Here is a 57,671-nt window from a genome sequence, read left to right on the forward strand (position 1 = left end):
CTGGCTGTGGTACGCATCTATAATCTTTTGCCGTAAATCAATGGAGTACGCTTTCATTTTTAACTCATCAAATATTCACCCTTTTATACCTCATTCACTTGAGAAAGGCTATATAAAAACCTAACTCAAAATACTTCCCCCGGCCAAGTCGCCTGGAAATGTATGCAATAAACTTTGATAGTAACTCTTAGTAAATAATCCTCCCGCTACTGCCTCTAAATCGCCGTAGGATAGTTATCTGACTCTAGATCCTCTTGTACGGAATCTAGGTCGTTTTGGGTAAACTCCCAGCCGAAATCTTGAGCCAAGTTGACCAAGCTTGCCTGACTATCGAGAGCCATTAGCTTCTTTTCCCTAGCCTTATTTGAATCGGCAGTTTTTAATAAGTCATAACCAGGTTCTTTTGACATTTTCTTTTTTACCTTATTTGTTAGTTGCGTTCTTACACTTTAAGATCGGGTAAATTAGGGCGTCAATAGTGCATACACAACGTTTATCAAGTCTTGATAATTTGAATTTATTTACTGACATTTACTGCGTATTTTCACGCTAACTAACGTTTAGTAATATGTTTTTTTTTCATATCTGCGTATTTTTACGCTGTACCGCATTTCGTTCTTTAACTAAGATCTGCAACTTGCTCCCTTGACTCGGTAGAAATTAAGAGCTTCAGCATTTAGCGCCAGCCTTTTCCATAGGAGGAGTTCCGAACTTGAGGCGATGTTAATGGACAAAGCACGCCCGAATTCAAGTTCTAGGCGTGCTTTGCCCTTATGCCAGAATTATGCAAACAGTTCTTTGCCCGTCAGGGTTCGCGATAGTAAAACCCAATTACACTTATCCTTAAGCGAACTGTATTGCCTGACAAGCTGTAATGTCAAATTAGTGATTTTTCCCGAAGTCTGTCGCTTGTATACTCTAACTACTAATTTAGTTGTAGCTGACAAGAAAGCAGACAATAAATAAAAACAGACTTTCGGTATTTCCACTAAATTGAAGAAACCACAATCCTCAACCCGCTTGCTGATTCCCTGGTATCCGGTAACAATCTATAGCGGACAGCACTGCGACAAAACCGAGGACGGTTCAACCAACAACCACCGCGCAGCATCCGATAATTATCATCTCCACCCTCTTCCCAAACTCTAGCATCTGAGGGCGCGTTAACATAATTTTCATGCCAGGGATCTGCACACCATTCCCAAACATTACCGTGCATATCGTACAATCCAAAATGATTGGGGACTTGTAGACTCCCCACATTTATTGTTTCTTGACGATGCTTTCCTTTTGGCTGAGAATTGTAAGCGTAATTTCCGTTTAAATTAGCTAGTTCTGATGTAATTGTGTCGCCAAAATGGAATTGTGTAGTTGTTCCTGCTTTACAAGCATATTCCCATTCTGCTTCGCTGGGTAATCTATATGGGCGCCCGGTAAAGTTGGCAAGCCTAGCACAAAATTCTATTGAATCGTACCAAGATATATTTTCGACTGGTCTATCTTCACCTTTGAAGTAAGATGGTTCGGGATTCAATTCACTAATGATTTGGGGTAAGGCTGCTACAGCTTTCCACTGTGCTTGCGTTACCTGTGTCTTTCCTATCCAGAAGGGTGCAACTGTTACCTGGCGCTGTGGCTTTTCGCGGCTATCTGATTGTTCCGCGCTATCTGTTGAACCCATGAGGAAGGTGCCATCTGGTATGTATACCATTTCGATGACTGCCTTACCTACATTTTCGCTATGAATTTTTCTAGTTTCTGATGCAATTACGTTGCCGATTTGCGCTTTAAATTCACTCATTTGCGCTTATTAAACCTGTAGATGCACTGATTTCCCTTATAAAAGGGATATCATGCTAAGGAGTGTTTGTCTAGTAGTAATTGCGTCTATTTTTGCTTTATAGCGATCGCGGTTCGCTATGATTCTACGTTTGCTAATGAGCTTTACCTGCACCGAGATAGAGTTCTCCTACCTTGGGATCGTTTAATAATTCTAAACCGGGGCCCGTGAAGCGATCGCGTCCTGATTCCAACACATAACCGCGATGTGCCATCTCCAAAGCCTTCCGCGCATTTTGTTCTACAAGCACAATTGCTTTACCAGTTTGATTAATAGCTTTAATCTGCTCAAATACGCTATTAACCAATATTGGCGACAGTGCTGCTGATGGTTCATCTAATATCAACAAACTGGGTTCAAGCATCAAAGCTTTTCCCATTGCTAGCATTTGCCTTTCTCCCCCAGAAAGCGTTCCAGCACGCTGACGACGGCGTTCTGCAAGCTTGGGGAACATAGTAAATATTTTGTCTTTGAGCGGTTTTAAAGGAGCATTACTAATAAAAGCGCCCATCTCTAAATTTTCTTCTACGCTCAAAGAAGGAAAGACATTGGCGAGTTGCGGCACGTAACACATCCCGCGCTGGACAATTTTATCTGACTTTAAGCCAGCAATATTCTGGCCTTTAAAAATAATTTTGCCCTTGTGGGGGTTTAGTAATCCAAATATAGTCTTAGCTAAGGTTGATTTCCCCGCACCGTTGGGGCCAATCACAGCCACCAATTCACCGGGATAAATCTTAAAATTAACGCCTTGCAGGATATCTAAATCTTTAACATATCCTGCATAAACATCTTCTACTTCTAATATCGGTTGGTCGGTCATTGGTAATGAGTAATGGGTAATGGGTAATGGGTAATGATGAATTATGAAAGCGACAAGGATGAATTGGGTAAAGCGAACATTTCGTAATTCATCATTCCATAATTCATCATTTTATTCCCACTTTCCCATCCCCAAATATTATGGGGTTTTCTGCAAATCCGGTCGTTCTTCCGGGACAATTGCCCCTTCTACAGGGCATACCTGTAGACAGATACCGCAATCGATGCAGGTGGAAAAATCAATCCAGTACCAGTCAGTTCCCAGAACATTTTTGCCGGGGCCTTCGTGGATACAAGCAACAGGACAGGCATCGACGCAATCGGCGACGCCTTCGCAGGTATTGGTAACAATTGTGTGCGGCACAGTGTTCTCTCTCTTAGGATTGGCAGACTGCTACTAGGCTACCAGCGATCGCTACTACGGTTCATTGTTCATTGTTCATCATAATTAGCCACTGAACAACGAACAAAAAACTGCGCTACTTTCCTAGCGTCTCAATTTCAGTAGCACCATCAGCCTTAACCCAGGCAATGCGGCTGATGCGACGGCGGCGAGCATAGTTTTGCACTTCTTGCGCTTCGCGCCCTCCTAGATCGATCTCAACCCGCACTAGATCGGCGGAGTCTCTTAGGGTTTGGGCATAGGCGATCGCCGCACTATAAGCTTGAGCTGTCTGGGGTACGACTAACCAATCGCTTGCAGGTGTTTGGCGGGGCATTTCAGCGCTCGACAGCAAAATTTGGTACAAGTCTTCGATGTTGAGTGCAAAACCAATTCCAGGATATTTTTGTCCTTGCGGATGATAAAGTTGCAGCAGTTCGTCATAGCGACCGCCCTGCCCCAAAATCTGCGCTCCTGCCCCAGTATCGCTCACCGCTTTAAACACGATCCCCGTGTAGTAATCCAAGGTTTGGATTAAGCTCAGGTCAAGAGTTAGGGGGAATCCACCCTTGTCGGCCATACTGTCGTCGAGCAGTTCGATGAGCGATTTGAGATTGTTGACAATCTCTCGTCCTGATGGATCTAGCTCCAAGGTAGAAACCCTTTGCAGCACATCGGCTGGGCGTCCGCGCAGGTCAAAAAGAAATAGCGCACGTTCCAGTAATTCGGTCGATAAAGGCAGGGTTTCGAGAGTAACGCGGTCGAGATGGGAAATGCATTCGCGCACTTTGTCTTGCAGATTGGGTGGAAATGGGGAGAGGAGCGATCGCGTCAGATCTGCCTCCCCTAAAACCAAGTGCCAGGTCGCCAAACCGAGGTTGTTCATGCAGTCTGCCAGCAACAGCAACACCTCTGCATCGGCCAACAAGCCACCACCGCCTAAGAGTTCCACCCCTGCTTGGTAAAACTCCTGCTGACGCCCGCGATCGCCCTCAGCATCTCTGCGGAATACATTAGCGTTGTAGTACAGCCGTTGCGGATAGCTAGCTCCTTCCATGCGCGTCGCAGATGCACGCGCGATCGATGCCGTCAGTTCTGGGCGCAATCCCAGCGTTTCTTCAGTTGCATCCTGCACCTGAATCACAGTTGACCGCGCGATCGCACCGCCTGCCATCAAAGTATCCAACCGCTCCAGAGTCGAGGTGATAATCCGGTGATACCCCCATCTGTGGAAAACCTGCTGCAAGCGGTGTTCGATCCAGCGTTTTTGGGCAACATCGAGGGGTAGCAAATCCCTCGCGCCTGTAGGTGGTTGATGAACCATTACTTTTTCTTGCCACCAAACATACCGCCAAATAACCCGCCTCCGCCTTGTTTATCATCAGGCTTGCCAGATGGTGGCTTGCCTGGGGGCGTTTTTCCGGGGGGTGTTTTTCCAGCCGATGTCGTTGCCTTGCCACCAGCACCGCCAGCCGCTTTCCCCATAGCTTTGTCTAGTATCTCTTTGGCTTTTAAAGCGTCTGGTTCTTGGGGATTCACTTGCAACGCTTTGTTAATGTGAATTTTAGCCATTGTTGCCTGATTTTGCCTCAAATAAGCCATCCCCAGCAAGCCGTGAGCGCGGCTGTTGTTCGGCTCTTGTTGCACGGCATCCCGCAATTCCAGAACTGCTTTGGCAACATTGTTCTTCTCCAAATACTCGGCGGCGCGACGGCAATTGGGTTCGACTCTTGAGGTTGCAGGTGCTGGCGCTGGTGTTGCGGCTGGTTGCGATGTCCCGCTTGACGGTGTTTTGATACCGCCAGTTGCTGTTGTGGCAGCAGGTTGAGTGGTTTTCCCAACCCCTTGACCTTCTTTTTTCATCAGGTAGACCATGTTGATCTCGCTGATTTGAGCGATCGCGTCCGCTATTTTGTCAATAGTTTCGTACTGGGTTTTAGCCTGGTTAGCGATCGCGTTTTTGTAGGCTATGTCTATATTTGCGCCTGCACTCGATAACTGCTTGGCACTTTCGGTGCTTAGTTGGATTTTTGCCGCTTCAGAGGCGAGACGTTTACCCATTCCCCTGAGCGTAACTAGATATTCTGTCCTTGTGCGCTCCTTAGAGAGTTGTGCATATGCTGGACTTACAAACTTCGAGAAAAGCTGGCTAGCCAGTTCTTTTTCCGCTTTACTTTCCGCTTTGCAACTATCGGGATGCAGGCGACGAGCAATCAGCTTATATCGTTGACGAATATCATCTGGGTTCGCGTCAACTGGAACGCCCAAAATTGCGTGGTTGTCGGTGAAATCAAACTTAAAGAGTCCGCGTTGTATTTGAATAGACATAGGCCGCGAGCTTATCTCCCTGCCAGAAGAATTCCTTATAGTGTACTGCGCTTAACTGTTGCGTGGGTTATTTTAGCTCATACAGAATTTTTGACAACATCACTACTCCAAGCTGCCATTGAAGGAACTTGCAGTAGTTCGGTGCTGAGGCTGTCGTGAATGTGTCCGTTTGTAGCCAGAATTCGACCAGACGCGATCGCCAACGGGCTGGTATCATAGGCGGTCACTCGCCCACCTGCTTCCTCAACTATAACCACACCTGCTGCCACATCCCAGGGTGAAAGCCCCCGTTCCCAATATCCATCCAAACGCCCCATTGCAACATGACACAAATCGAGCGATGCTGAACCGCTGCGTCGGACTCCTTGTGTTAGGTGGGTGAGATGACAAAATTCAGCATAGTTATTATCAGATGTTTCGCGGCGATCGTAGGCAAAGCCTGACACTAGCAGGCTCTTGCTCAACTGGGTTGTTTTGGATACGCCGATCGGGCGGCGGTTGCGAGTTGCTCCTAATCCTCTAGCTGCGCGAAACAGTTCGTTGTGAAAGGGGTCGAAAACTACCCCCACTGTACTTACTCCCCCTATTATCAACCCGACACTCGCTGAGAAAAAGGGATATTGATGAGCGTAATTTGTTGTGCCATCCAGGGGATCGATTGCCCAGAGGTATTCGCTGCTTTTATCTCCCAATTGTCCCGATTCTTCTGCCAGAATTTGATGATCTGGGACGTGGCGGCGCAGTACAGCCAGAATTTCGGCTTCTGCTGCTTTATCTGCTGCGGTTACTAAGTCTCCGGGGCGACCTTTTTCTTCTATTTCTTCTAATTTTCCTAAGTAGTTTTGCAAGACGACACCTGCTGCCATTGCCGCTTCGGTTGCAATGTCGAGGAGAATTTGCAGTTGTTCGGGTGTATGGTTCATGGAGGATGAGGTTTAAGTTTTAAGTTTGTAGAGACGCCGATTTATTGCGTTTTGAGTTTAATTGAAGGGCATAGGTAATAGGGCTAAAAAACTAGCAATGCCCAATGCCCCATTACCAATTAGCGATACTGACGCCGAAATTCAGATGGGCTGAGGCGCATGGGTTGTTTGGGGTTCCAGATGCCTCGCCCCATAAGGCGGGCTTCTTCTTGGGCACGAGACAGGCGTTGGTCGTATTTGTTGTTAGGCGAGCGCGGCACAAACAGGGCATACCCTTCGCGGATTAGTGTCTCGTTAAGCAACACGCGATCGCGCCACAGATAAGCTAACCTGCGCTCATATCGGTCTTTTGTTTCCTCATCTGACTCAAGAATTACGGGTTGCCCGCCAATCAACTGCTCTAGTCGTTCTTGCGCCTTATGTCCCCAAGGTCGCTGTTTCATATCAGGAGCCTCGACGCCAATCAGTCGCAGTCGCTCAAGCAATGGTGGTTGTTTAGCGTTGTCTATCACTTCCACACTTTGACCGTTGACAACCCGCTCGATTTTCACACTCATTCCTACTGGCGGTGGTGTGGATTGACAACCGACGAGCAAAAGGCTGCATGCAAAAGCCAGGATAATATTCGAGCGGTGGCGTAAAGTACGCCATATTGTTTTATATTTCCAAGACTTTAACTCCTGAAATCCTCCATAGATATTGGTTTGACACTTTAAAATCGAAAATCCGAAAGCGTTGCAAAGCCTTAGCGATCGCCTGCCTGAAGGCATAGCGCTATCCAAAATTGTATTAATCTTCATCCAAGGGTAAGCCGAAGCGGACTTTGCCCTTAGCAAAGTATTGACCGAACTGGAGTTCGTAGACTTCATCCTCATCTTGCGTTTCCACTTCCAGATCGGAGCGGGGATAACTCACACACAAAAGAGCATAGCCCTTGTCGCGCAATTGGGGAGAAAGCCCCATAGCCTCCGGTTGATGGACAACACCCGCCAACACGCGCACGGCACAAGTAGTACAAGCTCCATTCCGGCAGGCAAAAGGCATCTCGACGCCTTGGTTTTCCACGCTAGTAAGAATATAGCGGTCTTCTGGCACTTGAACAGAGTGTTCGACACCAGTTTGGCGATTATTTATCCGAATCGTGTAGTAATTGCTCATCAAATTAGTGTAATATTAAATATTGGCGGGTTGATTCATCATTAACCCGTAGCGCAAAACGCATAACTCACCTGGAGAGGTGGCCGAGTGGTTGAAGGCGCAGCACTGGAAATGCTGTTTGGGGGCAACTTCAACGAGGGTTCGAATCCCTCCCTCTCCGTTTAATTATTAGCCATAAATCAAGACTTAGGAGCCAGAATTATTTTTCTGACTCCTGAGTGCTTTATTATGGCTTTTGGCTTTATTTAGCGGGTTTAGCTGATTTAGCCGCACCAACCATCTTTTCAAAACTCAGGGCACCAACTGCCACAGTTACTATGACTATCCCAGCCCACTGTACGAACTGCAAAGAACTTTGAGGGCTTGGAGTAATCCAAAAGGCCAAAATCGCTGTTAGAGCAGGCCCGCTGGAAGCGACGATAGATGCACGGGCAGGCCCCATGTAGCGAACGCCCAAGTTATTTAGTAGATAGCCCGCGAGTGTCAACACACCCAATATAACGGCACCCAGGAGGAAACCAGGCCACTTGTCTTGCACCACCTGAACGCCAAAACCTTCGGGTAATGGCAGCATCAAACTAAAGCTGGTCAATACAAAAATGGTGGAGAATTGAACCAAGCTGACGGGTACGGGGTGAAGCTTTTGGAAACCCAACTGCATAAAAATCAGGTATAAAGCAAAGGCTACACCCGACACTGCTGCCATAGAGACACCAACAACAGGATTAGTCGCCGCGGTAGGTGCTGCTGCCAGGATCTTAGGCAAAGAAACTAAAACAACACCCGTTATCACAGCCGCCATCACACCCCAGCGGAGTGCGGAGGGACGATCTTTGAACAGCAGCCATGCCAAGGGAACTGTAATGATAGGGTACATAAACAGAATCGTCACAGCTACCCCAGGGCCAATTTGGGCGATCGCTATGTATATAAGTACCTGAGACAAAAAGAGGAAAAAGCCGCTCCCCACTACATTTAAAATTGCACGGGTGTCTTTTGACTTAAAAAACCTCCTTATGTCTTTCCACACAGGTGGATAGAGAAACATCGCCAGAAGCGCCAATAACGGTAGGACAACTATCATCCGCAGCCATAAAATTAACAGCGAGTTGCCCAGAACCAGTTTGATGAATCCTCCCAACGGGACAACACCAAAGATTTTGTTGGGGTAGCCAATGATCCCGACAATAACGTTATGTATTGACAAAGCCACTGTCGAAAGCAGGACTAGAATAAAACCCAACTGTGCTGGGGGGGCTTGCTTTTTTTCGGGTCGAGTTAGCGACGCGGAGGGCTTGTTTTGTGTTGGCTGCGTTACTGTTGTGGGCGCAGGCGTAGTCCCTCCGGCTTGGATTTGTTGACCCAGACGTTTGACCAAAGCCTCTAAAATCGCCTCCCCTTGCTGTTCCAGGCTGTGCATCCGGCTCAACTGCTGGGCAAGCGAACTTTGATAGCTGCTAAGGTCTTGTTGCAGCGTCTTGAAGGTCATCCTCATTGTCGAATCTAGCGAGGAGAGTAACTTTTGGGTATTTTCGTTGTACTCGTTCGCCTGCGAGGTAGATAAGCGATCGCCACCACCAGAGTTATTCAGATGCAGGTGCGATGTATCTGGCATCTGATTCATTTGCTGCATTAGTTGCTCTTGCAGCTGCGACGCCAAAACTTGAGCCATTTGCGCTGCTAGCTGTTGCTGTTGAGCAAGCTGCTGCTGACGCTGTTGCTGTAACCCGTCGATCTCCTGCTGCAACCGCATTTTGTCAGCCTGAAGCCGATCTAGGTCTTGATTCAACTGGGCGATGAAATTTTGCCCCAGCTTTTCAATATCCTGAATCATTGCCCTTTGGATAGGCTCTGTTGACTGAGGAGTGCCGTTGCTAGGGTTGTCCGGTAGATTGTCCAGTTGACCCATTTGCGTTTAACCTCTATATAAGGATTAACTAGAAAAGCGATTAGCGCTTAGTCATACAAAGAGTTAGCTGGGTACTAACTGCTGTTGTATTGGTATTTCCAGTATTTTGTCAAATTCAGCCCCCCATTGCATCGGCAGGAGTCTTAAAATAAATATCCTTTTTGGGCGGATAATGCAAATCCGGGGGAACACTTTAGGTAATTATCAGCTCTTCTTTAGCGACACACCCCGCGCTGACAGCGGATGAAAGGGCGCGTTCGCCAAAAGAGCCAGTCACAAGTTTGTCATACAAAAGAAAAAAAACTTTGCCTTTCCAAGACTTTTGGCTCGTGACTGCCAACAAATTAAACCCGAACAGCTTACCTTGAAGTAACTTCAGTGCAGATTTCCCGCAAATGGGTGGAGGCTTTCGGCGCGTTAGCGGCTAACGCCTTCGCTACGCTGCATTTGGTCGTTTGCAGAGGCTACGCCTGACGCTTCCTGTTTTCCAGGCTAATGCCAAGTACCCATAAAGTTACTAGCCCCACCCCAATCCATTGGTTGATCTGCAAGCTTTCCTGAATGAGCAGCAAAGCTAGGATAACTGTAAATGCAGGCCCGCTAGCTCCAATAACTGAGGCTAGGGTTGGGCCAAGCAGAAAAATACCCATGTTATTAAATAAATAGCCAAACAGGGTGGTTAGAGCCAAAACTACACCTGCACCCACTAGCTTAGGCCACATTCCCCCATCAATGTCGTATCCTACTACCAAAAGACCCAACCACGACAATACTAATATGGTACTGAAACTAATTACACTAACGGGGGCACCCTTAAGTTTACTGAGTTTTGTAAAAATCAGATAAAGTGCAAAAGTCACCCCTGATGCAATAGCTGTCGCTGCTCCTAGCCCAATATTATTATTAGCCCCTGCTGACAAGTTGGGAATAGTTAGATAGCCTCCTATACATATCGTGACCATAGCCAAGATCAGAGTAGAGGTTGGCTGCTTTTCAAACAAGAGCCATTCTAACAAAATGGTAACTAGCGGATAGATAAAGAAAATGGTGGTGGCAACACCTGTAGGTATGTTGCCGAGGGCAATATATATAAAGAATTGAGACAGAAACAGACAAACGCCGCTAATAATGGCAAACCAGAGGCGGGGGCGTTCTTTGGGCTTTAGCAGTTGCTTGATATCACGCCAAGTATTGGGATAAACTAGCGGCGCTACCCCAAAAGCCATTATCGGTGCTGCCAGCGCTACACGTATAAATAAAATTAAAAGTGAGTTGCCGGGACTAGGAGAAATAAATCCTCCCAATTTGAACATACCAAAGATAGACTGTTCTTTCAAAATTACCCTTGTGACAACGTTTTGTAACGACATCAGCAGCGAATAAAGTAAAACCAGTCCTACCCCTTTTATCAATTCATTTCCCAGTGGTGGCGTTACAGATGCTACTGGAATTTGTGGTTGAACTTGTTGTTGACTGTTAGTTGGCCAATTATTTACTTGCTGGCGCTGGGCTTGTTGTTCAGTTTTGATCTGTTCAATATCTTGTTGAAGTTTTTCGATGACACTTTGCAAATTTTGCTGCTGGTTTTTAAGTTGACGAATCGCAGATTTGAGCAAAGTTTCTGTTGGTTTATCGGCTCCGTCGATTTCGCGATCTGGTTGATCTTGTAGTTGCCCCATTTGCGTTTAACCTTATATAAAAAAAATTAGTGATTAGCTAATTGTACGCTTTACAAGGCAAATACTGTGGTGCTATTGTATGGGGATTTACACTATGTTAAATAAACAGCAATAGTGGGGGTAAATTGCTATGCAATATCTTGGAGCGATCGCATCGCTATGCACTCAGCCATAGCCGACGAGCAACCATAAAGATTATTGCCCCAAGACCAGCAGATATGGGGATGGTAATTATCCAAGCAAGGGCGATTGTTTGTAGAGTTTGAAAGCGAACTGACTTCCAGTTTTGAATAAGTCCAATCCCGACGACAGCACCTACTAAGGCGTGGGAAGTGGAGACGGGTAAGCCGAACCGAGAGGCGAGCAGGATGGTGGTGGCGGTGGCTATTTCGGCGCAGAATCCACTGCTGGGCTGGAGGGGAATTATTCCTTCTCCAATCGTAGCGATGACTTTTTTACCCCAAACGGCTAAACCTGCGACAATACCAGCGCCGCCAACCAGGAGAATCCAGATGGGAATAGTGAAGCCAGCGGTGGGAACGGAACCTGTGCGATCGATGTATGAAATTGCCGCTAGGGGCGCGATCGCATTTCCCACATCGTTGGAACCGTGAGCAAAGGCGACAAAACACGCACTCAAGAGCTGAAACCGCGCTAAATGCCGTTCAATAGGATTTTGGATTTTGGATTTTGGATTTTGGATTGAGGATTTGTCCTCTTCTTTCAAATCCCCAGTGCCTAATTCTCGCCAACTGAACCAGGTGAGGGAGCATGTGGCGATCGCGCCTATAGCCAGGGGGATGTCGTGAGGGGGGAGGCTAATGCCGAATTTGTCTGCAAGCAGAATATCTATTGGTTGGCTTACTGCTGGTAGCACAATTACGCCAAAGATGCCCAGCAGCGTTGCACTCAGCCAGGGAATCCACTCGCGCAACTGGAATAGAGGATCGGGTGGATCGAGAATCCAACGCTTGACGACACTGTAGAACAAAGCAGCGATCGCTCCACTAACGACGGGTGTTAATATCCACGCAAGGGAGATCGTGCCTAAGCTAGACCAGTTAACAGCACCGACACCAGCAGCGATCGCGCTAAAACCCGCGATCGCGCCTACTACAGCATGGGAAGAAGATACTGGCAAGCCGCGACTGGTGGCAATTTGCAGCCAGATGCCGCAGCCTATGAGAACGGATACCATGCCGATTAGTAACACTTGTGGCTGCGATGCGAACAGCGTCGGATTAACAATTTCCGTCGCCAGCGTTGAGGATACAGCACGCCCAAACAGCACGGCGCCTAAGAATTCCAAGATACCAGCAATAAATAGAGCTTGCCGTAGGGTGACAGCCTTAGACCCCACAGACGTGCCCATTGCGTTGGCAACATCGTTTGCTCCTAGATTCCAAGCAACGTAGAAGGCTAGAAGGGCGACTAGAAAAATCATGTCCTACTAAATACCGATACGGCTAGTTTATCCAGTGAGATATACCACCTGACCAAGGTAAATTTCATCTTCCAGATGGTAAGTAGTCTTTGAAATAACAGATTTTGGTAGTCGAAAGATGTAGTTTAATTAGTTATCAATTCGGATAGTGGTACAAAGCGCTGTATGAGTAAGTGTGAGATAAACTACTATTGAGTTATTGGGAAAAATTTATTTCTCAATAGCAATGGTGTGAGTTGTGTGAGACGAATTTATGCGTTTTCCAAGCCTTGCCGTTTGTACTTTAACTGCTCTAGTGGCTGGAGGGCTGACAGCCGGAGCAACCGAGACTCCGAGTTTTGAAGGTTCCCCCCAGGAAACCTACAAGAATAACTTGAGTGTTGCCAGTGCTAATGTAACGGATAGCACGAGTGCAGCGATCGCCGCACCAGAAATGGTGCAAGAACTATCAAGCGATCGCCTAGCGCAGGCCCAGCCTGCCCTGGTAGCTCAAAATGCCCCAGCACAGGCGGCGCCAGAAGCGATCGCCCAGCCAAACATTAAAGCACTCCCCGCAGATAATGCGATCGCGGAGTTATCGACTAACGCTGCCAAACAGCCAGCATTAGATATATCAGCCAATAAAAATTCCGAACTATTTTCCCCCAACATCGCGAAAGCTGAAGCCGATGGGAAAACCGAACCCGGTGCATACATAACCAAGGCTGATGCACTTCGCCCCGATGAGTCTGCCGCAGCCTCATCCAAGTCACAGGCTAGCCAGACGGTTGCAGATGCGACACCCGTAGCTGCTACTCCTTGTACTTCGCAAAAAGTTACCAACCCCCAGTCTGCAAGTTTTCAACTAGCTCAAGCCGAGACAACAGGTACGAACAACTGTCCTCGTCCGCAGCGCATTACGCCACTGACACTGCCACAAGTAGTGGATGAATTTGGAGCTTCGCCAGCTCTGAGCATCGCTATCCCAGTTGGATTTGGTGCCGATAACAACACCATCTTTGCAGGTGGCGAATATCAAGCCAGCGTGCGAGAAGATGACGGTTCTGTAGGATCTGCCGGGATAGGAATTGGCTTGGGCGATGCTGCTAAAGCAGTGGGTCTAGAGCTATCTTATGCCTTGGATACTGACGACAGGTTCGAGGATGGTGGCTTTAATGCCAAACTGCACCGTCGGTTTGCAGGAGATTTGGGAGTAGCATTGGGCTGGAACGGTTTTGCAAATACTGGTCGCAACGACTTTGAACACTCTAAATATGGAGTTATTACCAAAGTATTCAGAACGCGGCCATCTATTAATGAAGCTTTAAGCCGCGTTGCTGTTACTGTTGGTGTCGGTGATGGACAGTTCCGGTCAAATGGTGCTGTGCGTCGCGGTGAAAACAATATCAACGCTTTTGGTAATGTGGCCCTCCGGATTGTCCGACCTGTGAGTTTTATTGCAGAGTGGACGGGACAGGATCTGGGATTGGGTCTTTCCATTGCACCCTTCAAAAATTTCCCCTTTGTGATTACTCCAGCGGTGCGCGACGTTGCTGGTGCAGGTGACGGTGCGCGATTTGTACTAGGCGTTGGTACGGCATTGAGGTTTTAACTAGAAGGAGTAGAGGAAATGCAAACAATTAAATCTCTGGGTTGGGTTGTTGGTGTATCGATTGTTGCGCTGGGAAATGTTGCACCTGCTAGTGCTGGGCATCACCGCAGCTATTCGGACATCACGGGAACGAATATTTGGAATAATACAGCACCCGTATTTGAGGGTGGCGCAAGACTAGATCCTGCGCTAGTTGGGAATGTTACGCGGCTGAATCAAGACGCGGAAACAGCGTTTCGAGAATGCGATGCTGCGATCGCGCAAGCAGCGCCAGCTACCACCGAGAGGCGCTATAGCCGACAGCCTCAAACAACAGCCGCAGTTCCCGAGGCGTGCCGTCGGCTAGAAACGTTAAGGACCGAAGTAGAGACCTTGAGAGCTACTTTGCAGCGAGAAGACATATCAAGAGCGAATCCGTTTTTTGGGACTTGGTAGAGTAACGCGATAGTGAGGAGGAGCGATAAAAGATGAGGCAAATGAAGAAAAGCCGCAAATGTGTTGCTGGGGTTAAGTTGATCGCAGGAGCGATCGCTTTTGGCGCTGTCGGTTTTTTGGCAACGCCAGTTAAAGCTCAAGACTCGTTTGGAAATCAGGTTGTTCAGTTCCCCGCCGATACGACAGTTGAATTTGAATTCAAAGAGTCGCACGGAGCTTATCAGTCAACCCTTGGTATCGTCAACTTAGATACTAACGAAGAAACAGTACTGTTCCGGGAAACCAAACCTTATGATACTTTCGGGACAGGACAAAATGAGCCTCCTGCTCCCGGTCAGAACAACATCGGTACCTCAAGAGATTTCGTGGGGACTGTTGACGGAGGAGCAGTAGCAAATCGGCTGGCTGAGTACAGATTTCGGGCTAATACCAGGTATGCTTTCTTTCTGGAATCTGTTAGTCCCACTGGCCAGACCAGACGCAGCGTAAGGTCTACAAGTAACTTAGCAGCAGCTTTTGATGGTGCTTTGGATGCGGGGACGCGCGGTGAAATTACTGGTGTCCGCGTTGCTTGGGATGATGATGGATTGCCGCGTCCTGGAAAAGACAGCGACTTCGATGATTTTGTTGTCGAAGCTGGAGGGTACGCACCCGCTGCCTGTCCGCCAGTCAGATAATAGCAATTCCCTATTTTGATTTCCCCCAGCCCCCCTTTTTAAGGGGGGTTAATTTTTGTTTTTATTTATGAATTACGCAAGAGGAACAGGAGCGCGATCGCTCTATAAGTTGCTAATTAATAAATCAATAATATTGAGGTATTTATAAGGGCGATCGCATCCTCTATTTGCTGTTGAAATAAAGTGCGATCGCCTCTTATAAAAAACTCTGCTTTCGATACTAACGAGGGGTGTTTAATCCCAGGACTGCTACAACTTAAATACCGCTACTGGGAATAACTCTCCCGCAAGGATATGTCGCTACAGGTTGTTCAGAAGCAATGTCTGCTACAGCTGCCGGAATTTCCTCAACTGGCTGAGTTTTAGCTGCCAAATAGTCTGTCCGCAATTTTTCCAGCATATCTTCCCGTTTGTCATACAACCGCTTTAACGGACGAGGTTGGCACTGGTTCATCACATAGGCGGTGATGATGGGAACTCCTATCGTGCTGTCGGTATAACAAACAATCGTGCTGGGTAACTCTTCCGGGTCAATCTTCCCCCAACTCACAGCTTCACTTGGGGTTGCACCAGATAAACCACCCGTATCCGGACGCGCATCTGTAATCTGCACGAAATAATCGTGTCCGCGCTCCTCTAAACCTAACACTTCATGCAGTTGCGGCTGGGTTTGCAACAGGAAGTTCTTGGGACTGCCACCGCCGATAATGATAGCAGCGCTTTTCCCTTCTAAGTCCGGGTTGCCAGTATCGCGGGCTGAGTATGCGATCGCTGCTGTCTCGTTCACATCTATCGATGGATCTATCACCAGCTTTGAACCTTCCAACGCCAAAGCCGCTACGTTCATCCCAATTGAACTATCCCCAGGCGAAGACGTATAAATAGGAACTCCGCATTCATAAGCTGTAGCTAGCAAACAAGAATGCTCCACCCCTATCTGCTTTTCCACTTCCCGCACGTACTTACCCAGCAGGTAGTGAAACTCCGCAGTACCCATCCGCTTCTGAAAAGGTTCTGCTTGCAGAATTTTGCGAATAAAAGCATCGGTTTGCAACAGCACGTCATAGCCAAACACAATGTCGTAAATGCGAATTGTGCCTTCCTGACGCAACTTGACATCATCCACAAACGGATTGCCCGCGTAGAGATCGAAACCTAACCCAAAATGCATATCGTGGTATAGATTAGCGCCCGTGCTGATTGCCCAGTCAATAAAGCCATTGCGAATCAGGGGAGCCAAAAGCCCCACGCCGAACCCAGCAGGAGTCATTGCACCTGATAGGCTAACTCCTACTGTTACGCCTTCTTGGAACACTTCCCGACTGAGCAGGTGGCAAATTTCCCGCAGACGAGCCGAATTGTAGGCGCTGAAATAACCATCAACTAGATCCACCACGTTAAGTGCTGATGGCATGGGGGCGGGTGCGATTTTGTTACCCAGTTGCTTTGACATTTTTTCACTCACAAACGATTTCTTTGATAGCAGCAACATAAGAATTGTAGGCGCTATCTCCGAAGCAAACAAAAATAACTTGCTCAACTGAGTTATTGCGCTGGAAAAACTTGTTGACCTCTGTTAAAGCAATTTTTGCGGCGCGGATCTGCGGGAATCGGTATCTGCCAGTGCTGATGGCTGGGAAGGCGATGGTGCGAATTTCGTATTGGGCGGCTAAGGCTAGGCTGTTGCGATAACAATTGGCTAGCAACTCATCTTCTCTGTTCCCACCACCCTGCCAAACTGGTCCAACTGTGTGAATTACCCAATCTGCGGCAAGATTGTATCCCTGAGTAATCTTGGCCTCACCAATGGCGCAGCCATTGAGTTGGCGACATTCTGCCACCAAATCTGGCCCAGCGGCGCGGTGAATTGCCCCATCCACACCGCCGCCACCCAAAAGAGAGCTATTTGCTGCGTTGACAATAGCATCTACCTTTGTAAGGGTTATATTGCCTTGAATGACTGCTATTCTACTTAGTAGCATGGTAAGTATTAGTGAAAACTTCACCTCGCTGGATTCGCATTTTATCTCGCTTCGTTGAGAACCGACGAATAGTTTCTAAGTTTTGTAAATGAGCGATGTAATAAGAGTCGATATTTGTGCAAAACCACATCTATCGCGAGCTGTATTTTATAGCTATTTGCCATTAGCATAGTAATTTCCCTACTTTGGCTGTGCGATCGCCATAATAGGGTTAATATAAAATTTTTGTAAACTGTAAAAAGGCCACCATCACGGCTTTAGTCGCAAGATGGATTAAGTCTCAATCAAGGCACTATGACCACCACCAATCTTTACTCTGGCAATCCAGGTAACATTTTGTCATCCATTCAGCCACAGCCCGATGAGCATTGGCCAACTTTTGAGCAAATTTTGCACCGCCTGCATGGAGCGGGTATTTACATTCATCCCGATCAACTAGCAGAATTTATGCTGGCGCACGGACTGCCTGTATCTCTTTGCTATGTACCCGCTCATTTGCGAGAAAAAGCTATTAAAGTTAATAACAATTATCAAGGCGATATGGCTTGTCCGCGAGAAGAACCAGATGACCAATCCTACCAGTTTCCCTGGTTGAATTAGGAGTAAGGCAGAGGAGCAGAGGGGCAGAGGGGCACAAGCAGAGAATCTTGTAGAGACGCCGATTTATCGCGTCTCCCTACGGGCAGAAAAGCCGAGGAGCCGAGGGAAAAAGAATAATTCCGCTACGAACAGATTTGATAGAATTGCTCGTAAGAATTATTAATTCACCACTCTAAACCCCAAAGAGTTGCAGTAGCTCAAAACTATTTGAGCGGCAAGATAACACGCACGGTGGTTTGTTTACCGGGGATGCTGTCGATCGCTAGTTGTCCTGCGTGTAGTTCCGCTAGACGTTTAACGATGAGCAGACCTAAACCAGAACCTTGATGGGAAGAAAGCTTGCGCTCAAACCGCATATAGGCTCCGATAGCAGCAATTTGCCCTACCGTCATACCCTGCCCGTTGTCGGTTACAGACAGGACAAAAGTGTTATTTTCACAACTACTGGCAACTGTAATCGCGGTTTTGGGGATGGAAAATTTACAGGCATTGTCCATCAGCTCTTCGACAATTTTTCGCAGTTTGATCTCAGAAATAGAGACAGCAGCATCAGTCAGGTCTAATTGCAAATCGAATTCCCTGCAAGACTGCTGTGCTTTTTTAATCGCCGCATCTGCGATCGCAACTTTAGCAGAATTAGTCCGGCTGCTCTGTCGTAACGCCTCTATCTGCTCTGAATCAGCTCCTATTAACTCTAGTTGGGCATACAGCAAAAAATTCTGAACTAGCCTATATAAACGTTCGGCAGAAGTACGAATATCCCCTGCCATTTCTAGAATTTCTTGCGTATCTAAAGAGTCCGCCTCATCCATTAGCATTTGCGAACAAGTCAGAATGCCATTGAGGGGCGTGTGCAGTTCGTGAGGCAGAGAAAGGGTGATATTACTGCGTAAATCATCGATTTTCCTCATCTGCTCTCGTTCAAACGCTGCGTGTTTTTCCAACCTCGCGGCGATCGCTCCGAGCAATTCATCTGCGGTAAACGGCTTGGTAATATAGTCGTCTGCGCCCAACTCCATCCCTTGACGCATATCCGTTTTGGCTGCTTTTGCCGTTAAAAAAATAAACGGAATTGTCGATGTTAGAGGATTGGAGCGTAGCGCCGTCAGTACGCTATTACCATCTAGGTAAGGCATCAAACCATCGCAGACAATAAGATCTGGCATCTGAGAAAGCGCCAACTGCAAACCAATCCGGCCATCTTCGGCTCCAATGGTGTCGAACCCCTCAGCATCCAGCAACTCAAGAATATTTTCCCGGATGGGTGCTTCGTCTTCAATTACTAGAATTTTTGTCATATCAGCCTATAGCTTGCAATGTTTAGCTTTCAGCTTAGGCGATCCGTAGGCGATCGCTAAACTGTTTGTGTCCCCCGTTCCCACCCACAACCCAGTCCTCTGTGTGAGTACTTACACCCGCGTGCAGGCAGGTAGCTGCTAGCGTGACGGTAAATGTAGTCCCGATTCCCACTTGACTATCCACTTTGAGATCGCCGCCGTGCAAGTCCACGCACTTCTTTACTATCGCTAGCCCCAACCCAGTTCCAGGCAGGTTGCCGACATTTGCAGCGCGATGAAATGGCTCAAACAAACGCCGTTGGTCTTCGGTAGGAATACCAATGCCTTGGTCTTCAACTTTGAAGACTAGCGCCTCATCTAAGCAGGCGACTTCAAATTTTACCTCGCTACCCGGAGGCGAGTATTTGACAGCGTTGGAAAGCAGATTGCTGAGGATGTGCCGCAGCACTTTTTCATCCAAACCAAAACAGGTACTTCCGCACTTATCGGTAAAGCTAATGGTGTGCTGGCCGCGATCGCTCGCCCTCAACTCTTCCACCATTTCTTGACAAAATTTTTCCACATTTAGCGGTACGAAGTTCAACTCCAGCCGTCCTGCTTCTGCTTTACCAATAGTCAGCACGTCATCTAGCAATCTGACCATGTGCTTGACTGTAGTTTGAATGCGATTTATGTGAAAGAGTTTTTTCTCTTCCGGCCATTTGTGGCTGTAGCGTTGCAATAAGTCGGCAGAAGAGAGGATGGTACTCAAAGGAGTGCGAAACTCATGAGAGGTCATCGATACAAAGCGCGATTTCAGTTCTGAGAGTTCTTTTTCATGTTCTAGCGATTTACGCAGTTCTTCCTCTAGGCGCTTGATCTTGCTGATATCTACGCCAACGGTCACGGCAGCCTTACCCTGATTATATTTTTGAGCCACCATCAGATAACTACGGGATTCGCCGTCAACTTCTGTTGTCATCTGCTGGGATACTGTCTCAGTGGTGTTGGCAAAAAACTCACCCATGAATTGGGTAAAGTTAGGGCTGACGTTAAGAAAGCCAATTTCCTGTGAGGCAAACGTCTCTGGCGATAAATTGAAAGATTCGGCTAAATTCCGGTTGACCCCAAGGTATCGCAAATCTGAGCTAATCCAGGAGACAAAACCCGGCACTGCATCTAAAACTGCTTGAAGTTGCTCTTTTGCCTCTTGTAGCGCCATTCCCATCTGCTTGTGCGCTGCCATCGCTATTTCATGCACTTCTGAGTGCGCCATCAGCAGTTGATGCACGTCTAATAATTTATAGACGCCGGGAGTGGTTTGCACGATGACTGGTTCGTAGATCAAGGCAGGCGATCGCCTCAACGTCTCTCGCACTGCTGCGGTAATGGAAGTGTAACCAGGAAAAACTAAAAGTTCGGTATGGCTAAATTGGTAGAGTCCTTGCAAATGCCGTTTGGTAATTAACTCCAGGCTGTAGCGACGGCTCATATATTCAAAAAAACGCCGCCTGGAGATCATGCCCACAAGCTGGGTTTTATCCATGATTATCAGACCGGGCAGGAGGGGATTTACCTCAAACAGGCTAAGAATCTGTTCTGGCGTGTGTTCAATCTGTATGCAAGCGTCGTACAGGCTCAATCCCTGTAAGGTTGATTCGATATTAAGTTGACCCTGGCCCGGTTCAGACTTGATTGTTGTTATTGACATCTTATTATTTAAGCGGATATAAATTAAGCTGCGAGAATTCTTGACCAATTTCTAGGGTTAACAGACTAGCAGTTAGACCCTAAGCTTTTTTTGACTTGCTGGCTTATTAAAAGTTCTATTATCATTGTTTATCGCATCTATGTGTAGATTTCATCAGCAATTTATATCAAATTCGTTTGAGAATATGCCTAATTTTTCTACGAGCGATATGAACCTTCCGAGGTTCAACGGTATTATGGGCAACGAGTTGAGGTAAGTTGAAGGAGCGTGGCAGTTCTTGTGTACCCCTAATGGAAAGTAATATCCCGATTGGCTTGAATAAAGATCTAGAATCTGATGACTCGCCCCAGATGGAGCCATCGTCGCTAACTTCAGATCAGTACCAACGAAAGATGCAGCGGCGTAAGGAAGTGCAAGAGCAACGGGTTGCAAAAGCGTCCCTAGAGAAGGGCTTAATTATTGTTAATACTGGCAATGGTAAAGGAAAAACTACTGCTGCTTTGGGGATAGTGTTGCGATCGCTCGGTCATGGCTATAAAGTCGCGATCGTACAATTTATTAAAGGAGCTTGGGAACCCGCAGAAAAATCTATCCTTAGTATGTTCCCAAATCAGCTCGAATTCTATGCGATGGGAGAAGGCTTCACCTGGGAAACTCAAGACCGAGAGCGAGATATCCAGAAAGCGAATGAAGCCTGGGAAACTGCTCTCAACTTTATCCGCAATCCTGATTTTAAGCTAGTACTGCTTGATGAAATTAACGTAGCTATGAAGCTAGGTTATTTGCAGGTTGAAAATGTATTAGCTGGGTTGGAAGAAAAGCCAGATGATTCTCACGTTATTCTTACTGGTAGAGGCGCACCACAAGAGTTGATTGAACGAGCCGACTTAGTAACTGAAATGACTTTAGTTAAGCATCCGTTCCGCGAACAAGGCGTTAAGGCGCAACCAGGTATAGAATTTTAATTTACGCAAAATTAACGCCGAACAGATTAAATCTGCTCGGCGTTAATAATAAGGATGAAACTAAAAAATATATTTACTTTTTGTGGGGGGAGCAAGAAGCTAGTTAGGACTCTCTGGTAGAGCGATTACGTTGCTTGTGCGCTATTATTCAATTTTCTCCGGTATAGATAATAAGGCTACAACAGGGTAAAAACTATCGCGCGATCGCAGCTCCATCCCTTAAAACCGTCTCCAACCCTGAATGCGATCGCCTTATTACCAACTACACGCACTACTATTGAGCGTTGTTCTTACAGGCGGTTAAAATGCGCTGGTCGTTATCGCTGACTTTATCGATCGCGTGATATCCTTGCAGCCCCAGCATATTTGGAACCTCAAGCCGACCTCCCGCTGCCGCTACCTGAGTTTTTTGTTCAAGCGGGATCGAATGGGAATATACTGTGTTGTCCTCGGGATCGACCATTGTCACATTCAACTGCTGCTTGTCGATCGTGCCTTGAAAACAACTAAATTCTGAAGCGGGCATATACAGCGCACCAGATACCTTGCCGCTACGTGCTTCAAATATCACATACTCTTTACCAATCTGTTCTGGTTGTGACGCTTGACCGTAGAGATATACTCCGTCAGACATTGAGGTGTTGGATGCGGGGCGCTGTGCGCTTACAAGTGAATTGTTATTCGATGCTCCAACTTGCGACTGCGTTGCTGGTGTCTTTACTGCACTTGCCAATATTGGAGTTGAACCCGCCGCTGCAACTCCCACCGTCAGCAGTAAACCCAAGACAGGGAGTTCCAAACTACGCACCGACAAAACTTGTTGAAATAACTTGTTAAGCATAGTAGTATTCCCCTTTAGATCTTTTAAAAGTAGCTTAAATTACAAACCTGTCTTAACGGTAGCTATTAATTGCACTGTAACGATTCACTCAAATGGATGAATTGACTATCACCCTAAAGGGTTAGTTGTCTATCAACACAATCAACAAGAATGAAATCATATTTTTTTGCAATCAATTGCTCTATTAATTAAGCCTGTATTTGTACTCAGTTTATTCAACGATTACCTCACCAAGCGAGCGTCCTTGTGACAGTCTTTACTTTGGTTGTAAGGCCTTGTAAATCGTTAATTGTATGACTTCACCGACATCCGTCTAAATTCCCTAAATGCTTTACATATCTTTACAATAAAAAATTGGCGGCAACAGTTTAGTGTTGCCGCCAATTTCAAGAGACGCCGATTTATCGCGTCTGTACCAATTAACTAGCTGCGATGTACTCGCGGACATTGCCATGACGACGACGCAACTGCGCTAGAGCTTGGTGTTCCAACTGTCGCACTCGTTCGCGACTGAGGTTGAGTCGCTGACCGACTTTAGCTAAGGAAAGCTCGTTGCCATCCTCTAAACCAAAGCGCAGGGTTAGCACTTCCCGCTGTTGGGGAGTGAGTTCTGCGAGCAAGTCGTCCAAGTCTTGCCGCAGAGACTCTTGAGTCATGTAATGCTCTGGCGACGGGCCTTCATCTTCGAGCAAGTCTTGCAGTTCAGTATCCTGATTATCCCCAACTCGGATATCCAAAGAAATCGGTTGACGGGCAATATTCAGGTATTCGCGGATCTGAGAGGGTTCTAATTCCAACGCTACGGCAATCTCGCCTGGAGTGGGGCTGCGGCCCAACTGCTGAGTGAGTTCGCGTTGCACTTTCTTGATCTTATTGAGCTTTTCGGTAATATGGATGGGCAGGCGAATGGCACGCGCTTGTTGAGCGATCGCTCGGGTAATTGCCTGACGAATCCACCAGTAAGCGTAGGTCGAGAATTTATAACCGCGCATCGGGTCAAATTTCTCTACACCGCGCTCTAAGCCCAACGTTCCTTCCTGAATTAGATCCAGAAATTCCATGTTGCGCTTTTGGTACTTCTTGGCGATCGCTACAACTAGACGCAAGTTTGCTTCAATCATCTTGCGCTTTGCTCGCGTCCCTAGCGTTACGATCTTGTTAAGTTCTCCTTCCGAGAGCTTAACGCGATCCGCCCACTCTTTTTGTGTGGGTTCGCGCTCCAGTTTTTCCGCCAAGGCATCATGTGCCTCCATGAGCGCCATCATTTGCTGTACCTGCTTTCCGTAGACAATTTCTTGTTCATGGGTCAGCAGGGGCACGCGACCAATCTCATGCAGATAGGTGCGAACCATATCAGCCGTGAACGTAGGTGGTTTAGTCGTCTTTTTTTGGGTGTTGGCAGTTGGCATGAGTGCGTGTTGACTCCGTAAACAAGAAACAAATCTCTAGCAGGAGTTACCTCAATAAGATTCGTAAATCTTAAATTGAGATTAGCCAGAGCGGTTGTAAGCCCACATCCTGCAAAAGATGTAAATGTATACTACCCACTTGCACCTTGCAGGCTAGCTTAACAGTAGAAATTTTTTAATTCTTTCACTTAAGACACGCCCAAATCAGGGCGCTATCGGTAACGGGCAAATCTAAACTTGAAGTCGTTATGACTTTGGCTATATTGCAATCGTACTACAAATTTAGACGCCCGTAAAGGGTAAAAGGTTCATTTTTTTTTAGAGGCAACAGCCCTACGGGTATGAGTTAAGGGAATCGGCACCAAAGTCGCGATCGCGCTTGGTTTGATGAGGGGGCGAGGCGAGGTAAAAACCCAGGCCATAAAACCTTCTACATACAATAATGCCTTGGTTATCCCTCAACGCGCAGTCCTCCAAAGGAGGGATAACCGAAATAATTTTGGTCTAACCCGGTTGGGTTGTCCGTATGGGTTGGGGAGTGGGGGAGTTCTGAGCTGTAGAGACGCGATGCAGCGCGTCTGAGTGTTTAAATTAATAACTCATAACCCTATACCCCATGCCCCGTAACCATTAGAAGCCTATATCAATTTTTGCAGCGGCTTCGGCGGCGAATACCTCGTCATCTGGCTTTTCTGCCCAGCAAGTATCGCCAATTTCGTTGTAGAACGTTTGATCGTAGGGACGGGTACGCACTACAACAGGCATGGGGACGGCATGACCGAGAATCAGAGCTTGCTGCTTAGAGTCTAGTTTAGACAAAACCGAGCGTAAATTGCCAGCCCCAGAAACTCCGGTGAAGATGGCGTCAATGTCTTTTTCATCGTTGAGCAAGGCGGTGATGCGAGTACCAATCTGGGACATGACCTCATTATCAATTCCCGAGGGGCGCTGATCCACCACTAAAAGGGTAACGAAGTATTTACGCATTTCGCGGGCAATTGTGCCAAAAATGGTACTTCGCACAACGGCGGGGTCAAGGAAGCGGTGGGCTTCCTCAATAGTAATCATCAGAGGCAGGGGGCGATCGCTCGGATTTTTCGAGTGCAAAAACTCTTCTGCTTTTTGCACATAGGCTTTGTGAATGCGCCTTGTAATCATGTTCGTCACCAACATATACGAAAGCATATCCGAGTGAGAACCAAACTCAATTACAACGTGCTTACCAGCTTCCAAAGCTTGCAAAATTTGATTGATGTAATTCTTAGGAGAAGCCGTCCGCATATATTTAAGATTATCCAGGCGCATCAGCTTGCGCTGTAATGCCATAATCGAACCCTTGTGACCCCGTTTCTCCTCGCAGAACGCAGTAATTTCTTCATTTGTCATGTTCAGCAATTGCACAATCCAGGATGTGCCAAATTCGCTGTGCAAAATGTTGGCATTATCCTCGCTAGCGTCCGAAAGATCTAACTCGTTTCGCACCAACTTAATGTCTTCAACTTCGATTTGGTCGTAGCTGAGATATAATTCCTGAGCATCGCGCACCCCGCGCCGTTTTGTGGATAGAGGATCGAGGGTGTAAATTTCCACCTGTCCTGGAAACAATTGGCGCAACCCTTTAACAGTGCTGAACTCTTTGCCTTCGCGCACTGCTTCCCATCCATATTCCGAGTGCATATCAAAAATCAGGTTAACCGCTGCTTTCCTGCGGATAACCCCAGATAGCAGCAACCTAGTGAGGAAAGATTTTCCGGTTCCTGATTTGCCAAATACACCGTTGCTACGTTCTACAAATCGGTCTAAATCTATGCATATCGGCACCTCCATATCTAGCGGTTGACCGATAGAGAAGTTGCGTCTATGGGGGTCATCTTCCCAACCAAATACAGCACGGAAATCTTGCTCAGATGCATCATAAACCTGAGAAAAGTGGCTGGGAATTGTCTTAACTGGCATTAACTCCATATCAGCGCTAGTTTGCAACTCAAACGAACCTAGACTGACACCACCAGACTTAGGATTTTTAGCACCAACTAAGTAACCTCCGGATGATTTTGCAGGTTCTCTTATAAGCATTAACATTGGACTGAGTTCAAGCGTTCCATAAGTGCTACTTCCAGCTAGAACCGCTTGCAAAAAATCATCTTCTGGTAGAGGAGGGTTAGCCATAATCCGCATACTGGCAGTACCCAGTGTTACGTCTGTGAGCATGCAGAAAAAATCTGAGCGGAAGCCTTTAACAACTAGAAATTTTCCCACACGCATTTCTTCTACTGAGACATCCGGATGGAGTCTCACTTCTAATCCCTTAGTGAGGGAGCCTTGAATTACCGAGCCTAATGGTTGTTCTAAACTCATGTCAAATTACGCTTAGTAGTTTAAGTGGTTAGGAAAATACTCCTACACTCTACTTTTATACTGATAGGAGGATCGCGGCAAGGATGTATTTCCTTTTTATTTTCCTTTTCCCAGTTTCCCAACTTCTGAAATAGAAGATTGCTACCCTTTATTAAAAGGGTGGTAGCGATTAAGGCGTTATATTAGGCGTTGTAACTAGCGATCGCCTCTCAACCTACTACCCTAGCTCTTGTTTCAAAACTGGGGAGCTTTAAGTTAATATTTATATTAACATCAATTTTTATCAGAAACTATTTTGGATAATTTAAAATGTTCTATCTTTTATGTAACAGTACATCTAAAGATATTTTTGTAACTCAGCATAACCCAGTCTCCAAATGCAGTAATAGAACTTGCCGACATCTATTCGACAGAACGCCTTTAGTTAAAGAACAAGTAATAGATTACTCAGAAAATACTGAAATTTGCATATTTGGAGAACGAGACTTAAAAAGCCTAAACTACTTTTTGCACCAAGGTTATCTTGCTAATAAGGGAAAAGTTCTGGATATTGGAAGTGTAAATGGACATATAGCAAGCGCCGTTAGGGAGCAGGCGGTTGAGGTGATTTGCCTAGAATAAATTATTTCTGGTAAAAAGTTTTAAAAAAGCTATAGCGGGTTAGTTATCACAGTTTAAACGCTATACCTAAAGGTAAAAAATTAAGTTACTTTTGATAAGTACTTGCCTTGAATATCTATTATCTCCAACGCAGGTACTTATAGATACACGCTCGGTTAATTGAGGATGGAATTATATGCGTGCCTACTCCGTGCGTAATTTTTAAAAATTCCTGCCCGATCTGTAATAAAGAGAAAGTTCAGCAGTATTTTTATAGAAACCAGCCCTGCATTTTTTTCGCGATCTTCCCTATAAGAATGCTTCCGATTAGCATATTTTAAAAATAAAAGCGCCTGTATCTAAATTGGATGATTCCTGGCCAATCTAAAATTGGAGATTTAATTAACACGCAGTATTATATTGACTGGGGAGTTTATTTAAGATAGTTCGTTTTTAACACGCACTCAGCAGTCATTTGGCACTAATAAATCGAGCGAATTAGAGATGAAGTAATTGTGTTGGGACAGTTTCTAAAACACAAAAAAAATTTGTATATATACCTGCACGCATGCCTTTGACATGCGTGCGAGTTGGGAGATCGATAGAAGCGCGACTAATCTATCTCAATCGAGGTGGGGGTGGTGGAGGTAGTAGTAGTTGTTGTTGTCAGCGGTTTGCGGTATTGGGCATAGAGGCGATCGCGCCAGATGAAAAAGCTTTCATACAGGGGATTGTCGGCCAAACCAGGGACGCCTTTACCGCGCAGCGCGATTGGAAGATCCAGATAAGGGCCATCTGGGAATTTTATCAGCATGCTCAACCCAGCTACAGCAAAATCAGCTAAAGTCGGTGTATCGCCGACGAGGTAAGGGCTATCCTGCAAAATCAGGGTGAGGGCTTCTAAGTCTTGTCTGAGGGCGTCCGTTGCGTCTAGGACGGCATCGGGACTGGCACCAACTCCAAACCCAACAAGGTTTAGTAATTCGCTGGGTACAGCAGCGATCAGGTTTTTGACTATATCGGGTGTAGAAGTTGGCAATACGGCTGTGCGGAAGTTTTGGTCTTTGGTGAGTCCGCCAAATAAAGCTTTGCGACTTTTCATACCAATTGACTCATCTGCCCATTCTTCCATTAGTAAGACCAATCCACGTTTTTTGGGGTCAGTTGGGATAAGCGGACGGTCGGGATACTGTCGGTCGAGGTACATGGCGATCGCAGTAGAATCTGCAATCACCGTATTTCCATCCTTCAGCACTGGTACTTGCCGTTTCCCAGACATCTGAAAAAGTTCGAGTTGCCCTACTCCTGGCGTAACTTCAATTTTGCGGTAGGCAAGACCTTTGTAATCTAGCAGCAGCCGCACTTTTTCCGAGTATTGGGATAGTTCAAATTGGTACAATTCCAGCATTTTATCTCCTGCGGGCAAGTTACAACGTGCTAACTGTTTCAAAGTGTAACGTTCTTGGCTAACAGACTGCACGATGGCCCAACTTCGCAGCAATTTGTGTCTGTAGTTCATTGCGCGGCTGGGGCGATCGCGCCCTGATGCCTAAATTTACCTTACCTCATCAATTACTATGAGTTTTATTTTAAAAATAATTATCTTTAACCTCATTCCTACTGGTAGGGGATATATAGATAAACTAAAAAACCCCCAAATCTAATTTGGGGGTTTTTACTATTTAGTAAATGAAGCGAACTCTTTGATATTACGCACTAGCTCTGGTCAACAGGCCCCACAGGAACAGCAGAACCATTGCACCCAGGACAGCAAATGCAATGCTAGGTAAACTTAATGCTCCTACTGAAGCTGCCGCCGCACCACCGGAACCAAATAATACTTGACCCAAATAACCGCCGACCAATGCACCCAAAATACCTAAACCGATTGTTGCAAAAATCCCGCCGCCTTGGTGGCCTGGATAGATAGCTTTAGCAAGTGCGCCAGCAATCAAACCTAAAACGATCCAAGCAATGATACCCATAAATTTGTCTCCTTTTTTTGATTTGTTATCTTCGGCTTTTCTTATGTTTTTATAATATCAATTTCCCTCAACGTTCCACCTCTGTCATAGGTTATAACCACAGGATATAGAAATTTTTAGTAATAAAGGGATGTTTATTTATTTATAAATACTTTTATTTACTTATTAACTAAACCTTTGGGTAGACTCCGATGATTCTGCGTTTATGCTTTATAAGTTGTGCCAGTAATTATGCCAATTTCTTGTGCCAAGGCTAGAGCGAATGCGCTAACGCCAGCCACGAGGTATTTAATATATTGCTGGGTATCTTCCTTTTCTTCTCTCATTGAGCCTTAAATATACGAATCAAAATTTATAGTAGTTAATTGCTAATCTATAAATATCTAACCCGCAATCTTTAGAGGTTTTTATTCATAAATTGAGTAAATAATTCAATTAAACAAAGAAACCCCCACATCTGTCGTGGGGGTTTCTTACTACGTTGTCAATAAAGCGAATTATTTATTATTAAGCACTTGCTCTGGTTAACAGACCCCAGAGGAACAGAAGAACCATTGCACCTAAAACAGCGAACGCGATACTAGGTAGGGTCAATGCACCTGCTGAAGCTCCGGCACTCGTCCCCAGTACCATCTGACCCAAATAGCCACCAACCAATGCACCTAAAATACCTAAACCAATTGTTGCAAAAATTCCGCCGCCTTGATGTCCTGGGTAAACAGCTTTGGCAAGTGCTCCAGCAATCAAGCCTAAAACAATCCAAGCAATAATGCCCATAACTTTCTGTCCTTTTTCGTTTGATATATTCGTTGTTTGCTATGTTTTTAGAATATCAACTCAACTTTAATAACCACCTCTGTCAGAGGGAATAATCAAAAGGCATAGAAATTCAAACTAAGAGCTTGATGTTTTTTCTTCCTATAAAATTCTAATTTACAAAACTTTATTAAAGCTTATCTTTCACTTCAAGTTGCCTAGCAATGGAACAAGCAAAGGTAGCGGGTGATGGCTAAGATGGCTTCTCTAATGGCGAAGGGGGACAGCAGCCCCTCTGCTTCTAACCCCTCTTTGGATGTAGCTGTCTCTTGGTTGGTTTTTCCTTTTCAGGGGAGAACTCAGAGGGGGAAAATATTAAGAAATGTGTATATAGTTAAAGAAGCTTAACAAATTGCTCGCACAGGATGAAGAGATAGATATGAAAGACACGAATCGTACCGGAGTAATTAAACAGCTAGCTAGTCTTGTGGGAGTAGTAGGCGCTGGCGTAATGATGAGCATGCCAGTTGCGGCGGAGACTACAAAGTGCAATTCCAGCGCTTCGAGCCAAGTTTCTTATGCTGCTGCAACTGGGACGACTTTAGATGTAGTTGTAGACGGCGACAAAGGAGCGAAAAAGCCGCAAGCTAAGAAAAATATAGCGGAAATCGCTTCGACGAATAATAACTTCAAAATGATGACAGCAGTGCTGAAAGCAGCCGGACTGACGCAAACTCTGGCAGGAAAAGGGCCATTTACAGTATTTGCGCCAACGGATGCAGCTTTTGCTAAATTGCCAAAAGGCACTGTAGAAAATTTGCTCAAGCCAGAGAATAGGGACAAACTCATTCAGATTTTGACCTACCATGTGGTTCTTGGGAAGGTGACATCTGGCCAGATTAAGCCCGGAGACGTGAAGACTGTAGAAGGTAGCCCGGTGAAGCTCAATGTGGCAAACCGTAAAGTGATGGTGAATGACGCGACTGTAATTATGCCGGATGTGCAAGCTAGCAACGGGGTGATTCACGCGATCGATACCGTAATCATGCCTGCTGATTAGGTAAATTAGCCCGCCGACGCGGGGTATACAAACTAAGCCCGCGTCGGCGGGCTTTTTTATTGGCGATCGCCCTTTATTGATATCGGTTTTGGCACAGAATTTAATCTGGGACTAAAACGAAATCCTTAAGCTAGTTAAGCGGTGTGAGATGAAGCTGAGTTTCTGCGCGATCGTGAAAAATGAGGAGGCGATGCTGCCGCAATGCCTCAGTAGTGTAAAAGATGTGGTGGATGAAATGGTGGTGCTGGATACCGGATCGAGCGATCGCACTTGCCAAATCGCTGAAGAATTCGGCGCAAAAGTTCATCACTTTGAATGGTGCAATGATTTCTCCGCCGCACGTAACGAATCGCTCAAATATGTCGGGGGCGATTGGGTTTTAGTATTAGACGCCGATGAGGTGCTAACTCCTGAAATTGTCCCCCAAATCAAACACGCAATTAAGCAGCGTCAGTACCTTGCAATCAATTTAGTGCGTCACGAAGTCGGCGCATCTCAATCTCCGTATTCCCTGGTGTCGCGCCTGTTTCGCAATCACCCAGACATTCGTTTTAATCGTCCTTATCATGCAATGATCGATGACAGCGTACAAGCGCTGTTAAAGCGAAAACCCCATTGGCGAGTGGGTTTTCTGTCGGATGTGGCGATTCTGCATTATGGCTATCAGCCGGGAGCGATCGCATCTAGGGATAAACTCAACAAAGCCAAAACCACAATGGAAGGCTTTCTCGCAACTCATCCCCACGATCCTTATGTTTGCAGCAAGTTAGGCGCACTCTATATGGAAAATGGTGAAATAGATAAGGGAATAGAATTACTAGAACGGGGTTTAAAGTCAAAAAAAGTAGATACTTCTGTTTTATACGAGTTGCAATACCATCTTGGCAATGCCTACACTCGCCTGGGAAATGTGCAAGCGGCGGCTGATAGCTATCAAGCTGCTATCGAACAACCAATTTTACCCAAGTTAAAATTATCTGCTTATAACAATTTTGGCAATTTGTTAATGGCTGCTGGGGATTTAGCTAACGCTAGAAAAGCCTACGAAATTACGTTGGAAATTGATGCCACTTTTGCCACTGGCTACTACAATTTGGGAATGGCGTTAAAGGGAATGGGGCTTTTGGAGGAAGCGATCGCATCTTACCAACAAGCTATCAACCTCAATCCAGAATATGCCTATGCTTACCAAAATCTCGGAGTTGCCTTGCTGAAAGTTGGTAATGTATTAGAAAGTTTGGAAGCATTTAAGAAAGCGATCGCGCTTCACCAACCGTACAACCCAGACGAAGCCGAACGGCTGCGCCAAGGGTTGCAAGAGATGGGTTTTCAGGTTTGATATTAGTTAGTTGTCATTAGTTCTTAGTTTTTAGACAATTACTAATGACCGCTAACTCATAACTTAAGCAAGCATATCTACTTGGCCATTATCCAGATTGTAACTGCCACCTACAATTTTTAGTTTGCCGTCACGGATCAGTTGAGACAAAATTGATGAGGTTTCCTTCAATATTTCTACTTGATATTGAACGTTGGCTACAACTGCATTCTCATTTATATCTCCCGATTTGTTTCTTATCCTGTCAACGGCTGGTTTGATATCTTCAACAAAAGTACCAATCCGACCAGGGAGAGGATCGCCTTTTACCGCCGCCGCTACTGCACCGCATTTTCTGTGACCCAAAACCACAATTAGTTGAGAACCCAATACTGCTGTAGCGAATTCAAGACTACCTATAGCTGTAGGACTGACAACATTTCCTGCCATTCTTACGACAAATAAATCGCCAAGTCCTTGGTCAAATACAATTTCTGAAGGTACTCTTGAATCAGCACAGCCTAGTATGGCTGCAAACGGATATTGAGCTTTGGCAAGTGTTTGCAAACGTGCCAGCGTTCTTTCGGGATATATAGGCTTTTGTTGTGAAAAGCGTTTATTTCCATCCACCAACCTTTTCAAAGCTTCATCAGGACTAACTGGTGCAGGGGCTTGTTGCTTTTCCTCAGCAGCATCAGCAGCTTGTGGATCGAGTGCTTGCTGTGCCGTCCAAATTGTAGCACCAGCTGCGCTAGCAGCAACACTAGCTCCTCCCACGCCTAGCATCTTCAACAGATCGCGGCGTCCAACAAACCCGTTAAGGCGACTCATTACTTACCTCACTTCCAAGCTATTTTTTAGCTTTAATTTACAGGGATGTATATATTGAAATATATTTGGTACCATTAATTACGATAAATATTTTATTTAACCTAGAATAAAAAATAATAATAGTGAGTCGCGATCGCGGCTCACTTAACTTGTTGCAATCGAGATGCACGGACTAAACGTGTCGCTGCGTTTGATAAACGATTACTGCTCGGTCAATGCCTTTAAAACGATACTCTCCCATCTGGTGGAAACTGTGGGGCGAGAGTGCATCCGGCTGGCTGGGCGATCGCAGCAACTTATAAGTTGCTTCACTCACCACACATTCACCGGGGGGACAGATTCCTTCCATACGGGACGCTAAATTAATCGTCGCTCCTAAGACTGTATAATCGACCCTCTGAGAACTGCCTACATCTCCAACCACAGCCTTACCGCTGTTGATGGCAATCCGCAGTTGTATGGGTTCGTGTGCGAACTTAGTAGCATTGAGACGTTCCAGACGTTCGAGCATTCCCCAAGCAGCAGCGACAGCACGTTCGGCATGATCTGGCTGAGGTTCGGGAGCGCCAAAAAATGCCATAATGCAATCCCCAATAAATTTATCCAGCGTCCCCCGCGCGGCAAAAATTTCTTGTAGCATTTCCTCAAAGAAATCATTGAGCAAATGGGCAATCTGTGTCGGACTCAAGCGTTCTGACATAGCAGTAAATCCGACAATATCAGCAAATAAAATGCTGATATCACCCTCTGCCGGAGTTAGGCGACCGCCTTCTAACGCCCCTACAGCCATAATTTGCTGCACAACCGCCGGAGAGTGATAGCGTTCTAGTCTCTGCCTAATATTTGCTTCGTTTTTAAGTTTTTGTGTCAGCAGCCAACGTTGCACGGCGGACGCCACTAGATTTGCTACAGCCGAGAAAAAGCTGAGGTCTTCATCTCCTCCCTGATGCCAATGGCTAAAGGAGATATTGGCATCGGCATAAAGAACGCCAAAAACATTAGTTTCATACCATAGAGGAACAGCCAGGGCGCTGCGAATACCTTTGGCTAAAATGCTCTCTTCACCTTCAAAGCGTCGATCCATCTGGGCATCAGCGGTTTTAATGGCTACCTTATCCTCGAAGACCTTTTGACAGATGGTTCGACTAATCCAAGTTCCGGCTTCGGCTAGATTAGGTTGTTCCGATACATCTCTGGCGGCAGCATTAACCAATTCAAGTTCGCCGGAACCATTGACATCGATTAACAACGCCAAGCGATCCATACTTTTGAGATCGCGGAATAGGATTTCCTGCACTTGAGAGAAAATCGCTTCTATAGATTCAGCAGAATTGAGAACCTTGCCTATGTCCACAAGGTCTTTCAGGCGGGCGATCGCTTTGTGGGGGTTCCCGATACTATCACCCTGTTCGTCAGCCTGTATCCATTGCTGCTGCAAGTCTTTGGCATTGCGAAGGATGGTCATTCCTTCCGGTAGGTTATCTACGCCTGTATTACTGGGTTGAATGCGATCGCTCAAAAGCACGTTTATGTAAATCGGCCCCATTTGAACAATGTCGCCATGATTTACTGTTTGCGCCTCTGTAAGCGGGCGTTGATTCAATAGCGTACCGTTGGTACTACCCATATCCTCTATCAACCACACCCCTGAACCATTGTTCACAAAACGGGCGTGATACCGGGAAATCTCTGAGTAAGGCAAGTGCAAATTGCATTCTGGCAAACGACCAATGGTAAATTCTTCTTGATCCACCACGATCGTTGTTTCGGTATTTCCCTCAATTTGCAGGCGCAGCTTCAGTTCAGCCATTACTTCCAAACCTCCGTTAACCTATGTGTGGGGGAAACATAGCCCCACACCCCCGCTGGCGAACAAGGTGTGCTACAACTCTTGGGAAAAGAATTATCGAACCTAACATTCACAAGGTTATGGCGTTCTCCGGGCTAGTACTGCAACCATCTTAACCTTGACATTAATCCTGGCGGCGATCGCTAGCCTAAAACACCCTTGCAATATAACGCCCAGCCTTTATAAGAATGTAAGCGATCGCGAGCGGTTCCCCACACAGCTAACTTATTCATTAAGTTGGTGGTAACTCTAAGGGAATTGCACCTAACAAACCCGTGCGAAAATCGTTCAACAACTGCCGCGCCGTGCGTTCCACATCTCCTTTATGACGATGAGCAGCCAAAGCTTGCAAATAGTCTTCACCAGTATGCGGCGTGGCGTCTAATCCGTAACGAGACTCTAAAGACTTTACCAACCACAAATCTGCATCTGGCGCGTTTAAATGTTTGAGCAAATCCACCAAAGTACCAGCGACTCGCTGATTGTCGTAAGATGCTTCACCGATATCGTCACAAATGGCTAATTTTAGGGCAGCGTCCTGATTGTCTAGCCTCCAAGGGATTATGCCTGGTGCGTCTAGTAGTTCTATTTCGTCAGATATTCTGATCCAGCGTAACTGTCGCGTTACGCCAGCACGACGGGCACTTTCTACTACTCTCTTACCCAATAAACGATTAATTAGTGCTGATTTGCCCACATTGGGAAAGCCGATTACAACAGCGCGGACGGGACGGGGAAGCATGCCGCGATCGCAACGACGTTTATTCACCTCCCCCCCTGCTGCTTGCGCCGCTTTTGTCACAGCTACCACACCTTTGCCATGCTGGGCATCGGTGAAGTATGGCATCTCTCCTCGTTCTTTAAACCACTCCGTCCATATTTGCCTTACATGGGGAGGAATCATATCTACGCGGTTGAGTACCAACACTCTCGCTTTGCTACTCACCCACTCTCGTACTTGGGGATGGTTCGTTGCCAGAGGAATCCTGGCATCCCGTACTTCTAACACGACATCTACTCGCTTTAGCTGTTCTTTGAGTTCCTTCTCAGCTTTAGCGATATGACCTGGATACCATTGAATCGGAGGAGTAGTCATAGGATTTTAGATCTTAGATTTTAGATTTTAGATTTTAGATTTTATATGCAATCTAAAATTTAGAATCATCCCAGCGGAGAAACTCCGCCGGGGCAAAATCCAAAATTGACTAAGGTACAACCAAAACAGGACAGGGGGACAGGTTGATTACTCGGCTGGTAACGCTGTCAGCAAGCCCTTCGTCAGTTAAACCCATTCCTCGCGTGCCCATAATAATTAAATCGGCGTCAATTTCATCGGCAACATCGCAGATGGCAAAGGCAGGTTTGCCCGTCTCCTCGCGGGTTTCAGCCTGGATGCCTTGCTGAGAAAAAATTGTCTGGGCAGTTGCAAGCAATTGGGCGATCGCTTCGTGCGACTTCATTGCATCTTCACTGGATGACGCTTCCTCCTCAGCCGCTGGTTCTAGAACCGATAGCAGCACCAAGCGACTGCCATACTTTTGCACGATATTAACAACTACATCAGCTGCTTCACGAGATTCTCGACTTTGATCGACAGGAAACAAAACGGTTTTGAACATTGCACGCACCTCCGGGGCACTCACTCCGGTAAAATGTGGACGGCGCACAGCTAGATACAAGTTACCCTAACGAGTAGATTTAGTTTATCTAGCTTTTGAGAGAAAAAGGTTAAAGAACCTGTGACACGCCCTAGAGCGTGGCGATTAGAAAACAGACGCAATTAGGAGGTATTTGCTGTGTCAAAGAAAACTGTAGCAAATTTATCGGCATCCGATCTATCCGGTAAACGGGTTCTGGTGCGGGCAGACTTCAACGTGCCCTTAGATGAGTCTGGCAATATTACAGACGATACTCGCATTCGGGCAGCTCTGCCAACAATTCAGGATCTTACCTCTAAAGGAGCTAAGGTCATCCTTTGCAGCCACTTCGGGCGTCCCAAAGGCGTGGATGATAAACTGCGTCTGACGCCAGTCGCCAACCGCCTGTCTGAATTGCTGGGTTCGCAAGTTGTCAAGTGCGACGACTGCATTGGCGATGAAGTTGTCGCCAAGGTGGGGGCTATGCAAAATGGTCAGGTGGCGTTGCTGGAAAATGTCCGCTTCTACGCTGAAGAGGAGAAAAACGATCCGGACTTTGCCAAAAAGCTGGCTTCAGTTGCAGATTTGTACGTTAACGACGCTTTTGGGACTGCTCACCGCGCCCATGCTTCGACAGAAGGCGTGACTCACCATCTCAGCCCTTCTGTGGCTGGATATTTGATTGAGAAAGAGCTGAAATATCTGCAAAGCGCGATTGAAGAACCCAAGCGCCCTCTAGCTGCTATTATCGGTGGCTCGAAGGTTTCTAGTAAGATTGGCGTGATTGAAACGCTGCTTGAGAAGTGCGATAAGCTGCTGCTGGGCGGTGGGATGATTTTTACTTTCTACAAGGCTCGCGGGCTGAGTGTGGGTAAATCTTTGGTGGAAGAGGATAAGCTAGAACTGGCGAAGTCTTTGGAAGCTAAAGCTAAAGAGCGCGGCGTTGCTTTACTTTTGCCGACCGATGTGGTAGTTGCTGATAAGTTTGCGGCTGATGCAAATTCTCAAACTGTCAGCGTGGAAAGCATTCCCGATGGCTGGATGGGTTTGGATATTGGCCCGGACTCGGTTAAAGTTTTCCAAGAGGCGCTTGCAGATTGCCAGACGGTGATTTGGAATGGCCCCATGGGCGTGTTCGAGTTTGATAAGTTTGCTGCTGGTACGGAAGCGATCGCGCACACTCTCGCAGAAATCAGCAAAAAGGGCGCTACCACCATTATTGGGGGGGGAGACTCTGTAGCAGCAGTCGAAAAAGTGGGACTTGCCGATCAAATGAGCCACATTTCTACTGGCGGTGGCGCTAGTTTGGAGTTGCTAGAAGGCAAGGAACTCCCCGGAATTGCGGCTTTGAACGACGCTTAATCAGTACGTTGCTAAAGGTGGGCGGTGTCCACCATACGAATTATACAAACCGGGTTTCTTGATATTGGCAAGGAACCCGGTTTATTGTTTCTTCCCTCTTGCTGATGTTAGAAAGGAGGAGTGTCTCCTCACTTACACGTTCAGGAAGGTTGGGTTGTGCTGGAATCTGGACAAGTATTGTGCGTTCGCGAAGGGTCTCCCGAGGAGCATCGCTATCAGCTGCAACAACAATTAGGGCATAATTCTGGGCGTCAAACTTGGCTAGCTCTCGATTTGGCAACAGAACCCCCCGAATCTGTAATCGTCAAGTTATTGGCGTTTAACCCGCAAATGCAGTGGGATGATTTCAAGCTTTTTGAGCGCGAAGCTCAAGTTTTAAAAAATCTTAACCATCCCCGAATTCCCCGCTATCGCGATTATTTTTCCCTGGATAAGCAGAAGGGTGCGGGATTGTGTTGGTTTGGACTGGTACAAGATTATATTCCTGGTGCTTCCCTTCAACAGTTATTGAAGGAAGGTAGGCGATTTACAGAAGCACAAGTGAGAGCGATCGCGCTGTCTGTTCTAAATATTTTAATTTATCTTCACGAACTTAGTCCCCCCCTGCTTCACCGCGACATCAAGCCAAGCAATCTAATTTTAGGTAGCGACAAAGAAATTTATTTAGTTGATTTCGGCGCAGTTCAGAACCAAGCAGCCAAAGAAGGGGTTACTTTTACTGTCGTGGGAACCAGTGGTTATGCACCTTTAGAACAATTTTGGGGAAGAGCGGTTCCAGCATCAGATTTATATGCATTAGGAGCAACTTTAATTCATTTATTAACGGGTACTTCACCAGGAAATTTACCTTGTAAGGATTTGCGTATTCAGTTTAGGGATAAAGTGAGTTTGAATTCCAATTTAATTAGCTGGATTGAAGCGTTAACCGAGCCAGATTTAGACAGAAGATTTAGTAGTGCGAGGGAAGCGATAGAAGCACTGAAAACAGGGAGAGCGATCGCGTCTGTTCCCCTATACCAAATTTCTCAGCCTGCTAAAACTCGCGTCCAGCTATCAAAGTCTCCAGAGCGTTTAAAAATAAAGATACCTGGAGGGGGCGCGATCGCGCTGTTCAAGTTCATTATCTCGTCCATTTCCTCCTTTGGTAAATTTATTATTCTCGCCAGCTCCTGGATAAATTTATTAGCATTAAGTTTGTTAATAATTATGCTGTTATTTATCCTATTTTTAGTTATTACTCACTATTATTACATATTTCCAATAGTGCTAGTGATACTAGGTATCATTGGTTTGTTATGGACAGGGGTAGTCAGAGAGTTAAATAAAGTGCCTTTATTGCAGTTTCCGCGCTTAACTTCCTTGAGCGAATATTCTCTCAATTTGGATAGAGACAAGTTCACAATTGAACGGAGGCTGTTTGGTTTTTGCTACCTGCGTCATTTTGGAAAAACCCCACATATCCAGGAAGTTAAACAGATTTTTTTTAAAGAGCTAAGTTTTCAAACATTGATGCTGGAATATAATTTTGGTCAGCAATTGACTGAAACAGAACGTAAGTGGTTGGCTGAAGAAATCCGAAACTGGCTTACTTAAACAGCAGCTAATAAGTAGTAAATGATAGTGGCAATTACTACATCAATGCCCGCACGAACTACAAAGTTAGTTGTGTTATTTTGGAAAATATCAACTGGAGAAATAAATAAGATATGCTGCAAACAGAACAAATCTTACAAGGACGCTATCAATTAAAACAACAGCTAGGGCAAAATGCGGGGCGTCAAACTTGGCTAGCAGAAGATTTACAAGCACAACCCCCAGAACAGGTAGTTGTGAAGCTGTTAGCTTTTAATCCCCAAATGCAGTGGGAAGAACTCAAGCTATTTGAACGCGAAGCCCAAATTCTGGAAAATATCAACCATTCCCGAATTCCCAAGTATCGAGATTATTTTTCAGTCGAACAACTGGAAGATTCAGAATTGCCTTGGTTTGGCTTAGTGCAGGAATATATCCCCGGTTCATCCTTGCAGCAATTGCTAGATGAAGGCAAGAAATTCACAGAACAGCAGGCAAGTTATCTAGCAGCAGACATCCTAGAAATTCTGATTTATTTGCACGAATCTATTCCCCCAGTGCTGCACCGGGATATCAAGCCAAGTAACATAATTTTAGGTAAAGATAAACATTTCTATCTAGTAGATTTTGGTGCAGTTCAAGACAAAGCTGCATCAGAAGGCGCCACTTTCACCGTAGTTGGAACTAACGGCTACGCGCCGCCAGAACAATTTTGGGGGAAAGCAGTTCCAGCTTCAGATTTGTATGCACTGGGAGCTACTTTAATTCACTTGCTGACTGGCACAACCCCCGCAGATTTGCCGCAGCAAAATATGCGAATTCAATTTGCCGATAAAGTTAGCGTTAATCCTAATTTCTTAAGTTGGATTGAAAAACTCACTTTGCCTGCACCAGAAAGAAGATTTAGCACGGCGCGTGAGGCACTTGCAGCTTGGCAAAGTGCGAACAAGCCTCTAGAAATAGCCCCTGTGCCTGCTGAGAATTCAGTAAATTATGGTCGTCTAGCTTTATTCGCTGTGCTACCACTGCTTGTTGTTGGTGGTGTAGGTGCTGCATTCTTTTTAGCAATCACAAGCGAAAACATATGTTGGAAGTATGAACCGGGCGTAGCAAGCTTACTTTCTAGAAAAAAGTGCTTTTTCTAATTCGCTTTCAGCATTAGGAGTTGGCATAAATAATCAGACAAAAAGCTTCACTTATTCAACTCACACAACTGGTAAGGTTGCCTTTAATTACGGTATATCTCGGAAAGATAATCTCAAGAGCTACGTCGGGGCTGTTTTTCTAGTAAAAGTGCCTAGTGAGATAGATCGAAATGCTGCCAATAAGGAAATGACGCCAATAGCAATTATGTGTGAAGCTGATTCGCGTGGTACAACTAGACCCGCAGATCCAATTTATAACAACGGTGAGCCAGCCTGTGGCTCTGGGACAAAAATGATGAAATAAATGTCCTCTTTTTGGTGGTGGTGAGGTGGAATGGGACGAGCTTAAACTTTTTGAGCGGTAAGCGCAGGTTCTAAAACAATTGAATCATCCCCGGATTCCACAGTATAGGGATGATTTTAGTATTGACTTGTGTGGTTCGGTTTAGATTTTGACAGCATCAGCAACTAGGGGAACAGTAGTATTAACCAAAGACAACAGGGGGCCAGTTTGCTCCTGTCCGTTAGTAGCTAAATCGCTGTGGCAAAGATAAACTCGCTCTCCCACTCTCCCCAGCAAATCTCGCAAAATCCTCTCCAATCGTTCCTTATCGGCGATCGCAATATCTTCCTCAGTCCAAGGACGACCCGACCACTCCTTAAGAAACAAGTTAGCACCGAAGAGAGTAGCTGCACCGCCTTTTGACCAAAGCGGCGAACCTGCATCCAGCCAAAATTGCCAGCGATGGAAGCGACGAGAAGCGCGGTATTGAAAGATTGTTGCCAGGGTGACAGCGCGGCTTGAAGGGCCAATTGGTCTTACGGGGTAAGGGTTGGCGGTGACAGTACCGCGACGCAGTAACTGAATAAACCTGCCAATGGTAGTGTGGGCTGGGTTATCCTCGCTTCCTGATTCTGGCTGAGAACGATTGCTCTGTCTTAGTCTGCCATCAATTTCCCAGTAGTGTTGGGCGGTTTCCATCAATTCGCGCAAAGCTGCTATTTGATCGTAGGGAAGATTGCTGCCATTCCATAAAAACTTCTGAATCGCCCGGTCTAGTAAAGCAACGCAAGAGGGAATGAGACGCTGTTCTTGCTGCTGACGCTGCACTTCCAACCACTGCAAAATATCCTCGTAGGCAGCGGTTGCACGATGCCCTAGTCTATCCCAACGAGGAAAGGCTGTTGGCGGTAGCAAGCGGGGCATTTCTGGATCTGGTGCATAGCAGTAATCTGCTAGCAAACCCGCCCGCACTGGGTCGATGGCGGGTGATTGGGAGTCGGGAATCGCGGCTTCAGAGTTGGAACTTAACATTTCCCAGTCGCCCGCCGCCAGTCGCCAGTCCCGCTGACTGCTGAGGACGACTAGCATTTCTGCGATCGCATCTCTGTCTGCAAGTCTCCCCAATCCTGGATAAACTAGAGCCACTAAGGTCAGCAGCGCTCGAATTGTTGGCGAACTAATTAAAGGGCGCTGGTCGTTTAGCGACTCGACTGGTATTCCCTTGTCGGCCAAGATGTCTACTAGGGTATAACGAGCGATCGCATCCAAACCCGGTGCAATTATGGCAATTTCTTGAGGTTGCACCTGTCCTGATTGCACCGCCTCGATAATTACTTCAGCAGTTTGCCTCAAGAGTTGAGCGCGGGAAGTGCTTTGCACCAACTGTACTCTATCGTCGGGCAATGGCTCCAGAAACATCGGTTCGTTTACCATCTGCACCACCTGTTCCCCCAGCGTATCTCCCAGAGAACTCAGCGGTCTAGCAGTCAGCCTTTCTACCTGACACCGCCACTCCAGACCTGCCATATAATTTGGGTCAGCGTTCAAACCCAAGCGCACTGCGCCGTCGATATTGTAGGTAAACGCCCCAACTGCTCCCCCATCGAGAAAGAAGTCAAATAAATCTCTCGCTATTGCTGGGTAATCATCTACATCATCAGCTAAGACAGCAAAGTAGCGACTCCTCAAATGCTGCTGATATTTTGCATCTGGTAGCAGGTGACGCCAATACAGTTCGCAAATAATCCCGTAAGTCAGCAATCCCCTTTCCAGACACCATTGCCGCCATTGACCCAGAACAAGCCCGACTAATTCCCAGTCTAGCTGCGTCTCGCTCTCCTCTGCTTCGTGGTTTTGACCCTCTTGTAGAATACTGGCAACATCCTCAAGCGGCGTCCCGCTAAGTGCTGCTAGCTGCAACAAATCCAAAAGGCGGCGAACTAAACGATAGTCGCTCATTCCAGTCTGTTGCAGGCTTCCTTGTTCTAGCTGCGGACTCCAAAACCTAGTCGCCAACTCCTGTTCGGTTTCCGGACGCAGCCGCAGTGGAAACTGTGCCCTTAGATTCAATTTTTGAATCAAGAGGGGCCAAAATAGCAGCACTTCGTCTTGAAAAAAACCCAAAGGCGTTTTAGAAATAACAGGATATCGCCCCTCGCTCGCAATAGCTAGCCTGTCCGCCAAATCGCGTCGGTTATCATCGTTGGCGGCAAAGACTAATATCTCTTGTGCTTGCCTGGAACGTTGCTCTATGTTTTTGGCTTGGGGAAATATTGCCCCATTTTCTGCTTGCCTTTGACGTTTTCTCCCTTGCAGCAAATGGCAAAATCGATCCACGAGGCGAGTTGTCTTGCCACTGCGAGTTGGCCCAGCAATCCAAATCGAATCAAAAAGCACGGATCATCCTATTGTGAATTTGTTAATATACCACTTACAAACCTGAGTGTTAAGATTTGTCAAACTCTCTCTTGCCCGAAGTGCGATCGCTATACTTTCTTTTCTTCCATATCGCTCGTCGCTGAACGATCAATTTACTGTCTGGTTTAATTATAAATTATCTACCCCAAGGAAGATGCGTTATACTGAGTCCACCTTTTAAGAAAATACATCTGGCATATGTAGCGAGTTCATGCGATCGCCAAGCCGAGATGTACTATCGTCGGCTCCTCCGTTACCCCTTGTGTTTTAGCATTAGTCTCTTAAAATATCGGGTCTGTTCGTACCATGAAAAACACTTTTTTTACACAAATAGAATCCTACCTGCGGCAGGCAAATCAGTGGTATTTAGAAACTCCAGAGCGATCGCTAGATCAAGCTTATAAAGCCGCTTTAAAAATTAAATCGATTGAAGATGAACATTTCGGCGGTAAAAAAATATCTGCTGCCCATAGCGAATACGGCGAGAGCGTAATTTCATATTTTAAATCAGACCTGGATAAATACTTAAAGACTGCAAAACTTAGAGTTGCCGAATTTAAGCTCAGTCGTTCTATTCTCAACATTGCCGACCAGAATATTAATAGAAGAGAAGTAGATAGAATAGCAAACACTAACCCTAACTATTCATTACAAATCAGAGAAGATCCCTCAGTTACTATAGAGAAATTAAATTTTATTGATACAATTTTACAAAAATACAGCATTAACGAAGCTACCAAGATATCCTCAGCCTTAGTTGCCATACCGAACCAAACACCTGTTGTAATTGAGCGCGAGCGAATAGAGCAAAACGGCGCGATCGCCAGCTCAACTTCATCTATAAAAAGTATAGCGGGTGATGAGGATAAAGTTTTTGAGAAAACGGGTGTCTTGCCCAGATCGATCTTGGGAACGATTAATCGAATCCAGCAAGAATTAGATCCAAAATCAGAAGAACAAATTCTTCAAAACTATCGCAAGTCTAAATTAAAAACAGTAGTTTCTATTAGGTTTATATTACTTTTAATTCTTGTACCTCTGTTGTTTCAGCAGGTATCAAAAGCCTTCTTAGTAGGGCCAATTGTTGATAAATATAGAAATGATGAAAAAACGGAAATTTTCCTAAATGTTAACTTGGAAGAAGAAGCCCTCGTAGAACTGGAACGGTTTGAAAAACAATTACAATTTAGAAGCTTGATTGGGTTGATGCCCGAACTCGGTAAAGAGGAAAAAGAAGAGCAAATCAAGGAAAAAGCCGAAGAACTAAAAGAGGAATATCGTCAAAGAAGTGCCGATGCCATTAAAAATGTTTTTGCTGACATAGCGGCAGTAGCTGCATTTTGTGGAATTATATTGACCCGCAAAAGAGACATCGAAGTTTTGAAATCTTTTATGGATGATGTTGTCTATGGGCTGAGTGACAGCGCTAAGGCTTTTATCATCATTTTGTTTACCGATGTGTTTGTGGGATTCCACTCGCCGCACGGATGGGAAGTAATTCTCGAAGGTATATCGAAGCACTTAGGATTGCCGGAAAATAGAGAATTTATCTTTTTGTTTATCGCCACGTTTCCAGTAATTTTGGACACGATGTTTAAATATTGGATTTTCCGGTACTTGAACAGAATTTCGCCTTCAGCGGTGGCAACTTATAGAAATATGAATGAATAATATCAAGTTGGGATAATTGGGAATTGAACAGGGCGCATTTCCATCCCACATTCCCAATTCCCCACAGTCTATTATCAAAAATTCCGCCAACTGGTAATTTTTACAACATCTTTGGACGCACAAAATGTTGTAAATAATATTAGTCACAGAGATAGAGCTATTCGCACATACTAGCGAGGCCTTGGATGCTTCGCGTGCGATCGCGCGAGAACAGCAGAATTCTTGCTAGTGCAAGCCGCATGCAACTGAAATTGTATAGGCTTGTACAAAAACTTGCACGGGCTGCGTTAATGGGCAAACTTAATCTCGCACTAATAATAGAGGAGAAATTTGGTGAATCAATCGCTCCGGGTGTTGTTGGTCGAAGACGCTGAAGAAGATGCCATATTGCTACTCAAACAACTGCACGCTAGCGGTTACGACCTAGATAGTTGGCGAGTAGAAACTCCGCACCAAATGCAAGCAGCACTCACCGAAGAAAACTGGGATATTGTAATTTCAGATTATTATCTGGGACAGTTTAGCGGTCTAGCAGCATTGAAACTGCTACAAGAAACGGGACTAGACCTGCCATTTATTATTGTCTCAGGTGAAATTGGCGAAGAAGCAGCGATCGCTACCCTCAAAGCAGGCGCAGCCGATTTCGTCACCAAGCGCAACCTATCACAAATTGTCCCCGCCGTAGAGCGCGAGTTACGAGAAGCCGAACTGCGGCGAGAGTCACAACGATTAGAAAAAGAAAAACAGCTACTACAAACCCTAATCCAAGATGTTAGCGACGCCCCTGACTTTCAAGCCGCCATCGAAGTAGCCCTGCGCCGCGTGTGTGAAAGCACTGGTTGGCATTGCGGCGAAGCTTGGATTCCCGACGATGAACAGAAAGTGTTGCGGTGCAGCGAGTCCGCTTGGTATAGCCAAACCGACAAGCTGCAACACTTCCGCGAGTACAGCCAATCATCAACCTTTCCCCCAGGGATAGGAATGCCGGGGTATGTCTGGGAATCTCGACAACCATTGTGGATTCCAGATCTTTCTACTGCGCCAGAAGCTACATTTGTGCGAGCGCGAAAAGCTAGGGAAGCCGGACTGGGCGCGGGATTGGCAATCCCCCTCATTGCTGATGACGAGGTTGTGGCCGTAGTTGTATTAATGATGCTAGAACCATGTATTGCCGACCAGCATCAAATAGAGCTAATTTCATCAGTGACAAATCAACTGGGGGCAGTGCTACAGCGCAAAGCCGCAGAAGAAGGGCGGCGACAAGCGGAAGCAAAATATCAAAGCCTTTTTGAAAACGCCGTTGTCGGAATTTTCCAGACTACGCCGGACGGACACTACATCAATGCTAATCCCGCACTTGCAAAGATATACGGGTATGACTCCCCAGCAGAACTGATGGCGGGTCTGACGGATATCCAGCAGCAGCTATATATACAGCCTTCCCGACGCCACGAGTTTACCCGCTTGATACAGCAATACGACGCAGTATCTAAATTTGAGTCGCAGATTTATCGCAAAGACGGTAGCATCATCTGGATTTTAGAAAATGCGCGGGCAGTTCGCGACGAACAAGGGAAGTTGCTCTACTATGAAGGCTTTGTGGAGGACGTTACCTCGCGTCATCGGGCAGAAGAGGCTTTAAGAAAGAGCGAGGCCAAGTATCGGGAACTGGTTCAAAACGCTAACAGTATCATTTTGCGAGTTGACCCACAGGGCAACATTACTTTTTTCAACGAGTTTGCTCAAACTTTCTTTGGCTACTCAGAGCCAGAAATTAAGGGCCAAAACTTCATAAGAACGCTGCTACCCCAGAGCGATGCTTCGGGTAGCGAAGCCACAAAAATAGTGAGGGAGATCTTGCGCTATCCAGAGCGCTACACGCAACATGAGAGTGAAAATATTAGGCGGGATGGTTCGCGGGTGTGGGTGGCATGGACGAACAAAGGGTTTTTCTCTCCAGATGGAAAGTTGAGCGAAATTCTCTGCATCGGTCGCGACATTACGCAACTCAAGCGAGTTGAGGAAGAACTAAAGAAAGCTAACGAAGAGTTAGAGCGGAGAGTGGAGGAGCGAACGACTCAACTGCGGCAAGCCAACGAGCAACTGAAGGAAGAGATAAGCACCCGCATACGGGCAGAAGCTTTGCTGGCCGGACAAAATCAGGTTTTGGAACTAATTCTCAGGGGCGGGGCGCTCCCAGAGGTGCTGGACTTGCTAGCGAGGGTTATTGAAGAACTATCGGGAGAAATGAAGTGTGCTTTTCTGTTGCTAGACGAAAACGGGGTTAATTTACGACACGTTGCCGCCCCATTGCTGCCAGAAGCATACAATCGAGCTGTTGATGGAATTGCGATTGGCCCAAAGGCTGGCTCGTGCGGGACGGCGGCTTATCGCAAAGAACCTGTAATTGTGGAGGATATTGCTAGCGATCCATTGTGGGAAGATTGGCGCGATCTTGCATTAGGGCACGGGTTACGGGCTTGCTGGGCAATCCCTATCCTGACTTTGAAGGGGGATGTTTTGGGGACTATAGGTATTTACTACGATCGTCCTTATGCTCCCAGAGATTATGACCGCGAGCTAATTATCAAAGCGACGTATTTAGCGGGAATTGCCATAGAGCGCGATCGCTTTAGTTCGGCGCTAATCGGGAGCGAGGCGCGGTTCCAGAAGTTAGCGGCTAACGTACCGGGTATTATTTACCAATTTCTTCTCCAGCCAGATGGGTCGATTACGTTTCCGTTTGTGAGTTCTAGTTGCCAGGAAGTCTACGAAGTTGGGCCAGAGGAGATTCAGGAGAATGCGTCTTTTGTTCTTGAGGCAATTCATCCAAGCGATCGCGCTAGTTTTCAGGAATCTATAGTCCAAAGCGCCCAAACATTGCAACCTTGGAACTGGGAAGGACGCATTACTACGCCTTCCGGTAAGCTTAAATGGATTCAAGGCGCTGCCCGACCGGAACGACTGCAATCTGCGATCGCTCCTGGGAACCAGGAGACGCTTTGGGATGGATTGCTGATGGACATTACGGAACGCAAGCGGGCGCAAGAAGCACTGGAGCAATCTGAAGCCAAGTTAAGACAACAGGCGAGGGAGTTAGAACAAGCCCTCTACGAGTTGCAACGCACGCAAACGCAACTTGTGCAGACCGAAAAGATGTCTAATCTCGGTCAATTGGTTGCTGGGGTTGCTCACGAAATCAACAATCCGATTAGCTTCATCTACGGCAACCTGGACTATGCCTGCGAATATACCCAAGACTTGATGAATTTGCTAGACCTCTATCGCACCGCTTACCCCAATCCCACAGCAGAAATTAGCGCTAAAACAGAGGCTATTGACTTAGATTTCTTAATTGAAGATTTGCCTAAAATGCTGTCTTCTATGAAATTGGGAACTGACCGCATTTGTCAGATTGTCCTTAGCTTGCGTAATTTCTCGCGGGTTGACCAATCGGCAATGCAGTTAGTTAACGTTCACGATGGCTTAGACAGTACGCTGCTGATTTTGCACCAACGATTGAAAGGGAAGTCGGGAAGTCCTGGAATTGAAATAATTAAAGAATACGGCGATTTGCCTTTAGTAGAGTGTTATGCTGGCCAACTCAACCAAGTGTTTATGAACATTATTGCTAATGCAATTGATGCCTTGGATGAGTATAACGAGCGGCGCACTCTTAAGGAGATTGGGTTGCATCCGAGTATCATTCGGATTAAGACTGAGTTACTAGATGATGAGCTAGTAGTTATCCGAATTGCTGATAATGGCCCCGGAATACCAGAGGAAGTACGTTCGCAACTTTTTGACTCTTTCTTTACAACTAAACCTGTGGGTAAAGGCACTGGTTTGGGGTTATCGATCAGCCACCAGATTGTTGTAGAAAAACATCGGGGGAAATTGTTACTTACATCAGAATTGGGACAAGGTACAGAGTTTGCGATCGCTATCCCTCTTAAACAAGAGGATTAAATACTTCATGGTTGATAGTTCTTTTCTAAGACTTCATCTGCCTGGGATAATGAGGACGGCAGGGATTTCCCCAACAAACCTGCGCGTGGGAGATATTACTAAAAACACTGCTCCTCGCGCCTATCACTGCATTAGCTCCTATCTGCACCCCAGGAGCGATAAAGCAATCTGCGGCAATCCAGACGCCTTCTTCAATTGTAATGGGAGAAGTTATTAAGCCAAAGGCTGGATCTTTGATATCGTGACTGCCAGTGCAGAGGTAGCTTTTTTGGGAAATTACGCACTGTTGACCGATGCGAATTTGGTCTAGGCTGTATAAAACTACATCGTCCCCAATCCAACTATAGTCGCCAATTTCGACTTTCCAAGGATAGGTGAAGCGGGCTGTAGGTCGGATGATTACACCCCTACCTACACGCGCCCCAAATAGCCGCAAAAGCCAACTGCGGAAACTATTTAAAAAATGCGGACTCAGGGGGAACGCGATCGCCTGCACTAACCACCACATTAAAATAAACCAAACCGGACGCCCTCGATCGTATCCAGATTGGTCATAATTGCGTAAATCAACGAAAGGTTCAACGCTGTTAGTTGGTGGCAAATCTGAGTCTATCAACCCCTACGCCCTCCCTTGCAACGAATCCGGCTGCGGTAATGAATTCGCAGGAATTACTGTAGGTGAACTTGCATTCAAAGAGCCGCCAAATTTACGCAATTCGTACAGTTTGACCCCAATTTGATATTCATACTGGCTCATCAGCCGCGCATAAATGTAGCCAGCTTTTCCATCCAAGAACCCACGCTGAATAATGTAGATCAAAATAAATCGCAGTAGGGGTTTAAAGGGAAGTTGTACCCAAAGTTTCTTTAGAAAGCGCTTGCGTTGAACAGCATCGCCGAAGAAATTAGCTCCAATTGTGCCAGTGTCGTCCTTACCTTTGAGTATATTGAGATAAACGCGAGCTTCCCAATTGGAGTATCGGTTATGTCGATCTAACCAGTGAAATACATCTTTAAAATCTTCGTGCAGAATATCATTTTTTAAGTAGCCAGGCTTGCCTTGGAGAACGACGTGTTCGTGAACTTCGTTATCGCCAGTATTAGGAACTTCTTCTGTACTTAAATTTTCGTATCTGCCTAGTTTGTATTTAAATAGACGCAGATTCCAGTCGGGATATCTACCGCCGTGTCTAATCCAAGTGCCGAGGAAAAATACTTTGCGGTTGATGTAATAGCCGTTATGTTCTGGATTGGCGATCGCGATCGCAATTTCTTCCCATAATTCCGGGGGAATGCGTTCGTCACAATCGACAATTAGCACCCATTCGTTGCGGAAGGGTAGATTTTCTAAGGCCCAATTTTTCTTTTTTGGCCACCGACCGTTGAATAGAAATTGTACTACTTTGGCGCCGTAACTTTCAGCAATTTCAATAGAGCGATCGCTGCTTTGCGAATCAACTACAAACACTTCATCGGCTGCTGCAACGCTTTGAAGACAAGCAGGAAGATTTGCTTGTTCGTTCTTAGCTGGAATCAGAACCGAAACTGGAATTTTAGCAATGCCTGTCATAAAGATAAAATGTGAAGGATAAATATTAAATTATGGAATTATTCTGTTTGCTGACTGACAACTTCAGAGCTGGGATTTTCAGCTTTTTCTGATGGCACGAACATACCCCCAATAGCATTACTCAAATAACCAATTTGGCCGTATGCATATACCAAATTTTCAAAGCTAGTCGCTGGATCTTTAAAATATTTAACAGATTTATAAATTCCGCGCACTAGCCGTTCGCACCCGCCTTGTAGCTGCCGCATTCCAATCTTACCTACGAGTTGTTGGCGCTGACTCTCGCTGATGCCCTGCCACCAGCCCCGACTTAAAAACCATTGTCGTTTCAAGCGCTCTGGCGCAACATTGTGAGCGACTAAGGCATTGGGAAGATATGCTACCTCCCAGCCCATTTTAAGGGCTAATTCTGTCATGTGGAGTTCTTCATTTGATAACAAATTTTTGCCCACTCGCCCTAAATTAATATTGAAGCCGCCAATTTGCTCTAAAAATGTCCGTCGTATTGAGTAATTTAAACCGCGTGGAGTCATTCCGGGTTGGTTGATATAAACAATAGTATCTCCCAGATCGTAGGCTCCTAAATTTCCCGACAATCCAGGGGAAAGCCAGCGCGGGGGCTGTATTCCCTCTGGCCAAAGTAGAGTAACTTTGCCACCAGCAACGGCGAGTTTTTCGTTGTTTTGATAGGCTTCATAGAGTACGTGCAGCCAGTTGGGAGCGGCAACGGCATCATCATCAAGGTAAGCGAGAATATCACCTGCGGCAACTTTTGCACCCGTGTTGCGAGCGACGGATAGACCTATGACGGGTTCGTAGACATATTTTATGCTTGGGCGAAGGGAAGTTATTTCGGTTGTGCGATCGCTTGATGCATTATCTACAACCACTACTTCAAATTCAGGAAAATCCTGGTTTAGCAAGCTATCAATTGCAGCCCCTAAATACTGCTCCCTATTGTGCGTACAAATAATTGCAGAAATTTTCATCTGGGTAATTCTTAATTGTTAATTGGGAGTTTAGAGTCTTGTAGAGACGCCGATAAGCTCGCGTCTCCCAATCCCCCATCCCCTATTAAGCATTCAGATGGCTGTGCAAAACGACGAGGGTTTCTGCCAGTTGGGTAAGGCGGGTTTCCAAGTCTTGTTTGCGAGAGAGCAACAGCCGCAGCTTTTGATAACGAGCGATCGCTACGCTGACGGTGGGAACCTGCTCTGGCGGACAAGGACGGAACCAAAACTGACCATCCTCATCCAACCCGCACAAGCGGTAGCCAGCACGGGGAGATTGATACGTTACTTTCACATCTTCGGAATTAAACGAGGCGTCTATGTAGTCCATCAGTCGGTCAACTTCTGCTACTGATAGCTTCTCTCCACCCGCCTCTGGTTTCTGCGTATGAGACTCCAACCAGCCATCGACAATTGGCCCTTCTAGGTAAACGTCTTGAATTTGCCGTACTACTTGCTGTAGTTCCTGCTGCCAACCTGCCACTATCACTTCAATTTCTTGTAGCAGGGTCATCGCTAGAGCCGGATTGGGTGCGTTGCGATGGTTAGTGAAGCTGGGAGTTTTTAACTTGGGCAGGGTCGGCGCCTTACCACCTGGGGGCTTTCGGTCTGGGAAAGTTTGGACGGTGAGTGAGAAGGAGGGGGGACTCTCTGGAACCTCTGGACGCCACCTTGCTGAATCCTCGGTCGATACTGCTTCGGGTGTCTGCTGCTCTGCGTCGCTGTTTGCTTGCGATAGCTGATGCAAGGTTGTCTCTATCCGTTGTAATTCTGGTTTCATGGTAATATTGCGCTACTTTTGTCTCTTAAAAACGTTTATTGGCTCTAAACCCAGTTAAATTAACTACGATGACGCCCGCTCTTGTTGCAACTCGTTGTGTTGGCGACGTTTGTGCTTTGGAGCGCATTCGCACAAACGCACAGTCGCTTGCTTAATTTTCTATTTTATTTCGTCTGTTAATGGCGTAATTTTAACTGTCTTAACTGAAAAAAGGAAAACTTTGCGCCAATAGGCGCGACGGGATTTAGTGAGGTGATGAGTGAAAACACAAAAGGCAACGCCTGAAGGGAGAGTTATTCTTGTGACTGGGCCTGCGAGGTCGGGGAAAAGCGAGTGGGCAGAAACTCTAGCTGGGCGATCGCAAAAATTAGTCATTTATGTTGCAACTGCAAACGTTGACCCCAACGACGCAGAATGGCGATCGCGCATCGAACAACATCGGCGGCGACGCCCAAGTAGCTGGACAACCCTGCAAGTGCCAGTTGAACTGGCAGTAACGATTGGGGAGGGTGCTGATAATAGCTGCCTTTTGGTTGATTCGCTGGGAACTTGGCTGGCGAATCTTTTAGACCAGGATGAGGAAGATTGGCAGAGAACTCAGCAAGAGTTACTCGAAAGTTTAGAGCAAACTGCTAGTGATGTAATTTTGGTGGCTGAGGAAACGGGTTGGGGCGTTGTTCCAGCGTATCCCCTCGGTCGTAAGTTTCGCGATCGCTTGGGCAATTTGGTGCGTCGGGTGGGTGCGATCGCCCATCCAGTTTATTTAGTTACTGGCGGTCACGTTCTTAACCTTAGCGTCCTCGGTTCCCCCTTACCAGGGTCAGATATATCACTTGGATGATCTATCTATACATTTCTTGTGAAATCTTGCCCTCGTAGAACTACCCTATTATAGTAGTAGGATTCCCTAGTAAAGTTGGGTGTAAATACGCCCACAATTTGGTTGCACTAAAAAGCGAATTGTGCATACGGTAGACCTAAAAAGTCTATAGGGTAAGAGTCCCTACGGCCAGAGTTTATATTCCACAGTCTTAAGTCAATCGACCTTTTATTTCACCAGATAGGCTGTACTAAAAAATTAATACTTTGGTATCAGCCACAATCAAACCTGAGCAGGAAACCAACTGCTATTGCGAGGAAATATAGTGAGAGTTAATACTTCTATGCAGGATGGCAGCAACAATCCTTTGTTCGTTGCCGGGGGGTCAGCTAAAGTTATGGCATCCGAACATTCAGTTAGACAATATCTTGCTTATTGGTTTCAGCTAGGCAAGAAGGTTATTGTTGGTAATGGACAGGAAGCACTGCTGCCACAACCCGTAATCGAGGGCGATCGCTACAGTGGAGATTTTGAACGTTGCTGGCAGATAATTCTCTCACCAGAGTCTGGCGACTGTTACCTAGAAGGCACGAACGAAACTATTGCCGAACTGCTGACACCAGCTTGGGAGATGGCTGACTGCGCCCGTTGTGATATGCCAGTACCCATGCGTCGAACTGGAATGCCGCCTTTGGACTGTCCGTGTAACGATATATCGAGTTGGCCTAACACGGAAGTACCGCTACCGCGATCGCCCGTCAGCAGTCAGGCGCGGCTGTTAGATATTCGCGATCGACTCCTCAAACCCCGCACTTCAGAGGTAGATGAGGGCGGTAATGCATCTAACATTGGCAGCATATCGGCTGGATGAATTAATTTCCACTCTTGCTGAGAACCAATTTTTAAGTGCAAATGCGACAATTTGTCGCATTTGCCAGCAAGAACAAGCCTATACCGCCTTGGTTAATTCCTGTTCCCGGCGTCGGGGCACTTCATAAGTCAGGAAATCATAGGCTAATTGGGTGTTGGGGAAAATCGCGCGAGCTTCCTGAAGCAAGTCATCTAATACGACTGAATTACCAGGAGCATAGCGGGGACTGAAATGGGTCATAATTAACTGCTTCACACCCGCACCCAATGCCACTTGTGCCGCCATTGTCGAGGTAGAGTGCAAGCGATCGAAAGCTAGCTGCGAATCTTCGTGGGCAAATGTGGCTTCGTGAATTAACACATCTGCGCCGCGTGCCAGTTCCACAGCACTATCGCAATAAACTGTGTCAGTACAGTAAACAATTTTGCGGCCTATCTCTGGAGGCGCAGACAAATCGCTTCCGCGTATCAGACGGCCATCTGGTAGGGTGATATCTTCGCCGCGTTTGAGTTTGCCGTAAATAGGCCCGGAGGGGATTCCCAGTTCGGCAGCTTTTTCCACATTGAAACGCCCAGGCCGATCTTTTTCTACAATCCTGTAGCCAACCGCCGGGACGCGATGCTTGAGGGGGCCGCAACTGACTATAAATTCATCGTCCTCATAGACTACCCCAGGACTTACAGTGTGAACTTCGATGGGGTAGGAAAAATGGGTATAAGAGTATTTTTGGCCAGCGCGGAGGTATTCGCTTAGACCAGAGGGGCCATAAATATCAACGCGCTGGACATTGCCAGCCATACCGCATGAAGCTAAAAGACCCATCAAGCCAAAGATGTGGTCGCCGTGCAGGTGGGTGATAAAAATGCGGGTGAGTTGACCTACTTTGACATCACTACGCAACAATTGGTGCTGAGTGCCTTCGCCACAGTCAAACAGCCATAATTCGGCGCGTTGGGGCAAACGCAGGGCGATGCTAGAAACATTGCGCGATCGCGTCGGTATACCAGAACTGGTTCCAAGAAAAGTAATTTGCACGAGCGTAATATAACCTCATCCATGTTAAATATAACCAACGGTGGTGTTATAAGCAGGTTTCAAAGATGCCGTTTAAAGGTTTCCTATTTAAACTTGCACGCGAAAGGACACAGCGGCTGGGTGGATGCTACTGGTGGTTTTCTATCCTGTTGTGGATAGCATTTGTTGCCCCCGCCCAAGCGCTGCAATTGCGCGTGGCAATAGAAAACGGAGTCAAGCAGGTTAAATTGGGCAGTTCTACCAAGGCTATAGTGCGCGATGGTTCTGGGCGGACGCTGGGAGAAATTGCGCCGATGAATGGGTTTATCGCTCAACCCTATAACGGGAAAGTAGCGCTGGGAAGTTGGCAATCGGGCCAAATTTCGATTGAACCGATCAAGGGTGGCTATGTTTGGATAGGCGATCGCTGGTATCGCGGACGCGCCAGAATCGTTCCTACCAACAAAGGTCTTACCGCCGTTAACCAAGTCGATTTAGAACAATATCTCTACAGCGTGTTAGGCGCTGAAATGGATGGCAGTTGGCCGCTTGAAGCCCTCAAAGCTCAAGCAGTCGCCGCCCGCACTTACGCGCTTTACAAGCGCCAAAGCTCTGCTAACAGCGTTTATGACCTTGGCAGCACCCAGGCTTCGCAGGTTTACAAGGGTTTGCAGACAGAATCCCAAAGGACTCTCATGGCTGTTAGTGCAACAAATGGGCAGGTTTTGACCTACAGAGGCAAGATTATTCTCGCTGCCTTCCACTCTGCCTCTGGAGGACATACGGAAAATGTAGAAGATGTTTGGTCAGATCCGCTGCCTTACCTGCGCGGCGTCCCAGACTACGATCAAGGTACGCCTGGGTATCAGTGGGTGAAAAATTTCTCGCCAACTGAACTCGGTCGTCGTCTAGGTCTGGGAATTGTCCGTTCGGTAATACCGGAACGGATAACCCGCTATGGTAGCGCGATCGCTGTTAAAGTGGTTAGCGATCGCGGCACTCGGTCTCTTAGCGGCACTCAGCTGCGCGAACGTCTGGGTTTGAGAAGCACTCGCTTTACCGTTACCTCTACGCCAACAGCTTTTCAGATCAACGGTCGCGGTTTCGGCCACGCTATTGGTATGAGTCAGTGGGGCGCTTACAAATTAGCTAAATCTGGAGCTAATTATCAGCAAATCTTGTTGCACTATTACCGGGGGGCAACTCTGGCTAAGATTAAAGGTTAGTAGCTGTTAATGCTCTCAAATTTTGAGGCACATTGGTAAGTAAAAAGTAAAAACAAAGAGGAAAAACAAAGAATTTCTTTCTTTTGCCTTTTACCCTCGTTCCCAGGCAGAGCCTGGGAATGGTTTTGCCTTTCCTAGTAACCCGACTCATCCAGACGACGCCGCCATTCTGCATCGATTTTGTCCGATTGTTCTATTTGTTGTTCTATCAAGTCTGTTTCGGTTGTGTATGCTAAATCGTCGCGACCGATAACTTTTTGGGCGGCAAACTGACTTGCATAGGCTATTTTCTTCTGCAAAGCGGGGTTGGCTTTATGTAGGGCAATTGCTTGCTGTTTTCGTTTTTGATTCCGCGCTTCTACGCGGCTATTTCTAAACTGAATCCAAAAATAGCGAACTAGGGGAACTGACAAAAAAGCGACGCCGTAGCCCAGCAATATCCAATAAATGGAATTCACAAAGGCGACTAATCCACCCAATTCTGCCGCAATTCCACCCTTCAACAGAGAACCCAGTACCAAAGCACCTACTATGTTGACAGCACCCAACGCAGATGCCATTATCAGTTGCCCGCTACCTGCTTCGCTAAAGCGCCATGGCTTTTCTTGCAGATAAAAGGGGACTGGCTGTGAATTTCGCTCTTCTGCTGTTGTCTGCAATTCTGGGAAGTGATAAACAATGTCCCCGACGGGGCTAACTTCTGGCAGTCCGTTGAACCGGGCTAGCACTGGCAGCATATAGTCGTCGTAGTCTTTGCCGCTTCGTGGTTCTATTTCCAGATAGGGTGCAATTTGTTCTGCTGCTACAGCACCTTGGTTGTTGCGAATCACGGTTGCGATGTCGTGCCAGCGCCGTTCTTCTAAGTCGGCGTTGGGATTGCCATCGCCAAACAAGAAGGAGAAGACGGCTTCTAGGAAGTTCATCTGTCTTCTCTCTTCGGGGAGTGCAGATGACTCGTAGCGTTGCTGCTGATAGCGTCGGTCGTAGCCTGGATCGAAAAACCAGAACCAATCGGGGCCAAACCAGAAGAAAAAGCCGCCACCGCCGCCAGAATGATGGCTGCTGCTGGAATTGTCGCTGTCGTTGTTGGAATTGAGGCTAGCGAGGATAATGGCGATCGCTACAAATATCAACGCAATGGAAAGGATTAAGATAGTTCCAAAGGAAATCCTAATCAGGTAAAACAGGATACCCCAGACCTTTTCCCACCATTCCTTTAGTCGCAACCGCAAAAACTTATTACGAATTATTGTCCGGAAATTCTTGGGAAACTGGTAGACAACATCGCCTGTTTCTGCAACCTGCAAATGCCCCCCGGCATCGGACGCCAGGGTGAGTAATCCTTGTTGAGCAAAATCTATATTTAAGCCTGCCTGGGTAGCGACATCACCGACGGTGACGCGGTAGCCCAGACGTTCAACTGCTTGCATTATGGTGGGATTTGGAGCCATGCTCTTCCCTCGCTAAAAATCCGTTCTTACTCTTATTATAAAATTTTGGCAACTGCCTTCTGGCAAATTATGAAACCAAGCATAGTAGCGATCGCTCTGCTATTGTCTCCCACAATAATTGGAAATAGTTCGCGCAATAAC

50 protein-coding genes and 1 tRNA gene are annotated in these 57,671 nt (G+C 46.4%); 17 read left to right on the forward strand and 34 right to left on the reverse strand.

All coding sequences use genetic code 11. The features are described 5' to 3' along the window. Positions 1 to 215 precede the first annotated feature (215 nt). From H6F77_RS13020 to H6F77_RS13060, 9 genes are all read right to left on the reverse strand, one after another. Entirely contained in the window at positions 216 to 410 is a 195-nt protein-coding gene (locus tag H6F77_RS13020; protein ID WP_190489153.1) for a Nif11 family protein, read from the reverse strand. Between the two features lie 578 nt (positions 411 to 988). Then, the gene (locus tag H6F77_RS13025) at positions 989 to 1,801 is read right to left on the reverse strand and encodes a formylglycine-generating enzyme family protein (RefSeq protein WP_190489154.1); all 813 of its coding nucleotides are present in this window, start codon (positions 1,799 to 1,801) and stop codon (positions 989 to 991) included. 133 nt (positions 1,802 to 1,934) lie between these two features. Continuing rightward, the gene (locus tag H6F77_RS13030; RefSeq protein ID WP_190489155.1) at positions 1,935 to 2,663 is read right to left on the reverse strand and encodes an ABC transporter ATP-binding protein; all 729 of its coding nucleotides are present in this window, start codon (positions 2,661 to 2,663) and stop codon (positions 1,935 to 1,937) included. Between the two features lie 138 nt (positions 2,664 to 2,801). Beyond that, positions 2,802 to 3,026, reverse strand: a complete 225-nt coding sequence (locus H6F77_RS13035) for a ferredoxin family protein (RefSeq protein ID WP_190489156.1) — start codon at positions 3,024 to 3,026, stop codon at positions 2,802 to 2,804. 115 nt (positions 3,027 to 3,141) lie between these two features. Continuing rightward, positions 3,142 to 4,368: an ATP phosphoribosyltransferase regulatory subunit gene (locus tag H6F77_RS13040; protein ID WP_190489157.1), complete on the reverse strand. Its 1,227-nt coding sequence runs from the start codon at positions 4,366 to 4,368 to the stop codon at positions 3,142 to 3,144. Then, on the reverse strand, positions 4,368 to 5,372 hold the full coding sequence (locus tag H6F77_RS13045) for a J domain-containing protein (protein WP_190489158.1): 1,005 nt from the start codon (positions 5,370 to 5,372) through the stop codon (positions 4,368 to 4,370). Before H6F77_RS13045 ends, H6F77_RS13040 begins: the two co-directional genes overlap by 1 nt. A 77-nt stretch (positions 5,373 to 5,449) precedes the next feature. Beyond that, positions 5,450 to 6,295 carry an inositol monophosphatase family protein gene (locus H6F77_RS13050; RefSeq protein ID WP_190489159.1) on the reverse strand — a complete coding sequence of 282 codons (846 nt, stop codon included), beginning with the start codon at positions 6,293 to 6,295 and terminating at the stop codon, positions 5,450 to 5,452. 119 nt (positions 6,296 to 6,414) lie between these two features. Beyond that, a complete protein-coding gene (locus H6F77_RS13055; RefSeq protein WP_309228841.1) occupies positions 6,415 to 7,095 on the reverse strand; it encodes a thermonuclease family protein in 681 nt (226 codons plus the stop codon). Then, positions 7,085 to 7,453 (reverse strand): 2Fe-2S iron-sulfur cluster-binding protein, encoded by a 369-nt coding sequence (locus H6F77_RS13060; protein WP_190489160.1) that lies wholly within the window; start codon positions 7,451 to 7,453, stop codon positions 7,085 to 7,087. Before H6F77_RS13060 ends, H6F77_RS13055 begins: the two co-directional genes overlap by 11 nt. A 73-nt stretch (positions 7,454 to 7,526) precedes the next feature. On the opposite strand from H6F77_RS13060, the gene H6F77_RS13065 reads away from it, so the two are divergent. Next, a tRNA-Ser gene (locus H6F77_RS13065) sits at positions 7,527 to 7,613 on the forward strand. Between the two features lie 81 nt (positions 7,614 to 7,694). Here the strand turns inward: H6F77_RS13065 and H6F77_RS13070 are convergent. The 3 genes from H6F77_RS13070 to H6F77_RS13080 form a co-directional block, all read right to left on the reverse strand. Continuing rightward, a complete protein-coding gene (locus H6F77_RS13070; RefSeq protein ID WP_190489161.1) occupies positions 7,695 to 9,362 on the reverse strand; it encodes an EamA family transporter in 1,668 nt (555 codons plus the stop codon). A gap of 464 nt (positions 9,363 to 9,826) precedes the next feature. Next, the gene (locus tag H6F77_RS13075) at positions 9,827 to 11,041 is read right to left on the reverse strand and encodes a DMT family transporter (RefSeq protein ID WP_190489162.1); all 1,215 of its coding nucleotides are present in this window, start codon (positions 11,039 to 11,041) and stop codon (positions 9,827 to 9,829) included. Positions 11,042 to 11,198: 157 nt separating this feature from the next. Then, positions 11,199 to 12,485, reverse strand: a complete 1,287-nt coding sequence (locus tag H6F77_RS13080) for an inorganic phosphate transporter (RefSeq protein ID WP_190489163.1) — start codon at positions 12,483 to 12,485, stop codon at positions 11,199 to 11,201. Between the two features lie 253 nt (positions 12,486 to 12,738). Between H6F77_RS13080 and H6F77_RS13085 the strand changes: the two genes are divergently transcribed. The 3 genes from H6F77_RS13085 to H6F77_RS13095 are packed head-to-tail and all read left to right on the forward strand — an operon-like array spanning position 12,739 to position 15,188. Further along, a complete protein-coding gene (locus H6F77_RS13085) occupies positions 12,739 to 14,076 on the forward strand; it encodes a hypothetical protein (protein WP_190489164.1) in 1,338 nt (445 codons plus the stop codon). Between the two features lie 18 nt (positions 14,077 to 14,094). Then, on the forward strand, positions 14,095 to 14,511 hold the full coding sequence (locus H6F77_RS13090; RefSeq protein ID WP_190489165.1) for a hypothetical protein: 417 nt from the start codon (positions 14,095 to 14,097) through the stop codon (positions 14,509 to 14,511). Positions 14,512 to 14,543: 32 nt separating this feature from the next. Continuing rightward, positions 14,544 to 15,188 (forward strand): hypothetical protein, encoded by a 645-nt coding sequence (locus tag H6F77_RS13095; RefSeq protein ID WP_190489166.1) that lies wholly within the window; start codon positions 14,544 to 14,546, stop codon positions 15,186 to 15,188. Positions 15,189 to 15,444: 256 nt separating this feature from the next. Here the strand turns inward: H6F77_RS13095 and H6F77_RS13100 are convergent, their stop codons facing one another. Next, positions 15,445 to 16,641: a homospermidine biosynthesis protein gene (locus H6F77_RS13100; protein WP_190489167.1), complete on the reverse strand. Its 1,197-nt coding sequence runs from the start codon at positions 16,639 to 16,641 to the stop codon at positions 15,445 to 15,447. A gap of 4 nt (positions 16,642 to 16,645) precedes the next feature. After that, positions 16,646 to 17,170 carry an O-acetyl-ADP-ribose deacetylase gene (locus tag H6F77_RS13105; RefSeq protein ID WP_190489168.1) on the reverse strand — a complete coding sequence of 175 codons (525 nt, stop codon included), beginning with the start codon at positions 17,168 to 17,170 and terminating at the stop codon, positions 16,646 to 16,648. Between the two features lie 294 nt (positions 17,171 to 17,464). Between H6F77_RS13105 and H6F77_RS13110 the strand changes: the two genes are divergently transcribed. Further along, on the forward strand, positions 17,465 to 17,770 hold the full coding sequence (locus H6F77_RS13110) for a hypothetical protein (protein WP_190489169.1): 306 nt from the start codon (positions 17,465 to 17,467) through the stop codon (positions 17,768 to 17,770). A 203-nt stretch (positions 17,771 to 17,973) separates the two neighbouring features. Here the strand turns inward: H6F77_RS13110 and H6F77_RS13115 are convergent, their stop codons facing one another. Both H6F77_RS13115 and H6F77_RS13120 read right to left on the reverse strand, forming a co-directional pair. Further along, complete coding sequence (locus H6F77_RS13115; RefSeq protein ID WP_190489170.1) at positions 17,974 to 19,068, reverse strand: hybrid sensor histidine kinase/response regulator; 1,095 nt, start codon at positions 19,066 to 19,068, stop codon at positions 17,974 to 17,976. Positions 19,069 to 19,102: 34 nt separating this feature from the next. After that, positions 19,103 to 20,758: a sensor histidine kinase gene (locus H6F77_RS13120; protein ID WP_242022136.1), complete on the reverse strand. Its 1,656-nt coding sequence runs from the start codon at positions 20,756 to 20,758 to the stop codon at positions 19,103 to 19,105. A gap of 350 nt (positions 20,759 to 21,108) precedes the next feature. Here H6F77_RS13120 and cobO point away from each other — a divergent pair, with 350 nt between their 5' ends. Further along, entirely contained in the window at positions 21,109 to 21,723 is a 615-nt protein-coding gene (gene cobO / locus H6F77_RS13125; RefSeq protein ID WP_199321321.1) for a cob(I)yrinic acid a,c-diamide adenosyltransferase, read from the forward strand. A gap of 274 nt (positions 21,724 to 21,997) precedes the next feature. On the opposite strand, the gene H6F77_RS13130 is transcribed toward cobO, so the two are convergent. From H6F77_RS13130 to H6F77_RS13155, 7 genes are all read right to left on the reverse strand, one after another. Next, on the reverse strand, positions 21,998 to 22,564 hold the full coding sequence (locus H6F77_RS13130; RefSeq protein WP_190489172.1) for a hypothetical protein: 567 nt from the start codon (positions 22,562 to 22,564) through the stop codon (positions 21,998 to 22,000). A gap of 419 nt (positions 22,565 to 22,983) precedes the next feature. Then, positions 22,984 to 23,973, reverse strand: coding sequence for an RNA polymerase sigma factor, RpoD/SigA family (locus H6F77_RS13135; protein WP_190489173.1), 990 nt, complete (start codon positions 23,971 to 23,973; stop codon positions 22,984 to 22,986). Positions 23,974 to 24,603: 630 nt separating this feature from the next. Beyond that, entirely contained in the window at positions 24,604 to 26,331 is a 1,728-nt protein-coding gene (locus tag H6F77_RS13140; RefSeq protein WP_190489174.1) for a helicase HerA domain-containing protein, read from the reverse strand. A gap of 1,213 nt (positions 26,332 to 27,544) precedes the next feature. Next, on the reverse strand, positions 27,545 to 28,450 hold the full coding sequence (locus H6F77_RS13145; RefSeq protein ID WP_375335938.1) for a glutathione S-transferase family protein: 906 nt from the start codon (positions 28,448 to 28,450) through the stop codon (positions 27,545 to 27,547). 190 nt (positions 28,451 to 28,640) lie between these two features. After that, positions 28,641 to 28,916 (reverse strand): GlsB/YeaQ/YmgE family stress response membrane protein, encoded by a 276-nt coding sequence (locus tag H6F77_RS13150; protein ID WP_190489175.1) that lies wholly within the window; start codon positions 28,914 to 28,916, stop codon positions 28,641 to 28,643. Between the two features lie 203 nt (positions 28,917 to 29,119). Further along, on the reverse strand, positions 29,120 to 29,242 hold the full coding sequence (locus tag H6F77_RS28395; protein ID WP_255515742.1) for a hypothetical protein: 123 nt from the start codon (positions 29,240 to 29,242) through the stop codon (positions 29,120 to 29,122). Positions 29,243 to 29,423: 181 nt separating this feature from the next. Further along, positions 29,424 to 29,693 carry a GlsB/YeaQ/YmgE family stress response membrane protein gene (locus tag H6F77_RS13155; protein ID WP_190489176.1) on the reverse strand — a complete coding sequence of 90 codons (270 nt, stop codon included), beginning with the start codon at positions 29,691 to 29,693 and terminating at the stop codon, positions 29,424 to 29,426. Positions 29,694 to 30,111: 418 nt separating this feature from the next. Here H6F77_RS13155 and H6F77_RS13160 point away from each other — a divergent pair, with 418 nt between their 5' ends. Continuing rightward, positions 30,112 to 30,732: a fasciclin domain-containing protein gene (locus tag H6F77_RS13160; protein ID WP_190489177.1), complete on the forward strand. Its 621-nt coding sequence runs from the start codon at positions 30,112 to 30,114 to the stop codon at positions 30,730 to 30,732. Positions 30,733 to 30,880: 148 nt separating this feature from the next. Then, positions 30,881 to 32,071: a tetratricopeptide repeat protein gene (locus H6F77_RS13165; protein WP_190489178.1), complete on the forward strand. Its 1,191-nt coding sequence runs from the start codon at positions 30,881 to 30,883 to the stop codon at positions 32,069 to 32,071. A gap of 63 nt (positions 32,072 to 32,134) precedes the next feature. Here the strand turns inward: H6F77_RS13165 and H6F77_RS13170 are convergent, their stop codons facing one another. The 4 genes from H6F77_RS13170 to H6F77_RS13185 all read right to left on the reverse strand — a co-directional run bounded on the left by H6F77_RS13170 (position 32,135) and on the right by H6F77_RS13185 (position 36,349). After that, on the reverse strand, positions 32,135 to 32,881 hold the full coding sequence (locus tag H6F77_RS13170) for a carbonic anhydrase (RefSeq protein WP_190489179.1): 747 nt from the start codon (positions 32,879 to 32,881) through the stop codon (positions 32,135 to 32,137). A 172-nt stretch (positions 32,882 to 33,053) separates the two neighbouring features. Further along, on the reverse strand, positions 33,054 to 34,691 hold the full coding sequence (locus H6F77_RS13175; protein WP_190489180.1) for an adenylate/guanylate cyclase domain-containing protein: 1,638 nt from the start codon (positions 34,689 to 34,691) through the stop codon (positions 33,054 to 33,056). 271 nt (positions 34,692 to 34,962) lie between these two features. Then, the gene (ylqF, locus tag H6F77_RS13180) at positions 34,963 to 35,826 is read right to left on the reverse strand and encodes a ribosome biogenesis GTPase YlqF (RefSeq protein ID WP_190489181.1); all 864 of its coding nucleotides are present in this window, start codon (positions 35,824 to 35,826) and stop codon (positions 34,963 to 34,965) included. Positions 35,827 to 35,935: 109 nt separating this feature from the next. Continuing rightward, entirely contained in the window at positions 35,936 to 36,349 is a 414-nt protein-coding gene (locus tag H6F77_RS13185; RefSeq protein ID WP_190489182.1) for a universal stress protein, read from the reverse strand. A 177-nt stretch (positions 36,350 to 36,526) separates the two neighbouring features. On the opposite strand from H6F77_RS13185, the gene H6F77_RS13190 reads away from it, so the two are divergent. The 4 genes from H6F77_RS13190 (at position 36,527) to H6F77_RS13205 (ending at position 40,750) form a co-directional block, all read left to right on the forward strand. Further along, complete coding sequence (locus tag H6F77_RS13190) at positions 36,527 to 37,729, forward strand: phosphoglycerate kinase (RefSeq protein WP_190489183.1); 1,203 nt, start codon at positions 36,527 to 36,529, stop codon at positions 37,727 to 37,729. Between the two features lie 120 nt (positions 37,730 to 37,849). Next, entirely contained in the window at positions 37,850 to 39,322 is a 1,473-nt protein-coding gene (locus H6F77_RS13195) for a serine/threonine protein kinase (RefSeq protein WP_309228842.1), read from the forward strand. Between the two features lie 113 nt (positions 39,323 to 39,435). After that, on the forward strand, positions 39,436 to 40,446 hold the full coding sequence (locus H6F77_RS13200) for a serine/threonine protein kinase (protein WP_190489184.1): 1,011 nt from the start codon (positions 39,436 to 39,438) through the stop codon (positions 40,444 to 40,446). 25 nt (positions 40,447 to 40,471) lie between these two features. Then, complete coding sequence (locus H6F77_RS13205) at positions 40,472 to 40,750, forward strand: type IV pilin-like G/H family protein (protein WP_309228843.1); 279 nt, start codon at positions 40,472 to 40,474, stop codon at positions 40,748 to 40,750. A 141-nt stretch (positions 40,751 to 40,891) separates the two neighbouring features. Here H6F77_RS13205 and H6F77_RS13210 read toward each other — a convergent pair whose 3' ends face one another. Further along, entirely contained in the window at positions 40,892 to 43,126 is a 2,235-nt protein-coding gene (locus H6F77_RS13210) for a recombinase family protein (protein ID WP_190489185.1), read from the reverse strand. Positions 43,127 to 43,453: 327 nt separating this feature from the next. On the opposite strand from H6F77_RS13210, the gene H6F77_RS13215 reads away from it, so the two are divergent. Further along, positions 43,454 to 44,818, forward strand: a complete 1,365-nt coding sequence (locus H6F77_RS13215) for a proton extrusion protein PcxA (protein ID WP_190489186.1) — start codon at positions 43,454 to 43,456, stop codon at positions 44,816 to 44,818. Between the two features lie 333 nt (positions 44,819 to 45,151). Then, positions 45,152 to 48,787 (forward strand): PAS domain S-box protein, encoded by a 3,636-nt coding sequence (locus tag H6F77_RS13220; RefSeq protein WP_190489187.1) that lies wholly within the window; start codon positions 45,152 to 45,154, stop codon positions 48,785 to 48,787. Positions 48,788 to 48,812: 25 nt separating this feature from the next. Here H6F77_RS13220 and hpsU read toward each other — a convergent pair whose 3' ends face one another. The 4 genes from hpsU to H6F77_RS13240 form a co-directional block, all read right to left on the reverse strand. Then, positions 48,813 to 49,403 carry a hormogonium polysaccharide biosynthesis acetyltransferase HpsU gene (gene hpsU, locus H6F77_RS13225; protein ID WP_190489188.1) on the reverse strand — a complete coding sequence of 197 codons (591 nt, stop codon included), beginning with the start codon at positions 49,401 to 49,403 and terminating at the stop codon, positions 48,813 to 48,815. 3 nt (positions 49,404 to 49,406) lie between these two features. Further along, a complete protein-coding gene (locus H6F77_RS13230) occupies positions 49,407 to 50,357 on the reverse strand; it encodes a glycosyltransferase family 2 protein (RefSeq protein WP_190489189.1) in 951 nt (316 codons plus the stop codon). A 38-nt stretch (positions 50,358 to 50,395) separates the two neighbouring features. After that, positions 50,396 to 51,346 (reverse strand): glycosyltransferase family 2 protein, encoded by a 951-nt coding sequence (locus tag H6F77_RS13235; protein ID WP_199321320.1) that lies wholly within the window; start codon positions 51,344 to 51,346, stop codon positions 50,396 to 50,398. 85 nt (positions 51,347 to 51,431) lie between these two features. Next, the gene (locus H6F77_RS13240) at positions 51,432 to 52,148 is read right to left on the reverse strand and encodes a hypothetical protein (protein WP_190489190.1); all 717 of its coding nucleotides are present in this window, start codon (positions 52,146 to 52,148) and stop codon (positions 51,432 to 51,434) included. A gap of 259 nt (positions 52,149 to 52,407) precedes the next feature. Between H6F77_RS13240 and cobU the strand changes: the two genes are divergently transcribed. Together cobU and H6F77_RS13250 are read left to right on the forward strand one after the other, a co-directional pair. Next, a complete protein-coding gene (cobU, locus tag H6F77_RS13245) occupies positions 52,408 to 52,989 on the forward strand; it encodes a bifunctional adenosylcobinamide kinase/adenosylcobinamide-phosphate guanylyltransferase (protein ID WP_190489191.1) in 582 nt (193 codons plus the stop codon). 376 nt (positions 52,990 to 53,365) lie between these two features. Then, a complete protein-coding gene (locus tag H6F77_RS13250) occupies positions 53,366 to 53,839 on the forward strand; it encodes a hypothetical protein (protein ID WP_190489206.1) in 474 nt (157 codons plus the stop codon). Positions 53,840 to 53,917: 78 nt separating this feature from the next. Here the strand turns inward: H6F77_RS13250 and H6F77_RS13255 are convergent, their stop codons facing one another. Then, positions 53,918 to 54,874 carry a ribonuclease Z gene (locus tag H6F77_RS13255; protein WP_190489192.1) on the reverse strand — a complete coding sequence of 319 codons (957 nt, stop codon included), beginning with the start codon at positions 54,872 to 54,874 and terminating at the stop codon, positions 53,918 to 53,920. A 65-nt stretch (positions 54,875 to 54,939) separates the two neighbouring features. Between H6F77_RS13255 and H6F77_RS13260 the strand changes: the two genes are divergently transcribed. Continuing rightward, positions 54,940 to 56,079, forward strand: a complete 1,140-nt coding sequence (locus H6F77_RS13260; RefSeq protein ID WP_190489193.1) for a SpoIID/LytB domain-containing protein — start codon at positions 54,940 to 54,942, stop codon at positions 56,077 to 56,079. Positions 56,080 to 56,213: 134 nt separating this feature from the next. On the opposite strand, the gene H6F77_RS13265 is transcribed toward H6F77_RS13260, so the two are convergent. Beyond that, the gene (locus H6F77_RS13265; protein ID WP_190489194.1) at positions 56,214 to 57,530 is read right to left on the reverse strand and encodes a hypothetical protein; all 1,317 of its coding nucleotides are present in this window, start codon (positions 57,528 to 57,530) and stop codon (positions 56,214 to 56,216) included. Positions 57,531 to 57,671 lie beyond the last annotated feature (141 nt).

Origin of the sequence: Microcoleus sp. FACHB-831 (assembly GCF_014695585.1) — a bacterium.
In the GTDB taxonomy this organism is placed as follows: Bacteria; Cyanobacteriota; Cyanobacteriia; order Cyanobacteriales; family FACHB-T130; genus FACHB-831.

What these genes read in the sequence shown, in the direction of transcription:
- H6F77_RS13020 (WP_190489153.1), bottom strand. Translation starts at nt 410, where the DNA reads ATGTCAAAAGAACCTGGTTATGACTTATTAAAAACTGCCGATTCAAAT.
- H6F77_RS13025 (WP_190489154.1), bottom strand. Translation starts at nt 1,801, where the DNA reads ATGAGTGAATTTAAAGCGCAAATCGGCAACGTAATTGCATCAGAAACT.
- H6F77_RS13030 (WP_190489155.1), bottom strand. Translation starts at nt 2,663, where the DNA reads ATGACCGACCAACCGATATTAGAAGTAGAAGATGTTTATGCAGGATAT.
- H6F77_RS13040 (WP_190489157.1), bottom strand. Translation starts at nt 4,368, where the DNA reads ATGGTTCATCAACCACCTACAGGCGCGAGGGATTTGCTACCCCTCGAT.
- H6F77_RS13045 (WP_190489158.1), bottom strand. Translation starts at nt 5,372, where the DNA reads ATGTCTATTCAAATACAACGCGGACTCTTTAAGTTTGATTTCACCGAC.
- H6F77_RS13050 (WP_190489159.1), bottom strand. Translation starts at nt 6,295, where the DNA reads ATGAACCATACACCCGAACAACTGCAAATTCTCCTCGACATTGCAACC.
- H6F77_RS13055 (WP_309228841.1), bottom strand. Translation starts at nt 7,095, where the DNA reads ATGAAGATTAATACAATTTTGGATAGCGCTATGCCTTCAGGCAGGCGA.
- H6F77_RS13060 (WP_190489160.1), bottom strand. Translation starts at nt 7,453, where the DNA reads ATGAGCAATTACTACACGATTCGGATAAATAATCGCCAAACTGGTGTC.
- H6F77_RS13070 (WP_190489161.1), bottom strand. Translation starts at nt 9,362, where the DNA reads ATGGGTCAACTGGACAATCTACCGGACAACCCTAGCAACGGCACTCCT.
- H6F77_RS13075 (WP_190489162.1), bottom strand. Translation starts at nt 11,041, where the DNA reads ATGGGGCAACTACAAGATCAACCAGATCGCGAAATCGACGGAGCCGAT.
- H6F77_RS13080 (WP_190489163.1), bottom strand. Translation starts at nt 12,485, where the DNA reads ATGATTTTTCTAGTCGCCCTTCTAGCCTTCTACGTTGCTTGGAATCTA.
- H6F77_RS13085 (WP_190489164.1), top strand. Translation starts at nt 12,739, where the DNA reads ATGCGTTTTCCAAGCCTTGCCGTTTGTACTTTAACTGCTCTAGTGGCT.
- H6F77_RS13090 (WP_190489165.1), top strand. Translation starts at nt 14,095, where the DNA reads ATGCAAACAATTAAATCTCTGGGTTGGGTTGTTGGTGTATCGATTGTT.
- H6F77_RS13095 (WP_190489166.1), top strand. Translation starts at nt 14,544, where the DNA reads ATGAGGCAAATGAAGAAAAGCCGCAAATGTGTTGCTGGGGTTAAGTTG.
- H6F77_RS13100 (WP_190489167.1), bottom strand. Translation starts at nt 16,641, where the DNA reads ATGTCAAAGCAACTGGGTAACAAAATCGCACCCGCCCCCATGCCATCA.
- H6F77_RS13105 (WP_190489168.1), bottom strand. Translation starts at nt 17,170, where the DNA reads ATGCTACTAAGTAGAATAGCAGTCATTCAAGGCAATATAACCCTTACA.
- H6F77_RS13110 (WP_190489169.1), top strand. Translation starts at nt 17,465, where the DNA reads ATGACCACCACCAATCTTTACTCTGGCAATCCAGGTAACATTTTGTCA.
- H6F77_RS13115 (WP_190489170.1), bottom strand. Translation starts at nt 19,068, where the DNA reads ATGACAAAAATTCTAGTAATTGAAGACGAAGCACCCATCCGGGAAAAT.
- H6F77_RS13120 (WP_242022136.1), bottom strand. Translation starts at nt 20,758, where the DNA reads ATGTCAATAACAACAATCAAGTCTGAACCGGGCCAGGGTCAACTTAAT.
- cobO (WP_199321321.1), top strand. Translation starts at nt 21,109, where the DNA reads ATGGAGCCATCGTCGCTAACTTCAGATCAGTACCAACGAAAGATGCAG.
- H6F77_RS13130 (WP_190489172.1), bottom strand. Translation starts at nt 22,564, where the DNA reads ATGCTTAACAAGTTATTTCAACAAGTTTTGTCGGTGCGTAGTTTGGAA.
- H6F77_RS13135 (WP_190489173.1), bottom strand. Translation starts at nt 23,973, where the DNA reads ATGCCAACTGCCAACACCCAAAAAAAGACGACTAAACCACCTACGTTC.
- H6F77_RS13140 (WP_190489174.1), bottom strand. Translation starts at nt 26,331, where the DNA reads ATGAGTTTAGAACAACCATTAGGCTCGGTAATTCAAGGCTCCCTCACT.
- H6F77_RS13145 (WP_375335938.1), bottom strand. Translation starts at nt 28,450, where the DNA reads ATGAACTACAGACACAAATTGCTGCGAAGTTGGGCCATCGTGCAGTCT.
- H6F77_RS13150 (WP_190489175.1), bottom strand. Translation starts at nt 28,916, where the DNA reads ATGGGTATCATTGCTTGGATCGTTTTAGGTTTGATTGCTGGCGCACTT.
- H6F77_RS28395 (WP_255515742.1), bottom strand. Translation starts at nt 29,242, where the DNA reads ATGAGAGAAGAAAAGGAAGATACCCAGCAATATATTAAATACCTCGTG.
- H6F77_RS13155 (WP_190489176.1), bottom strand. Translation starts at nt 29,693, where the DNA reads ATGGGCATTATTGCTTGGATTGTTTTAGGCTTGATTGCTGGAGCACTT.
- H6F77_RS13160 (WP_190489177.1), top strand. Translation starts at nt 30,112, where the DNA reads ATGAAAGACACGAATCGTACCGGAGTAATTAAACAGCTAGCTAGTCTT.
- H6F77_RS13165 (WP_190489178.1), top strand. Translation starts at nt 30,881, where the DNA reads ATGAAGCTGAGTTTCTGCGCGATCGTGAAAAATGAGGAGGCGATGCTG.
- H6F77_RS13170 (WP_190489179.1), bottom strand. Translation starts at nt 32,881, where the DNA reads ATGAGTCGCCTTAACGGGTTTGTTGGACGCCGCGATCTGTTGAAGATG.
- H6F77_RS13175 (WP_190489180.1), bottom strand. Translation starts at nt 34,691, where the DNA reads ATGGCTGAACTGAAGCTGCGCCTGCAAATTGAGGGAAATACCGAAACA.
- ylqF (WP_190489181.1), bottom strand. Translation starts at nt 35,826, where the DNA reads ATGACTACTCCTCCGATTCAATGGTATCCAGGTCATATCGCTAAAGCT.
- H6F77_RS13185 (WP_190489182.1), bottom strand. Translation starts at nt 36,349, where the DNA reads ATGTTCAAAACCGTTTTGTTTCCTGTCGATCAAAGTCGAGAATCTCGT.
- H6F77_RS13200 (WP_190489184.1), top strand. Translation starts at nt 39,436, where the DNA reads ATGCTGCAAACAGAACAAATCTTACAAGGACGCTATCAATTAAAACAA.
- H6F77_RS13215 (WP_190489186.1), top strand. Translation starts at nt 43,454, where the DNA reads ATGAAAAACACTTTTTTTACACAAATAGAATCCTACCTGCGGCAGGCA.
- H6F77_RS13230 (WP_190489189.1), bottom strand. Translation starts at nt 50,357, where the DNA reads ATGACAGGCATTGCTAAAATTCCAGTTTCGGTTCTGATTCCAGCTAAG.
- H6F77_RS13235 (WP_199321320.1), bottom strand. Translation starts at nt 51,346, where the DNA reads ATGAAAATTTCTGCAATTATTTGTACGCACAATAGGGAGCAGTATTTA.
- H6F77_RS13240 (WP_190489190.1), bottom strand. Translation starts at nt 52,148, where the DNA reads ATGAAACCAGAATTACAACGGATAGAGACAACCTTGCATCAGCTATCG.
- H6F77_RS13250 (WP_190489206.1), top strand. Translation starts at nt 53,366, where the DNA reads ATGGCATCCGAACATTCAGTTAGACAATATCTTGCTTATTGGTTTCAG.
- H6F77_RS13260 (WP_190489193.1), top strand. Translation starts at nt 54,940, where the DNA reads ATGCCGTTTAAAGGTTTCCTATTTAAACTTGCACGCGAAAGGACACAG.
- H6F77_RS13265 (WP_190489194.1), bottom strand. Translation starts at nt 57,530, where the DNA reads ATGGCTCCAAATCCCACCATAATGCAAGCAGTTGAACGTCTGGGCTAC.